The organism is Sunxiuqinia dokdonensis, from assembly GCF_001270965.1.
Taxonomy (GTDB): domain Bacteria; phylum Bacteroidota; class Bacteroidia; order Bacteroidales; family Prolixibacteraceae; genus Sunxiuqinia; species Sunxiuqinia dokdonensis.
The window spans coordinates 1-57,065 of the sequence record NZ_LGIA01000170.1 but is presented as its reverse complement, the minus strand read 5'-3'; the positions used below and the strand labels follow the sequence as shown (position 1 = coordinate 57,065).

Sequence of the window (57,065 nt, the reverse complement as noted above, 5' to 3'; positions counted from 1 at the left end):
TTTTTTTTTTTTCCCTATTTTTCGCTCTTCCGATCTTGAACTAATATTTACTGGAAATAATCATTAGACAAAAACAATTATCTCCAGTAAATATTAGTTCATAAGGATTAACTAACTATAAATGACCATTGAATGACAACTAATGACCAATCTCCGATGACTTACTGCCTCGCAAATACCCGTTTTAATAAATCTGTCACCCGGGCTGCCGGATCTTGCCGGATGTTCTTTTCAGTTTCGCCAATTTTCAGGAATAAGCCATCCAGCGCTCTTTTGGTGAGGTAGGCGCTCAGGTCCGTTTCAACAGTTTCTAAATCGGCCAGTTGGCCCACAAACGAGCCGGCTACCTGGTTCCATTTGCCGGTCATTTCATCCCACGATTGCTGCGCGGTGTAGTTGCCCACGACTTTTTTGTTAAGCGAACCTTCAATTTTGGGTTGATAGAGGGCAAGCAGGGCCTCGTAGTTAGTTCGCCGCAAATAGTCCGTTGCCGCGTAATCACCGCCTGTTAAAATCCCGGCTGCATCTTGTATGCTCATGGTTTTGATGCTGTTTACCAGGATGGGCGCGGCGTCTTTGGCAGCGTCCGAAGCGGCATGGTTGATGCTGGTAATCACTTTATCAACCAAATCCTGTCCACCGGGAAGCTTGCTCAGATTTTTGGTGATGATATCGGCCTCGGGCGGAAGCAAAATTTTCACCGCTTCGTCTTTTAAATAGCCATTTAATCCTGAGAGTTCGGATACCGAGCTGTCGGTCCCTACAACCAGAGCCTGCTTCAAGCCGGCCACAATCTCATTTTGGCTGAGCGGTTGCTGATCATCGTAAATGGTTTTGGCAATTTGTTGCATTTCAGCACAGCCAAGAAGTAGAAAAAACAATCCAATGAGCGTAAACTTTGTTTTCATATCAACTATCGTTTCTAATTCCGAATTCAAACCCAATCACCAATGACCAATCTTCAATCCAGAATCTTTTTTAATAAATCTTTGCGGTTCAATTTAAGCAATTCTTGCCGGATTTGTTGTTTGTACTCTTTTTTATACCAGAAAAAGAATTTGCGTTGCGATAGTTTGTCTTTTTTCGATTTGGCCGTGTAAATCTTCTCCATCGTATAGGGATGGTAGCCGGTGTAGTAAATCACGGTGGCCAGTGTCATGGGTGTTGGGGTAAAGTCCTGCACTTGCTCCAGCTTGAAATCCAGTTGTTTGGTTTCGGCAGCCAGGTTGGCCATGTCGGTATTTTGGCAGCCCGGATGGCTCGAAATGAAATAAGGTACCAACTGCTGGTTCAAACCTTCTTGTTTGTTGATTTCGTTGAAGACTTTGTTGAGCTTATAAAAATGACTGAATGACGGCTTGCGCATCACTTTTAAAACATCATCTGAAGTATGCTCAGGGGCAACTTTTAAGCGTCCTGAGACATGATATTTCACCACTTCGCGCAGGTATTCCATGTTATTTTTATTCACCTGCTTGTCTTTTGTTTCGTGTAGAATCATGTCGTAACGGATGCCACTGCCTACAAAAGCTTTCTTAATCTTTGGATTTTGGCGAACCTTGCGGTACAGGTCGAGCATGGGTTTGTGATCCACATCCAGGTTTTTGCATACTTCGGGAAAGATGCACGACGGGCGCTTACACTTGCGGCAGATTTCTTCGTGAATTCCCTTCATTTTGTACATGTTGGCTGATGGGCCGCCCAAGTCTGAAATATAGCCTTTGAAGTCGGGCATTTGGGTGACCTGTTCCACTTCTTTCAAAATCGATTTTTCGGAACGGCTGGCAATAAATTTGCCTTGATGGGCCGAAATCGTACAAAAAGTGCAGCCTCCAAAACACCCGCGGTGAATATTGATCGAGTGCCGGATCATTTCGTAGGCCGGTATGGTTTCCTTGTTTTTGTATTTGGGGTGCGGAAGCCGGGTAAAGGGCAAATCGTAAAAGCGGTCAATTTCCTTTTCTTCCAACGGCGGCCAGGGCGGGTTGACCACCACTTGCTGGTTTCCAATGTGCTGGGTAATTTTATTGGCTTCCGACTTGTTGGACTCCTCTTCAATATGCATGAAGTTTTTGGCGAACTTTTTCTTGTCGCTCAGGCACTCATCGTGCGAATACAAATCGATGTTATTCCATTTCTTGTTGGTGGCATAGCTGGCATCTTTATCAACCAAAAAAGCCGTTTGCGGCAGGTTGGTAATCGTACGGGCATCAACGCCTCGCTGCACCAGCCGGGTAAAGTCGAGGATGGATTTTTCACCCATTCCGTAGAATAACAAATCCGCTTTGGCTTCTTTCAGAATCGATGGTTTCAGCTTGTCCTGCCAGTAATCGTAGTGCGTCACCCGCCGCAGGGAAGCTTCAATACCACCCAGCATAACGGGCGTGTCGGGGTAGAGTTTCTTCAGAATGTTGCAATACACCGTGGCCGCATAGTCCGGACGCTTGTCGTGCTGGCCGCCGGGTGTGTAAGCATCTTTGGAGCGCTTGCGTTTGTTGGCGGTGTAATGGTTGACCATCGAATCCATATTTCCCGAGGTCACGGCAAAGTAGAGTCGGGGAGTGCCCAGCTTTTTGAAGTCACGCAAGTCGTCGAGCCAGTTGGGTTGGGGAACAACGGCCACGCGTAATCCTTCGGCTTCCAGGATCCGGCCAATGACGGCCGCTCCAAAAGACGGGTGGTCAACATAGGCATCGCCGGTAAATAAAATAATATCGGCTTCGTCCCAGCCGCGTTCGTCCATTTCTTTTCGGGTGGTCGGCAACCAATCGGTTGTCTGATATTTTTCGTATAACTGATTCACGTGTCGCTCCTTCTTGATTTATGATGGCAAAGTTAACCTGCTTTTGTTGATTTAAAAGACTTTGATCTCTTTTTTAGGTGGAACTCAATTTAAAAAAACCGCGTCATTGTGTAAAAGCAAGCTTTATCCTTTCTAAATTTAGAGCGAGAATAAAACCTGAATCATGGAAATTGTCAAACCTAAAGACATTCTTCAAGCCACTCCCTACCTGGCTTATCTGGGCGGTGAAAACCTTGCCAAGTTCATCATGTATGTTTTACGGTTTAGTAAGCTGAACCGGCTTTATGGGCAGATAGCCGACAAGCAGGGCACGGCGTTTATTGATGAGTTGATCAAAATTTTGGAAATCAAGTACGAGTTTGATGCGGAGGAGTTGCGCAAGATTCCGAAAACGGGGCCTTTTATTGTTGTGGCTAACCATCCGTTTGGTGGGCTCGACGCGATTTTGCTCATCAAAATTATTAGCCTCGTGCGCTCGGATGTGAAGGTGATGGCTGATCTTCTTCTGAAAAAGATTGAACCCATCAGTGATTTCTTTTTGCCTGTCAATCCGTTTGAGTCCCGCAAATCCACTTCGTCCGGCTTTGGTGGCATTAAAGCTGCCATGAAACACCTGGATTCGGGCGGTGGGCTCTGCCTGTTTCCGGCGGGTGAGGTGTCGGGCTACCAGGCCAACTATAAAATTACCGACCGGCAGTGGCAGTATGCGGCACTCAAGTTTATTAAGCACTCCGAGGTTCCGGTTATTCCGGTTTATTTCAGTGGGCACAACAGCCGCTTGTTTCATCTCATGGGCCGAATTAAGCCCAATTTGCAACAGGCCAGGCTGCCATCGGAGCTGCTCAATAAGCGCCGTAAGCCGGTTAAGATTCGGATTGGCTCCACTATTTCGGTCAGTGAACAGGCAACCTTTCCGGAGGTGTACCAGTTTGGCCGTTACCTGAGGGCCAGAACGTATAGCCTGAACTCGCGAATACAGGTGAAACGTTTTTTCAACTATTCGCTGAAAAGGCAAAAGCGGGTGGAAGAAATTGTGAAAGCCTCGTTGCCCGACACCATCAAAAATGAAGTTGCGGGATTGGGAAGCGACAGCTTGTTGTTTCAGGTGAAAAATTTCAAGGTGTTTTGCGCGCCATCGAACGAGATTCCTACGATTCTGTATGAAATTGGCCGGCTGCGCGAAATGACTTTTCGCGAAGTGGGCGAGGGAACCAACCGTGGCATTGATTTGGATGAATTCGATTTGTATTATCACCAGCTTTTTATTTGGGATGTTGAAGCAGAAAAGATTGTCGGAGCTTACCGCATAGGTAAAGGAGCCGATATTTTGCATGAGTTTGGCTTGCGCGGGTTTTATATTCACAGTTTGTTTAAGTTGCATGAATCGTTTGAGCCCATTCTGGAACAGGCTGTCGAGCTGGGCCGCTCGTTTGTAGTGAAGGAATACCAGCGCCAGCCGCTGCCTTTGTTTCTGCAGTGGAAAGGGATTCTTTATTTTTTGCTGAAAAACCCGGAGTACCGTTATCTGATCGGGCCGGTCAGTATCAGTGCCAATTATGCAAAAACCTCGAAAGAACTGATCATTAAGTTTATCATGTCGCACCATTTCGACTGGCAAAATGCCCGGCTGGTATCGCCTCGAAAAGCATTCAAGTTTAAAAGTCCCGACCCGAACATGAATGTGATTATGGAAAACCTCGACGACATCAACAAACTCGACCGTTTTATTGGCGATGTGGACCAGCTCAACACCGGATTGCCCGTATTGCTGAAAAAATACATCAAGCTGAACGCCAATATCATTGGCTTTAATGTCGACCCCAAATTTAACAGCTGTTTGGATGGGTTGATTTTACTCGATGTGTACGACGTGCCCAAAGGTGTGATTGAGTCGCTGTCGAAAGAAACCAACGACGGAGCAATTTTGAACCGTTTTTATAGTAGTCGTGAATAATTTCAACTTTCTTTGCAGACCAGATGTTTTAGAAATAAAATTAAATGATCGTATTATGAGATTATTATTTGCCTTGTTGATTGGCAGCGTCTTGTTGTCATCCTGTGTTCAGAAAAAGAAAGAAGCCGTGCAACCCCTTGATACCAGTTCACTGGTTCATCAGGTAACGGTTGAGGAAGTGATTCAAACCAGTACCTACACCTACTTGAAAGTGAGCGAAAACAGCCAGGAATTTTGGTTGGCCGTCAACCGGCAGGAAGTCGAAGTGGGAGAAAAGTACTATTATGAGTCAGCCCTGGAAATGAAGGATTTTGAAAGTAAAGCTTTGGGGCGGGTGTTTGACTCGATTTATTTTGTGCAGAAGTTCAGCCAGCAACCCATTACCTCAAACAATCCGGTGGCTGGAAAGCAATCGCCGCAAGGCAAGGCGCTCGAAGATTTTAACGAAGGTATTCAGATTAACCCGGTTGATGGTGGCGTGTCCATTGCTGACTTGTATGCTTCAAAAAGCGATTTTTCAGGACAGCAAGTGACCGTGAAAGGTCAGGTGGTCAAAGTAAATAAGAACATCATGTCGCGTAATTGGCTGCACATTCAGGACGGAACCAAACATGGCGAAAACTACGATTTGACCATCACGTCGAATGAAGTGGCTGAAGTGGGCGACGTAATTGTTGTTGAAGGTACCGTAACCCTGGACAAAGACTTTGGCGCCGGCTATTTTTACGAGCTCATCATGGAAGACGGGAAAATACTGCCGTAAGCTTCGTTCGATATCGAAACGGCGTGGCAGGTTGCCGGTGTTTTATCCGGCCTGCCATTGTCCAATCCAAATAAAAACAGCAAAAGACCATTGAATTCAATGGTCTTTTGCTGTTTTTAATGGCCTTCAGTTTTCATCTTTTTCTACTTTGACAGAGAAGATTGATGGAAGATTGTTCTCCTATTTCATCCGGTCCCAGAAGGGAGCCATTCGAACAATCCGTTGGCTTTATTCCGCAGGGGTTCCCAGCGTGTCAGCAGGTAGTGGCGCGATCTGCTTTAAAAAGTGACTGGCAATTTTTAAAACGGGCAGTTCATCCATGTCATCACCTAAATTCGAGCAAATACTGACCACGAGCTTAGCTTCAGGATAGACCGCAATAGCCGAACTTCCGCCAACAGTGCTCCCAGCCTGACCCAGAAGTTTCCGGCCGTCGCGATCAACGGTGGCCAGCCATCCGAAACTACTGTTTAGCTGTTGTCCGGTACGCAGTTGATACGGCTCATGAAACAAATCGATGCTTTCCTGATTGAAGAAACCGGGTTCCAGAATTTGCTGGGCCGCTTTGTTCAAATCGTCGGCCGTTGATAAAAATCCCAATGCCGGAGCCATGGGCGCCAGATTGACGCTGGGGGCATTCACCAGTCGGGCAATGAAATCGCGGTGGTAAGCATTGCTTCGGTTTGGGATAATACTCAGTTGACTGTCAATCATGGTATCGTCGAGTTTGAGCGTATCCAAGATGGTTTCCCTGATTAAGCTTGAAAAATTTTGGTCGGTCAGTTCTTCAGCCAGAATTCCCAACAGGGCCAGGCTATAGTCCGACTTAAAGTAATAGGTGTCGGGTTCGTACACCAAAGGATCATTTTCATACTCGCTGATGTAGTCTTTCAGGGTGCGGATTTTTAAATCTTGCTGAAGCAGTTGGGTCCGCGAGCTTTCGGGAAAACCGGCCACCTGAGCGGCCAGCATTCGTGGGGTGAAGTCAAAATCTTTCTTTGGAAATTCGGGGATGTAGTCATAAAAGCTGTCATCCAAATCCAGCAAACCTTCTTCCTGTAGTTTGGCAATCAGGAAGGTGGTAAACAACTGCGAACTGCTGCCGATACGGAATTTCGTGTCGCGTGTTACCGGCGCATTCAGCTCTTTGCTGGCCATGCCAAGTCCTTCGGACCAAACGATTTCACCGTCAACCGAAACAGAAATCGAAGTGCCTGGTGTAAAGCCGGTGATCATGTGTGTGGCCAGGTCTTTCCGTGCATCCAAAATGACTTGTTTAAACGCTTTGTTGTAAATCGGTCCATTCTCGGGTTTTTTCTTGTTACACGAAGAAAAACTTAGAATAATTACAAGAATTGGTACGATTGTTTTAAATACTGAAATGGGTCGGGTAGATTTCTTTTCCATCATTCTAAATTTATTGAAAACGACAAATTGGTTATAATTAATGATTTGTATTGGGAGTGATTCCCCTCAATTTTTGCAGCCCTGAAAATAGTAAAATCAACTAAACCAGCGACTGCTTGCCCTATTAAAATTTTCAAACAGGTGTTTTTTGGGAACTGAAGCAAGCGGAGCTCCTGTGTTTGGTGGATGGAACATAGATTTTGTGATTTATGAACCGGTCATTGGGATAGCTTTCTACCAACTTCCTCTCCCTCCCCATTTGACTATCGCGATCACGGCCATGTTTTGAAAAGGGTGATGTGGATTCGCGAAGGCAATTCACACGCCGACATGGTGCAGAACTTGGTGGAACTGGCGGTGTTGGGCGAAAAAAGTTCCGGACCGTTGAGTCAGATCAACTTTGACAGCACCCTACTGGCCGGAAAAGCAAGAACAATTTGCGAATACGGATCATAGGTGTTTTACAGAGATGAAAACCAAACGGAAGCGTTAATTACGCTTGATGAATTCTGAAAGCCTTGATTTTAGCGGCCCCGAGCTGGGATGACCCTCCCCGGCGGCTTTTTACCCTCCCCAACGCCAACCGACCCTCCACAGCGAGAACAAAGCCTCCCCAACGCCAAAAATCTTATCCACAATGGAGAAAATGCCGCCACGACGGGAAAAATCTTGTCCACAGCGAAAAAAATGCCGCCACAGCGCAAAAAATCTTATCCACGGCGGAAAATGAGTGGCCCCGGAGCAAAATCCTGGCTTCCCAATGGCTGTTGAGCAGTCTCTGAGCTGTTTTTCCCTTCCCCGGCAGGATTTCGGCTGTTCACAAGCTAAAGGAGACTTGTCCGGCGTATTTTGCTAGAAGCAAACCCGCTCAATGATGAGGCTAAAGCCCATGTTGAGTTATCGCAACCGCCCGGCCCTGAAGTACCGGGTTACTGCATGGTGCAGATTCCAAGGCAGTGGATGAACACCGACCGGTACCGGCACCAACCGCTGGATCATTCGAAGAGAAATCACCGACAGCATCATTAACCCCCGGATTTATCCGGGGGACACGGGATCGCCTGCAACAATCGGGCTTTAGCCCAAAACCCGTTTGGGCTAAAGCCCAGCTTGCATCGTCGCGATAGGTTACTATACCAACCTCCGCAGGCCTCTCACTGTTGCTTCACTTTCCCAGCACAAAAATAGCCGGTCGTTTTTGGATGTCGGGTTGGTGTTTTTTCCAATCGTTGATGGAGCGGGTTTGAATAAACTCGGTGTCGAGCGTGAGGTCGCAGGCAATGCACAGTTTGGTGTGGGCTTGGCAGTTGGTCAGCAAATCGCCCAGCAGCTGTAGGTTGCGGTAGGGCGCTTCAATAAACAGTTGGCTTTGGTTTTCAGTGTAAATGCGGCTTTCAAGCTGCTTGATTTGTTTGGCTTTTTCGCCTTTGGGTATGGGCAGGTAGCCATTGAAGGCGAAGTTTTGTCCGTTCATGCCCGAGGCCATCATGGCTAGCAAAATGGAGGAAGGCCCCACCAGTGGAACCACGCGGATGCCTTTTTCGTGGGCAATGCGCACCACCTCGGCGCCGGGATCGGCCACGCCTGGGCAGCCGGCTTCGCTCATGATGCCCATGGGCAAGTTTGCCTTGATTGGGTCGAGGTAGGCATGCAGTTGTTTCTTATCGGTATGCTTGTTCAGCTCGTAAAAGTGCAGCGAATCAATGTCAATCTCACGGTCCACTTTTTTCAGAAAACGCCGGGCAGTTCGGATATTCTCAACAATAAAGTGCGAAATGGAACGAATGACTGAGCTGTTTCTGTCGGGTAGCACCGTGTTGAGTTCACTTTCGCCCAAGGTTAACGGAATCAAATACAAATTGGCCATAGATCAAAATTTCTTCAAAATTAATTAATTTACACGGGCAGCCTTCGAAAATTGAATTTTTGTAGTTTTGCTGACAGTTATGGGACAGAAGTTAAACATACAAATTGAATTTCTGGGAACCGGCACTTCACAAGGGGTTCCGGTGGTGGCCTGCAATTGTGCGGTGTGCCGGTCGGCTGATACGAAAGACAAACGCTTGCGGACGGCTCTTTTTATTGACGCCAACGGGCACAAGATTGTGATTGACGCGGGGCCTGATTTTCGCCAGCAAATGTTGCGCATTGGCCTGCAAAAGCTCGATGCCATCTTTTTGACCCATGAGCACACCGACCATATTTTTGGCTTGGACGATATTCGGGCTTTCAATTGGGTACAAAAACATCCTACCGATATTTATGCCGAAAAGCGGGTCCACCAAACCATTAAGCGCGTTTTCGACTATGTGTTTGAAGAGCACAAGTATCCCGGCATTCCGCAAATGAACCTGCATCTGATTGAAAACAAACCCTTCAGCTTCAATTCTGTCGAGGTGATTCCGGTGCGTGGCTACCACCACAAATTGCCGGTGTTTGGATTCCGGCTTGGAAAAATGGCCTACCTCACCGATGTCAACCGGGTGGATCCGGAGGAAAAGGAAAAACTGAAGGACTTGGATTTGCTGGTGGTGAATGCGCTTCGTTTCGAAAAACACATTTCGCATTTCAATATTGAAGAAGCGGTGGCACTGATTGAAGAATTGAAGCCCCAAAGCGCTTATCTCACCCACATCTCGCACCTGATGGGCAAACATGCCGACGTTGAGCCGCAATTGCCCGAAAATGTGTTTCTGGCTTACGACGGTTTGAAATTGACCGTTTAGCTGTCGAAAAGCTATGGTTGCCGCTCGTAAAGCATCAATTCATCAATCACATCAGCAATTTTATGATACGGATATTTGTGTACCAGGAAGTAGTGGCTGGCATCGGTGTCGGGATCCCAGGTATTGTGCCCGTTTTCGAAGATGACAAACTTGCCGGGGCCCGCGACATAGAAGTAGTCTTCGGGATTTCGCACCGCGCAAAGTACGGCAGTTTGATCCCATGATTGTCGTTTATCGGCTTTTTTTCCTTCGTAGGTATCCAGGTTGTAGCGGTAAGCCCAGGCCAGCGGATTGTTGACCGAACCTTCATCAGCCAACCGGCGCCCGGTGAAAATAGATGAACCGATTTCCCATCCGCTGAACAGGATGGGCGTTGGCCAATGTTGAAAGACCTCAAACGAAGCTTCCGGATGTCGGTTGACATTAAATTCGCCTCCTTCGGGAAAGCGTCCGGCCATAGCTACCCAGTTTTTCACTTTCTTCTTCACCAGTTCCAATCCGGAGAGTGGCGAAAACTCATCGGGGCCGGACTGCAACAAGTCGGCCAGGTTGCTCACAAACCCTACGGTGACAATTGTTACGCTGTTGTTTTTTTGCCTGGCCAGCGTTTTCCGGTAAACTTCCACAGCCGATGGATAGTCTGCATTGGTTTTGTTTTGGTTGAAATACTTGGTTACAATGGAGTCGTTCCAGTGGTTTCCGGCACTAAAATCAGGCGCATCTTTGCCTGCAGCGCCAACAGGGATATCGGCACGTTTAAAATATTGATTAAATACGTCGATGGTTGGTGCGATAGTCGGGTAGCCATCGCTGGCACAGCAAGCCAGTATGTCGCATTCGCCTTGGGCGGCCAAAGCATGCAGCACGGCAATGGCGCCAACATCATCGTAATCGGGCCCCATGTCGGTGTCGAAAATGATTTTAACGGGTTGCTTGCCTTTCAACTCGAAAACAAAAAAACAAAGGGTGAGGAGAAAACTGAATTGGAAAATTTTCATCGGATTAGTTGGTTTAGTGCTTGTGAATTCAGAGTCTGAAAATAAAGAATAATGTCCAAAATGAATTGTTTATTCCATAGTTTCTTTTGAGCTGCTGGTTGAAAGAAGGGGCAGGGCAGTAGCCAAAGCGGCAACAAGATAGGTGATTCCGGCGACCAGCAGTGCTGTACCCAGGCTAAACTCGTCGGTGAGGTAGCCCAGCAAGGGGCCAATAATGGCGAAATTGATGCGAATGACAAAATTCCGAAGCGACAAGATGGTGGCCCTCACTTCGGACTGGGTGTAGCGGTTGATGTAATCTTTCAGGATGGGGTGGGCGATACCGCGAAACAAGTAGAAGGCAAACAGGATGGCGATGCCAGCCAGACTGATTTCCCAAGCCGCCAAAAGGTAGCTCAGGCTTAATCCGAAAATGATAATCAGTAATGAATTGCGCTGGCCTAGCCGTTTCTCCACTTTGTAGGATAAAAAGGAGGAAACGCCAACCGATAGATTGAGCAAGGTCCACAGGATTCCAAAAGCCGACAAAGGCACATCGGCTGCTTTAAAGTACGGCTGCACAAACCAGGCAAAGGTAAGCGATGCTGTTCCGGTAAATGAAGAAACCAAAATTGCGGCACGCAACTCGCGGTGGTTAAAAGTTTTTCGAATGGTTTGCAGAATCGTGCTGAAACTTTGGGCAACTTCCTTGGCATGCCATTTCGGTTCTTTCAGGAACAGGGCCGCAGGAATAGCAATGGCGGCAATGGCAAACTGGAAGTAGAAGGGCATGCGCAGGCTGATGGTGGCCAGCAAGCCGCCTGTTACGCCGGCAATGGCTTCGGCGAAGTTCCCGGCCGAGGTGATCCAACCTTCCTGCTTAATGTATTGGTCGGTTTTTTTCGATGATTTCAAGGTGTCGTAAAGCATGGCGGAGTCGGCCCCCGAAACAAAGCTATGCCCCAGTCCGAGCACGATTTCTGCGACGGCAAAGGCCCAAAATCCATAGGAGAAGGAGTACAAGGCAAATCCGCCGGCTCCCAAAATGGCACCCAGCAGTAGCGTGTGTTTGCGCCCCCACACATCAGCCAAATAGCCCGAAGGGATTTCCATGAAGACAATAGCCATGGAATAGATGGATTTGAGCCAGAAAATTTCTTGCATGCTCAGGCCGTTGTCCTGGTAGAAAATCACCACCACTGGCATGACCAAGTTAAACCACTTGGCAAATTTTATCAGATACAGACTGATGATATTGAACCGCATGCTTCCGCTCATAGGGCTGCAAAAATAGCAAATTCGGTGAGTTGATTTTTTGAAGAAGAACAAATCGTTCAAATAGATTCTGTTTGTCTGGATGTCATTTTCTTGAATTAATGGCGAATTTTCCGCCAAATTGAAAGATTCTTGCTAATTTTAGCGCCCAGAAAATAACCAATTTACATCAAGCTGCATCAATACAGCGATACTTAATAGCATATGAAACTATATTTCCCGGAGAATTACAAGTCTCATCTTGACTTGAGACAGACGGAAAAGGCCATTAAGCTGGTCAAGGATTTTTTTCAGCAGGATTTGTCTTCCGAATTGAAGTTAAGCCGAGTAACGGCACCTCTTTTTGTACTGAAAGGCACCGGTATTAACGACGATTTGAGCGGCATTGAACGTCCGGTGACTTTTCCGGTGAAAGAGTTGAATGACCATGTTGCCGAGGTCGTACACTCGCTGGCCAAGTGGAAGCGGATGACCCTGGCCGACCTGGATATTGATCCGGGCTACGGATTGTATACCGACATGAATGCGATCCGTCCGGACGAAGAACTGACCAATATTCACTCGCTTTATGTGGACCAGTGGGACTGGGAACGGGTGATTACAAGTGAAGAACGCAACCTGGAATTTCTGAAAAAAATTGTCCGGAAAATCTATACCGTGTTGTTGAGGACCGAGTTTTTTGTGTTTGAACACTATCCGCAGATTACGCCGATTTTACCCGAAGAAATTACCTTCATCCATGCCGAAGAACTGGAAGCCAGATATCCAGACCTGACTCCGAAAGAACGGGAGAATGCCATAGCCGAAGCCCATGGCGCCGTTTTCATTATTGGCATTGGGGGTGAGCTGCCCAGCGGACAGATTCACGATGGCCGTGCACCAGACTACGACGACTGGTCGACCGAAACCGTAAATGGGTACAAAGGTATGAATGGTGATATTCTGATTTGGAACCCGGTACTGCAAAGTTCATTCGAAATATCATCGATGGGGATTCGCGTTGATAAGGAAACGCTGTTGCACCAGTTAAAAATCACCAATACCGAAGACCGCCAGGAGCTTTTGTGGCACAAGCGCCTGTTGAACGACGAATTTCCGCTGTCAATTGGCGGAGGTATCGGGCAATCACGCATGTGCATGTATTTCCTGCGTAAAGCACATATTGGAGAAATTCAATCGAGTATTTGGCCGGAAGATATGTACAAACAATGCCGCGAACACAATATTCACCTGGTGTAGTTTGACCGAATCGGACATTAGCTGAAAATATACTTTTTGCACGGTTGCCGTTTTTGATATTTTTATATCTTTGCAACCGCTTTAAGGATGCCTCGGTAGCTCAGTTGGATAGAGCAACTGCCTTCTAAGCAGTAGGTCATGGGTTCGAATCCCGTCCGGGGTACAGAAATACAAACTAATTTGAATTAAAGGTGCTTAAAATCAATGGATTGAGCACCTTTTTTATTTGAGTATATCAGCAGAATAGGAGCTTGATCTTTGAACACCGACTGGTCCCTGTTAGTCATATTCGGTAATTGGTTCTCCATTTTTAATACATACCCTGAAAACAAAAGCGCTTAAATCATTGAATTTAAGCGCTTTTGTTTTTATTTGAATTTCGAATTGTGCCCAGAACAAGACTCGAACTTGCACGACCATAATCGGTCACCAGCCCCTCAAGCTGGCGTGTCTACCAATTTCACCATCTGGGCAGTAAGTTGTGAAACAATGCAAAAATAGATTGCTTTCGGCTAACAAATCCATCAGCTCTGGCTTTTCGTTTAAAGCGTTGCAAATATAAAAAAAATGTCATTGAGTCGTTTGTTTTTGATGAATTTTTCGTCGTTCTGTTTCATGGGCAAAATCTGCAAGTACCAGCTTGGGTAAACTAAAAAGTGAATGGACAGAGCTACGGATTCTTCTTCGATCGATTTTAAGTTGATTCTTAATAAAGAAAGTCAGATCGCTTACTTTTGTGTTATAGAACATTTATCTGAAAAAAAATAAGAAAGCCTATTAAGAGTAAATAATACTTTTATAATTTTGAAACCTATGGAATCAACAAATGAATTCTTGTCTGAAATGTATGGGGCGCACCCCAGGCATTATGTTGCAGTAGACTGTGTCATCTTTGGTTATAACAACGGTGAGCTGAAACTGCTGCTTTATCCGCGTAGTTTTGAACCGTCAAAAGGAAACTGGTCTTTGCCTGGAGGATTTGTTCAGAATCATGAGTCTTCCGATCAGGCGGCCATACGGATATTGAAAAAGACCACCGGACTGGATAATATTTTCATGGAGCAGGTGGCCGCCTTTGCCGAGCCAGATCGCGAAAAAGCAGCCCGGGTCATCAGTTTGGCTTATTACGCCTTGGTACGACTGGATCAGTACGATGAAAACCTTTTAAAGGAATATGGTGCGACCTGGTATTCATTAACGGATATGCCCGACCTAATTTTCGATCATAACGAAATGGTAGCAAAAGCTCTGGCAAAACTGCAATACACAGCCGGCTATCAATTGGTTGGGTCAGAGTTGTTGCCCGAGCTTTTTACGCTCACCCAGTTGCGACGACTTTACGAAGCAATTTTTCAGCGCGAACTTGATCCGGGTAATTTCAGAAAGAAAATATTGTCGTTGGGTATTTTGAAAAGGTCAAACAGAAAAGATTCCACAGAATCGAAAAAAGGAGCCTACTACTATTGCTATCACCAGGAAGGCATTCAAGAAAAAGAAATCGGTCGAATTATTAAAGTATAACAAATCATAAAAAACTACACGATGGAAACAAAGGATTTAAAATCGTATGAAGTCTGGTTTATCACTGGTAGTCAGAATTTGTATGGCGAAAAAACGTTGCAACAAGTTGATAAAGACTCAGAAACTATAGCCAAGGCTTTTGATGCTTCAGCTGCTATTCCTGTAAAAATTGTTTTTAAGCCGGTGCTGAAAACACCCGACGAAATTTACAATTGCTGCCTCGAGGCCAACAGTTCACCCAACTGTATTGGGCTGATAACCTGGATGCATACTTTTTCTCCCTCGAAAATGTGGATTCAGGGGCTGAGCGTGTTGAATAAACCGTTTGTTCACCTGCATACCCAATTTAACCGCGATATTCCATGGGAAACCATTGATATGGATTTCATGAACCTGAACCAATCGGCCCATGGCGACCGCGAATTTGGGTTTATCTGCTCGCGCATGCGCCTAAACCGGAAGGTGATTGTAGGCCATTGGGAAGATCAAAATGTGCAGGAGAAACTAGGTAGGTGGACGCGCTCTGCTGTTGGTTACAACGAATCGAAGAGTTTGAAAATCTGTCGTTTTGGTGATAATATGCGGCATGTGGCTGTAACCGAGGGCGATAAAGTTGAAGCTCAGCGTGTTTTAGGTTGGCAGGTAAACTATCATGGGGTAGGCGATTTGGTGGCCAGTATGGACACAGTTTCAGAAACCGACATCGACGCTTTGATGGACGTTTATGCGAGCGAGTATCAACTGGATGATCAATCGAATGAGAATATTCGTTACCAGGCCAAGATTGAATTGGGCTTGAAGAAATTCCTAGACAAGCATGGTTATAAGGCTTTTACCACCAATTTCGAAGATTTGCATGGACTGAAGCAACTACCTGGGCTGGCCTGTCAGCGATTGATGGAGCAAGGATATGGTTTTGGTGCTGAAGGCGACTGGAAACAATCGGCTTTGGTTCGTATCATGAAAGTGATGGCCCAGGGCTTGGAAGGTGGCTGCTCATTCATGGAAGATTATACCTACCATTTGGATCCGGCGCAACCAGCCGTTTTGAGTGCGCACATGCTTGAAATTTGTCCGACAGTTGCGGCGGCAAAACCCAAAATTGAAGTACACCCCTTGGGAATTGGAGGCAAGGATGCTCCGGCCCGTTTGGTGTTCAATGCTCCCGAAGGCGATGGTATCAATGCAACCTTGGTTGATATGGGAGGCCGCATGCGCATGATCCTTAATCCGGTGAAATGTATCACCCCAAAAGCACTTCCGAAATTGCCCGTGGCCTGCGCCTTGTGGGTTCCAATGCCAAACCTGGAAATTGGCGCTGCAGCCTGGATTTTAGCTGGCGGAGCTCACCATACCAGCTTTAGTATGGCATTGAACAGAGAATACCTGGAAGATTTGGCCGAAATGATTGGTCTTGAGTTGGTGGTGATTGATGAAAATACCCAAATTTCAGATTTCAAAAAAGAACTGAAATGGAATGATTTGTATTATCACCTTTCCAAAGGACTTTAGAATTTTTTGAACTAATAAACACAAACTAAAAACTTTGAACTAATGGGTTTACTTGACTGGATTGTGATCGGGATTTTTGCCCTTGCACTGATCGGGATTATTGTGTGGGTGTTTAGGCAGAAAGAAGAAACTTCAGGCGATTATTTCCTCGCAGGGCGGGGAGCCTCGTGGATCGCTATCGGAGCGTCTATTTTTGCTTCCAATATTGGATCGGAACACTTAATTGGTTTGGCTGGAGCCGGCGCCTCGAGCGGAATGGCGATGGCCCACTGGGAAATTCAGGGATGGATGATCCTGGTGCTGGGATGGGTGTTTGTCCCTTTCTATTCGCGAAGTATGGTGACCACCATGCCCGAGTTTCTGGAAAGACGGTACAATAAAGAATCGCGTACCATTTTATCCATGATCTCGCTGATCAGTTACGTGTTGACCAAAGTGGCCGTAACGGTTTACGCCGGCGGATTGGTTTTCAAGGAAGTATTTGGAATTGAGTCTGTGTGGGGAATTGATTTCTTCTGGATATCGGCTGTGGGACTTGTTCTACTGACAGCGATTTACACCGTTATTGGTGGTATGAAATCGGTACTTTATACATCGGTATTGCAAACCCCAATATTGCTCTTAGGCTCCATCATCATCGTTGTTTTAGGACTGCGTGCGCTGGGCGGGTGGGACGAGATGATGGCTATTGCCAGTGCGACTCCGGTAAACGACTATGGAGACAGCATGACCAACCTGATCCGAAGTAACCGCGACCAGGATTTTCCTTGGTTGGGCGTATTTATTGGATCAGCCGTGATTGGCTTTTGGTACTGGTGTACCGACCAGTTTATCGTTCAGCGGGTGCTTTCGGGTAAAAACGAAACGGAAGCCCGCCGGGGAACGATTTTCGGTGCCTACCTGAAGTTAACTCCCGTGTTTTTATTTATGATTCCGGGAATGATTGCTTTCGCGATGGCACAAAAAGGCGTGGTGATCAATGGGCAGGTGTTTGCCTTAACAAACTCTGATGCTGCTTTCCCAACGCTGGTTGCCACTTTGCTGCCTGCCGGTGTAAAAGGGCTGGTTGTTTGTGGAATTTTGGCGGCTTTAATGAGTTCGTTGGCTTCCTTGTTTAATTCGTCAGCTATGCTTTTTACCATCGACTTCTATAAAAAATACCGTCCCGAAGCCAGCGAACGCCGGTTGTTGCATGTTGGACGAATTGCGACCGTTGTCGTGGTGGTCTTGGGCGTATTGTGGATTCCGGTGATGCGTAGTATTGGCGATGTACTTTATACCTATTTGCAGGATGTGCAGTCGGTGCTGGCGCCAGGAATTGCAGCGGCCTTTCTTTTGGGCGTTGTTTCGTCAAAACCTACTCCCAAAGGAGGTATGTGGGGGATGATTGCCGGCTTTATTATTGGGGTTTTGCGCATTGGAGCCAAGGTGCTTTATACCACGCAAGCAAAAGCTGACGGCTATGCCGATGTGAAAGTGTGGGCAGCCGAGACAGGTGTTACCAACTGGTTCTATACCCTGTTCTACGATGTCAACTGGCTGTTCTTCAGTGGTGGTATGTTGGTTTTTAGTATCCTGGTCATTATGGTGGTCAGCCGTTTTACCCAGTCGGCGCCTGCAGCCCAGCTGGAAGGCTTAACCTTCTCATCGGCCACTGCCGGACAAAAAGCTGCAACACGAGCCAGTTGGAACCATTGGGATGTGATGCACACCGTCATCATTCTCGGTATCACCGTGGCTTTTTATATTTATTTCTGGTAGGAGACAAAAGTACCAGACGATAATAGGTAATTGCAATTTTTTGATTTAAAAAAGGACAAGATGTTAGAGGAATTAAAAGAACAGGTTTGCCAGGCGAATCTTGACCTGGTGAAACACCAGCTGGTGGTTTTTACCTGGGGCAATGTCAGCGGAATTGACCGGGAAAAAGGATTGGTGGTAATCAAACCTTCCGGAGTTTCCTACAACGGGATGAAAGCTGAAGATATGGTTGTGCTGGATTTGGATGGCAAGCAGGTGGAAGGCAACTACAAGCCTTCGTCCGATACGCCGACACATTTGGTGTTGTACCGGAATTTTAAAAATATTGGCGGTATTGTACATACGCATTCCGAATGGGCCACCAGCTGGGCACAGGCCGGAAAGCCGATTCCTGCTGTGGGAACAACACACGCTGACTATTTTTATGGCGAAATTCCGTGTACGCGAAAAATGACGGATGAAGAAATTCGAGGTGCTTACGAGTTGGAAACCGGCAATGTTATCGTGGAACGGTTCAAAGAGCTGAATCCTGATTTTATGCCCGGTGTGCTGGTCAATAACCATGCACCATTTTCCTGGGGAACCGATCCTCACGAGGCGGTCCACAATGCTGTTGTGTTGGAAGAAGTGGCTAAAATGACTTTCCGTTCCTTTCATCTTAATCCAAACACCGAAATGTCGCAAACTTTACTCGATAAGCACTTTCTGCGTAAGCACGGGAAAGATGCCTATTATGGACAATAAAAACTAAAAATTGAATTAAAATGACACAAGCAAAATACACGATCGGATTGGATTACGGTTCGGACTCGGTGCGTTCGCTCATTGTGAACGTAGAGACGGGTGAAGAAGTGGCCAGTGTGGTTTTCGAATATCCCCGCTGGAAGAAAGGCCTGTATTGCGATCCTGCACAAAACCAGTTTCGCCAGCATCCGAAAGATTACCTTGAAGGATTGGAGTACACCATTGTGGAAGCCTTGAAACAGGCGCCGGAAGGTGTGGCTGAAAATGTGGTTGGAATCTCTGTTGATACCACTGGTTCAACCCCTGTGGCGGTCGATGAAAAAGGAACGCCGCTGTCATTAACCCCTGGTTTTGAGGAAAATCCCAACGCCATGTTCGTTCTTTGGAAAGACCACACGGCGGTCAAGGAAGCCGATCAAATTAATGATTTGGCCCGCCAGTGGGATATCGATTTCACCAAGTTTGAAGGTGGTGTTTATTCTTCGGAGTGGTTTTGGGCTAAATTGTTGCACGTATCGCGGGTTGATCCTGCGGTTTATCGGGCCGCCAATTCGTGGGTCGAGCATTGCGATTGGATTCCGGCAGTGCTGGTAGGAAATACCCGTCCCAAAACGTTAAAACGAAGCCGTTGTGCTGCGGGCCACAAAGCCATGTGGCACGAAGCGTTTGACGGTTTGCCTTCCGAAGAATTTTTAACCGCACTAGATCCGCTGTTGGGCGGTTTGCGCGATCGTTTATACAAGGAGACCTATACCTGCGATGTGGCGGTTGGCAAGCTTTCCAAAGAGTGGGCCGACAAGCTGGGTTTATCAACTGATGTTGTTGTCGGCGTTGGTGCATTCGACGCGCATCTTGGTGCTTTGGGTGCCGAGATTGAACCCTACCATCTGAGTAAGGTGATGGGAACGTCAACCTGCGACATGTTGGTAGCGCCAATGGAAGAAGTTGGCGATAAACTCGTGGCCGGAATTTGCGGACAAGTGGATGGCTCCATAACCCCGGGTATGCTGGGCATGGAAGCGGGTCAGTCGGCTTTTGGTGATATTTATGCTTGGTTTAAACGCCTGCTGATGTGGCCTGCCGAACAAATTCTGGCGAAAAGCAGTTTGGTAATCGACGAACAGCGCCAGGCTTTGATTGATGAAATGGCTGATAACATGATTGCCGAACTTTCAAAAGAAGCCGAAAAAATTGGTATTGGCGAAAGTGGCGTGCTGGCCATTGATTGGATGAACGGACGGCGGACACCGGATGCCAACCAGAACCTGAAAGGCGCCATTGCGGGCCTGAGCCTGGGAACCGATGCGCCACGTATTTTCCGTGCTTTGGTTGAAGCTACAGCGTTTGGCTCAAAAGCCATAGTTGATCGGTTTCGTAGCGAAGGCGTTCGCATTGACGGCGTAATCGCCCTGGGCGGTGTGGCCAAAAAATCGACATTGGTGATGCAGATTGTTTGCGATGTGCTGAATATGCCCATCAAAGTGGCGCGCTCGGAGCAGGCTTGTGCCTTGGGTTCAGCCATGGCCGCCGCTGTAGTTGCCGGTGTGTATGCCACAACAAATGAAGCTCAGAAAAAAATGGGCGGTGGTTTCGAACAAGAATATCATCCAATTCCGGAGAATGTTGCCAAATACCAGAAACTGTACGAAGATTATCTGGCTTTGGGAGGCTTCATCGAAGAAAAGCTTACAGAAAAGTAAAATCATTATTTCGGTACAAAATAGTTGAGCGGGAGTTTGTTAAAACAAGCTCCCGCTTGCGTTTGGAAGGGTTGGTGGTTTTAAGTTCGTTCCAAGTCGTTCGTTTATTTTGTTGATGAAATAAGCCGAAAGGGTAGGAGATTCCTTTTCCAGGTTTTGGTGAACGAAAAAATAGATGTTCTTTAAACCCAAACCAACCCAATGCTCCAACCGATCCACCCAGTCATCCAGTCGTTTGTATTCGCTGTCGGGATGATTGGCACCGACAAAGCGGACAAAAGCAGTAGGCGTAGTGAGGCGCATATGAAGTAAATCTCGTCGGCCAGCCGTGTCAACTAAAATATTGGTCACGTGGTGTTTTTCAAGTAAATCATAATACGCGCGGGAAGCCTTTTCGTCATCAAACCATTCGTGGTGTCGAACTTCGGTAGCCAGCGGAATGGCTTTGGGGAATTTCTCAACGAACGAGGCTAGTCGATCAAAATTTTTGTAACCAAAATTGTTGTGCAATTGGAGAAAAACCATCCCCAGTTTTTCTTCAAAATGAACAATGTTGTCGCAATAGGCCTCGGTTAGTTGTTCTACATTGTTCAATCGTCGCATATGGCTGATTGATTGGGTTATTTTTGGGAAAAACTTAAAGTCTGCCGGGGTTTTGTCCCGCCAGTTTTTTATTTGTTCCGAATCGAACATCCGGTAGAATGTCGCATTCAATTCAATTGAGTTGAACTGAGTGGCATAATAAGCCAATTCATCTTTTGTGCCTCTCGGATAGAATCCCTTCAAATCCTGACGGTTCCATTTTGCACAGCCAACATAAACCGTTAATCTCTGGTCGGCTGTCGTGTTTTCAAGAATCACTTTTGTTCCGGGATGATCGTGGGGCAACGCGAAATCAACGTGCTCTGGATGGTCAACTTTTCCAAACTTCATTATTCTATCAAATATCTATGTTTTTAATCAAAATGCTCGAACGCAAAGTCTTAGTCTCAAGGAGAAAGTCTTCTGAATGTCCACTGACCTTGTGCATTTTTCTGATATTGAATCCGATCGTGGAGTCTGCCCGGACGGCCCTGCCAAAATTCAATTTCGAAAGGCTCAACCTGGTAGCCTCCCCAATGTGCTGGTTTGGGGATGACTTCGCCTTCATAATGTTTTTCCAGCTCCTCGTATTTTTGCTCTAATTGCTGACGGTTCGTCAAGGTTTCGCTTTGGGCCGAGGCCCATGCCCCCAGCTGACTTTCGCGTGGTCGGGTATTGAAATATTCTTCCGAAAGCGCATCGTTCACTTTTGATGTGGTCCCTTTTACTCGAACCTGTCGTTCCAATTCAGGCCAGAAAAAATTGAGTGCGACATGGGGGTTGGTGGCCAGTTGGCGACCTTTGGTGCTGTGGTAGTTGGTGTAAAAATGAAAATTCCCGTCGCTAATTTCTTTCAGCAACACAATTCTTGCATCCGGAATGCCGTCAGCCGCGGTGGCCACAACCATTGCTGTGGGCTCTTGCACCTTTTCTTTAATCGCTTCTTTCAGCCAATAATCAAACAATGCGATTGGATCTTCCGGCAATTTGGCTTCTTCTAACTTGTGTTTTTGGTAATTATTTCGGATTTCTCTAAGCATTTACAGTTGTTTAGATTTATTTACAAACAACTTGCAAAAAGGTTTTGTTATTCTTTCATAACCAATATGAATGCAGATATGAAAACCTTGTTATCTTTTATTTTGATTGTTACTGGTTTTCTTGCTTATGCGGGGGAACCCCATTTGGAAATTGGCGACAAAGCCAGGCACACGGCAGTAAAAATGCTGGACGTTTCGGGCGAAAAAATGTCGCTTGACGATGCGCTTGATGAAAATGGTCTGGTACTGATTTTTTCGTGTAATACCTGTCCCTTTGTAATTAAATGGGAAGACCGTTACAATGGTTTAAAGAAATGGGCAGATGATCACAATGTGGGCATGGTGGTGGTCAACTCCAATTATGGTAATCGCGATGGCGTTGATTCGTACGAAGCGATGAAAAAGCATGCCAAAGAGAAGGCTTATAACTTCCCGTACCTTGTTGATGAAAACAGCTTGCTGGCCAACGCTTTTGGTGGTCAAACCACGCCGCATGTTTTTCTTTTCGACAAGGATTACCAACTGGTTTACAAAGGAGCGATCGATGATAACTACGACGATGCATCCGGAGTTAAAAAAGCCTACTTGAAAACGGCCATTGCCAATCTTGCTGCAGGTGCCGAAATTGCGCAGACCGAAACCAAGCCAATTGGTTGCAGCATTAAGCGGAAGAAGGAATAGGATGAGCCTATCTGGAAGTTTTTAGTCGGTCGATTTTAAAATACAAAAAACTGTTCAAACGTTTTATTTGAACAGTTTTTTTATGTTCCTGTTAATAAGAAACTGTTTAAAACAAATGATCTGAATGATGTTGTGCAAAAGCATTTGACTTGATAGTTTAATTTTTTGCGTAACTTTTCAAAAAATAATCAATGGCTATGGCGAGTATCAATGATGTTTTTTCTGGGAAAACAGTTCTTATCGTTGAGGATAACGAGAACAGTGACAGCTATTTTAGGGCTGCTTTGCATAAGTATGGCGTCAGCACCTTGTCGGCTGGAAATGGAAAGGAAGCCATTCGTATTTTCGGTGAAAACAAGCAGATCGATTTGGTTTTGATGGATTTAAATATGCCTGAAATGGATGGTTTTGAAGCCACCCAGCGAATCAAGTCGATGCGTCCTGAGGTTCTCGTTGTGGCGCAAAGTGCCTACATTTTATCAGGCGAGGAAAAGCGAAGCGTCGAGGCAGGATGCGACGAGTTTTTAGCGAAGCCAATTCGCCTGAATTCGCTGTTTGAAGTGCTGAACCGGTATTTAAAATAGCAGAATATAAGCGCCAAACCGGCTGCTTTTTCCAGGAGCGGTGAGGGAAACAAAACCTTTTCTCAATCGTTCATCCGTTGTTACAGGCGGATTACTTTTTGTCTGCTCTTCTGCAAAATCAAGGTAGGAGGTTTTGGGGTGATAATAAGTTTGAAAGACACCGCTGCTTTCTGCATGAATCTTCCGCTCAATCGCTTGGCTTAAAACACCCATATTGAAGCGCGGGTTGATTTCCAGACAGGGTTGAATTTTGATCTGTTCCTCTGCTTCGTAAATCAAGGCATCGATACCCAAAAAACCTTGATAAAGCTGATGAAAACAGCTTTTCTTCAGCTGCTTCGTTAATCCGTCGGCAATTGTGTTTAACTCGTCCTGTTTAAAATACCGATAAACCAGCTCGCTTGTCGGATTGATGTGATGGCCCAGGTATTGCCCGTTTTTGTTGGTTTGAAAGAAACTGACTCCCAGGAAGACCACTTCTCTCTCTGGCAACAATTCAAACTGAAAGGATAAATCCGCTTGTTTATTGAATAAGGGCTCAGCAACCAAATAGCCTTGCTGGTCCAGTGTGGTTTTAATCCAGCGTTTGTTTGAGTCGTTCAGATTCCTTTTTCGAATGACCTGCAAGCCGCGTCCACTCGAGCTTAGCGGCGATTTAAGTACAATTTTCGGGTGTTTCAGTAGGTAATGTTCAACGGCTTCAAGCGAACGGAGTAACTGGGGCCGCTCTTCTTTTCGTGGGAAAAAAGACTGTGGATTTTCATCCAAAAATTCGTTGTTAAACTGCACCGCATGTTTGCGTTGGAAAAGATCGCTGTGGGCAATTCGCCGATGCTGTGCCTGTACCTCGGGAAGCTCATGGTATCCAGCCAGAAAATTTAATTCGGCCGGGCTCCATCCCCACGGTTGCAAACAGACAGGCTCGGTTTTTACCAACTCCTGTGATTGTGCTTTCGACAGATATGCGGCACTTGAAAGACCCAGTTCGGCCATTTGTGCGATGAATTGATCGGGGAGCGGCTTTTCCTTTAAAACGTGATCATTGTCAGAAGCAAAAAGGCTCAGAATAGGAGCCAGTTCTTCTTCAAATTCGCGAAGGATGGCGGGCGCCTGATAATGGGCTGAACCGTTGGCAATGGCCAGCTCACAGGTTGGGTTGAAATGAAATATCTTTCGCAATTGGTTCAATTTTTCTTGATTTTCAGGGCTCAAAAGTAAGGATATTCTGCGTTTGATTTTGGTTGTGGTGAACAGTAGCGGCGCCAAATTCGATATTTTCGTATGGAATCCTGATTCTTTGATGATATTCTGTTAAAAATTTATGAAATTAGGCCTTCAAATAAAACCGAAAAAGAACACGTGGAGCCATGAAGCTACTAACGACCATTTTTGCTTTCTGCCTGGTTTTCGTTGTCAATGGACAGAATTTATCAACTTCGAGTAAGAAGGCAGAGAAATTTTTTAACAATGCGACGACGCTCTTTCAGCAGGGTGAGAACAGCGCGGCCATCGAAGACCTGGAAAAGGCCTTGAAGGCCGATGGTGGCTTTCTGGAAGCCATGTTGCTGATGGCCGATATTTACAATGAAACAAAAGCGGATAGCTTGCAGATTGTTTATCTCGAGAAGGCATTGGCGTTGGAGTCTGAACATACTGCCAAAATCAACTATGTATTGGGAAACGCCAGTTTTCGTATTGGCGAATATCAAAAAGCGCTGGATGCTTATCAAGCTTTTATCAACTTAGCTTCTTCCAATCATCCGTTTTATGAGAATGCGCAAGCCAAGATTCAAGACTGCCAATTTGCCATTTCATTATACAAGCGCGCGGTCGAAATGGATGCCGTAAGTTTGGGCGACAAAGTCAATTCAGAATACAATGACTATTGGCCAAGTCTGACAGTAGACGGAAAGATACTGGTTTTTACCAGGCTTAATCCGGCATCAGGAGCCGCTTCGCTTCGATACCAGGAAGATTTTTACATGTCGGCAAATGAACAGGGCGTTTGGCTGGAATCACAGCCCATGCAGGCAATCAACACCCCGAATAATGAAGGAGCACAAAGCATTTCGGCTGACGGGAAACTGCTTTTTTTTACTGCTTGTTCGCGAAGTGATGGTTACGGCAGTTGCGACATTTACTATTCGAGAAATAGGAGTGGGCGGTGGTCAATACCACAAAATGCAGGAGAACCGGTTAATTCAGGTGCCTGGGAGTCTCAGCCCTCCATTTCGGCAAACGGCGAATACCTGTATTTTGCCACGAATCGAAAAGGCGGTAAAGGCGGCATGGACATTTGGCGTTGCCGGTTGAATGGCTTCAGTTCGTCGGGAGGGCCGCAGTGGAGTGAACCGGAAAATTTGGGCGACTCCATCAATACGACAGGCAACGAAACCTCGCCATTTATTCATGCTGACGGGACAACGCTTTATTTTGCTTCGGACACGCATCCGGGCCTGGGTGGTTCCGATATTTTTTTCGCTCGCCTGACAGGTGATTCCTGCTGGCAGAAACCCGAAAACATGGGGTATCCGATTAATACCCATAACGATGAACAGGGCCTGATTGTGAATGCTGCCGGTTTAACGGCCTATTTTGCGTCGGATCGTCCCGGCTCCCAAGGGCTTGATCTTTATCAGTTTGAATTGTATCCGGCGGTGAGGCCAACTCCGGTTTCGTATGTGCAAGGCCGTGTTTTCGACGACTCCACCCGCCAAGCTTTGTGTGCCCATATCGAATTGATTGATCTGGATAGCAATGAATTGGTTGCCAAAACAGAATCGTGCTGGGAGCTTGGCGAATTTTTAATGTGCCTGCCAATTGGAAAGGAATATGCCTTTAATGTTTCTAAAGACGGCTATTTGTTTCATTCCGAAAACTTCGCCTTAAAACAGCTTCGCGAAGTGGAAGATCCCATTTTATTGGATATTCCGCTTAGTGCCATTGAAATTGGCAAGGCCACTGTTTTGCGTAATATCTTTTTCGAAAGTGGAAAGTACACTTTGCTGAGCCAATCGAAAGCTGAACTCGATAAGCTGGTGGAATTTCTGGGGAATAATTCACAGGTCAATATTGAGATTGGCGGGCATACCGATTCGATTGGCAGTGCCGAAATGAACCAGGAATTGTCGGAAAACCGGGCTCGGTCGGTTTACGATTATTTGGTTGAAAATGGGGTGGAGCAGGGGCGTTTGAGTTTTTATGGCTACGGTTTTACAGTTCCGGTTGCCACCAACGAAACAGAACAGGGCCGGGCTGAAAACCGCCGTACCGAGTTTAAAATAATTTCAACCAAATGAAAAAGTTCGCTAGAGCGATTTTAAAATGGCTTGAATGATATTTTCGGCTCCATCTGCAATTTGGTCAATGGTGGCATCAAGCATATAACAAGGTGTGGTGTAAATGTTGTATTTCGGGTCGAAAACCACTTCGCCATGTGTCGCGTTGGTGTGAGTTCCGCCCATTTTTTCGATGGCGCCTGCCGTGCCCGAGTCATTTCCAATGGTCACTTCCACGTCCTTCAAAATTCGCGTAATAACCGCCGGGGCAATGCAAAGGGCCCCAATTGGCTTGTTTGCCGCCACGGTCTGCCGAATGGCCTCTTCTACGTCTTCGTTGACGGTGCAGTTTGGCCCGTCGAAAGCGAACGTGCAGAGGTTCTTGGCTGCTCCAAATCCTCCGGGAAATACCAGTGCATCGAACTGGCTGGCCTCATAAGTCTTTAAATCGGCAATTTTACCGCGTGCAATGCGGGCCGATTCAACCAGCACATTCCGGGTTTCGGACATTTCCTCGCCGGTCAGGTGGTTGATAACGTGGGCTTGATCCACGTTGGGAGCGAAGAGTTCATAACTGGCTCCCTGGCGCGCAATGGCCAGCATGGTCAAGGTGGTTTCGTGTATTTCCGATCCGTCGTATACGCCGCTTCCTGAAAGGACAACGGCTATTTTTTTCTTTTCTGACATGATTCTCATTTTTTTGGTTCCCCTAAAATTAATAAATATTCAGGAGTCAAGAAATCAGTACCCTTACCCAATGTCATCCAAATTATACGGGGTTTCCTGGTAAACGTAGTAATTCAGCCAGTTGGTGAACAGCAGGTTGGCTGCCGATCGCCACTTCATGTTTGGTTTTTCAGCCGGATCGTCATTCGGAAAATAATTCTTCGGAACTTCGATTGGAAGTTTTTTCTTCAGGTCGCGAAAATATTCATTGCTCAGCGTGTTGCGCGAATATTCCGAATGCCCTGTAATAAAGAATTGCCGCCCGTTTTTGGCCATCAGCATATTCACGCCCGAATCTTCGGAAGTGGAAATGATTTCCAGCTCAGGAATCTTGTCAATATCCTCTTTTCTGATTTCGGTATGGCGGGAATGCGGTACAAAATACTCGTCGTCAAAACCTCTGAAAATTGGTATTTTATTATCTGACACGCGGTGCTTAAACACGCCAAACATCTTTTTGTCGAGGCTGTACTTCGGAATGCCATAAAAATGGTACAGCGCCGCCTGCGATCCCCAGCAAATAAACAAGGATGAGGTCACGTGATGGGCGGACCAATCGAGAATTTCCTTCATTTCGTCCCAGTAAGTTACTTCTTCAAACGGAAGTTGTTCTACCGGAGCACCCGTAATGATCATGCCATCGTACTTGTTTTTCCTGATTTTGTCGAAGGTGGTGTAAAACGCCCGCATGTGCTCTGCCGAGGTGTTTTTGTGCTTGTGTCCCTTGATCTTCAAAAAATCAATTTCAACCTGAAGCGGGGTGTTCGACAGCAAACGCAACAAGTCGGTTTCCGTCGATATTTTCAAAGGCATCAGGTTCAGAATGACAATTTTCAACGGACGGATATCCTGATGAGAGGCCTTTGTTTTGTCGATCACGAAGATGTTTTCTTCGCGAAGCAATTCAATGGCAGGTAGTTGGTCTGGTATATTTAATGGCATCTTGTTTATTTATATGACTTCCCGGACGCCGTTGAAGACCCCCGGGAAGTGTTTAGTTAAATTTGATTCAAGGCTTGCTCAAAATCGCCGATAATATCGTCAATGTGCTCAATTCCGACAGATACACGCAGTTGCGACGGGTAAACACCCGCTGCCAGCTGCGCTTCGGCCGACAATTGCTGGTGGGTGGTGGCTGCCGGTTGGATAATCAGCGTTTTGGTATCTCCAACGTTGGCCAAATGGCTCACCAATTTCAGCTTTCCAACAACGGTTTTGGCATCTTCCTCGCTGCCTTTCACGATAAATGAAAGAACGCTGCCAGCTCCTTTGGGCAAATATTTCTTCGCCAGTTCGTAGGATGGGCTGCTTTTCAGTCCGGGATAATTGACGCTCTCCACTTTTGGATGTTTTTCCAGCCACTCCGCCAGTGCTTGCGCGTTGGCCACGTGCCTGTCGAGGCGCAAAGATAAGGTTTCCAATCCTTGCAACAACAAAAATGAATTAAAAGGACTGATGGCCGGGCCAAAATCACGAAGTCCTTCAACACGGGCTTTAATGATGAAAGCGATGTTGCCAAAGGGGCCATCAAAGTTGAAAATATCCCAATACTTCAAGCCATGATAACCGGGCGATGGTTCTGTAAATCCGGGGAATTTGCCATTACCCCAGTTGTAGTTGCCGGCATCGATGATTACTCCGCCAATGCTGGTTCCATGTCCGCCAATCCATTTGGTGGCCGACTCCACCACGATGTTGGCGCCATGCTCAATGGGTCGGAACAAGTAACCTGCTCCTGCAAAGGTATTGTCGACAATGAAAGGGATGTCGTATTTTTTTGCCAGGGCGGCAATGGCATCAAAGTCGGGAATGGCATACGCCGGGTTGCCAATGGTTTCCAGGTAGATGGCCTTGGTTTTATCATCAATCAGTTTTTCGAATGATTCCGGCTCCAAATCGTCCGTTAGGCGGGCGTCAATTCCCAGCCGCTTGAACGAAACGGTGAATTGGTTGTACGAACCGCCGTAAAGATAGGGCGAGCTGACAAAGTTGTCGCCTTGCTCCAGCAAGGTGTTGAACACCAAAAACTGGGCTGCATGTCCTGACGCTACTGCTAGTGCAGCTGCGCCGCCCTCGAGCGCTGCCATACGTTGTTCAAAAACATCCGAAGTCGGATTCATGATTCGGGTGTAGATGTTACCAAATTCTTTCAGGGCAAAGAGGTTGGCCGCATGATCCGAATCATTGAATACATACGAGGTGGTTTGGTAGATGGGGACGGCCCGTGAACCGGTCGTTGGATCAGGCTGTTGCCCCGCATGTTGCTGCAGGGTCTCAAATTTTAAACTTTCGGTAGTCATTTTACTAATCTTTAAGGGTTAAGAATTGAAAAATATTTTATGAATTTCGTTGACTGCTTTTTGCTTGTCCTGCTCTTCTACAATGAGGTAGCTAACCAGGTCTGATGCTCCCGAACCACTTAGCAACACGTTAATTTCGTGCTTGGCAACGGCTGAAAATAATTGGGCCGAAATACCGTGATTGGTTTGCATGCCATGTCCAACAATTGCAATGAGTGAGATGTTCGAAACAAACTCAATTTGGCTCACTGAACTCAGGTCGAGCTGTCGGCTGATTTTTTCGGCTTTCACCACATCTTGTTTCCCAATGATGATGTTGATGCTGGTTTGCGCCGTGATTACTGACCGGATGTTGATTTGATGTTTGGCAAAGGCTGTGGTCACCGTGGCAAGGATGCCCGGTTTAAAACCAACGCCGGGCCCATTGAGTTTCAAAATAGCAATATCATCGCTGTGGGCCACGCTTTTAATCGTTTGTGTTTGCTCGCCAAGCGAAGAATTGATGGTGGTTTTGAGAATCTTTTCACCATTCTGCAACTCGAAAACCCGAATGGGAATATGTTGCTCAATCAGCGGTTCTACGATCCGCGGATGAATGGACGAATGGTGAAAGTAGGCCAATTCCGAAGCTTCGGCATAAGTTAGGTTTTCAATATAGGAAGCGTCAGCAATCACTTCGTCGTCAGCTGTTTTAAACGATTTACTGATCTCCCACAGCTCTAGTTCCGCGACATCCAAAATGGAGGCCAGCGCTGCCGCGGTATAATCGGCGGCCCGATCACCAATCCGGGCAATTTTGCCGGCTTGGGTTATTCCATAGGAGCCAGGAATAAGACTGAGCCTTTCCCACCGGCGAGGCCGAATATTTTCAACCGACTGGGCCTTTAGAATGCTGGCACTTCCGTATTCATCGGTCACGATCAGTCCAAGTTCCTGAGGAAGCAGCAATTGTGCTTCCAGTCCGGCGTGATTGAACAGATCGTGCAACAAGGCCGTGGTCATGATTTCGGCATAGCTTAACACCTGATCGCGCAGGGCCAGCGAATAGTCGCCGGTGTATTGAATACCTTGCAGCAAGCGCTCCAGTGGCAGCAGGCTTTGTTCAAACACGGGAAGCTCCGGCGTCTGATTCAGCTGAGCCACCAAGGCCGCTTCCTCGCGTAAGTTGGCCAGCAGTTCGCTGTAGGTTTGCGACGAAATGCACAGTAGTTCCAGTCCGGAGACCAGGATGCGTTGAATATTTTCTGAAGCAGAAACCACCAGGATGTGATTCTTTTCAACCTTTTTCAGAATGCTTGTTAAAGAATGAATGATTGCGGGCTGATTGATGTTATTTCCACCAAGCCGGACGACATGCACAGGCATAAGTTCAGTATTAAATTAAACGAAAAATGAGTGTGAAAAAATGGAGTTTTTTGTGGGGCGCCTTCAATCCGCATCGATACAATACCGGTTGAAGGCTATCGCATACACATAGACATGGATGGCATAGACACGACAGCAGCACTTGTGGAAAGTGCTGTAGATAGTTGCTGGTATGTTCTGGAATTGTCCATCAGTTGCCTTTAATGTTGATGCAAACCTAAATAATTTTTCTAAATAACAAAAGCTGATTGGGAAAAGTTTCAGCGGGAAGGGCATAAGTTTTTCTGATGATCTCTTACGTCTGACATTTTCGTTACAATTCTGCGGAGTGGGGGAGTTGAGATATTATGGCTAGAATGTATATTTATAACCAATAGATGGAATGATGGGAAATATGGAAACTTGCTTTAATTTTCCACTTGTGCCTTTGTAGTAGTACCATGGATTCATTTTGTTGTAGACATTGTAAACTGAGAAAGACCAGGTGTGAGTTTTTCCCTTGCTAGTTATCCTTTTGGTATTGTAACTTAAATCCAGGTGATGAAATAAAGGCATCTTGAAATTATTTGGAGAGTCATAGGATTGCCGGGATTTGGGCCAATCCGGATTTTGTAGATTTGGATTGTGCATGTCAAGCAAGTACATCCCTTCGTATTCTATATCGGGCATACTGATATTATTTCCCGACTGTAATATGAAGCCAAAAGAAAGTGATTGCTCTCTATTCTTTGATTTAAACAATGAGTACTCTCCCAAAAAAGAAATATCATGTCGTCTATCGTGTTCATGAGGAAACCATTCCCCCTGGTTAACTTTGTTAAATTGACGTTCAGACCAGGCTAATGTATAGGATATCATTCCCTTAAACCTTCCGGCATTCTTTTTTATCATAAACTCAACGCCATGAGCTCTTCCTTGTCCATCCAGGATGTTTTCTTCCCATTTTGCTTCCTGAGTACTAAGAAAGACAGCTCCTTCATCAAATCTAATAACATCGCTCATTTTCTTATGATAGGCTTCCACTCCAAATGAATAGTTAGCTAACTTCATTTCTGCTCCAACCGAAACCTGATTGCTTGTTTGTGGCTTCACTTTATCGGTTGAAGCTACCCACAGGTCGGTTGGCATACCTAACGATGAATTAGAAAGCAGATGTATGAATTGAGACATTCTTGTAAAGGCAATATTCGTAGAGAACCCTCCAACTGAGCGATAGCCTATTGCCAGGCGAGGCTCAATGTTTTGATAGGCTTTATCCCCGGTATCATAAATCGAACCACGAAGCCCAAAATTGATATTGAACTTGTTTAGCTTTAATTCATTTTCAACAAAGGCTTCATAGCTGAAAGATTGGTTTCTCTGATCTTCATTAAGCTTTGTATTGGAAGTTTCATCAGCTATCTGTGTAATGTTAGGTGCAAAATGCATGAGACCTGTTTTGCCTCCAAACCTAAGGGTATAGGCAGAAGAAACAAACCAATCAAAATCGCCCATTATACTCAGATCATTAATATCTGATTTAGCATGAAATTTAGCAAGCCCCTTATCAGAACTGGAGCTAAAGAGATTATTTAGACCGTAATTGCTGTAATAAACAGAAATATTCGAAAATAGCTTTGACGACATCTGGTTGTTCCACCGCAGAACGGAGGTTATATTACCCCATTTATAGCTGTACTTATTCTTCAGTTTATCCTTGTCATTTTTAGTCGCCTTCATTTTAATCCGAACGGCAAACAGGGCCGAAAAGCGCTATTGGACACGAATGGAAGAAACAAACGCGGAGGTGAAATCCTGAATAAAGAGACCTTTTTTTACAGGTTGATAAAGCGATGAAATTACGCCTCCGGTTTTTGTTTCAACAAATCCTGGATCACCACCGAAGCGCAAAAGCAGCCAAAGACCGGTGGCATATAGGAAATCGTTCCCACGGCTGATTTTTTGTTCTGGCCTTCCTCAATTCTGACGCGCCTGGGGTCGACCTCTTCGGCGGAAAATACCACTTTTACTCCCTTGCGAATTCCCAGTTTGTGCAGGCGCTTGCGGATCATTTTGGCCAGCCTGCAATTGTAGCTTTTCGAAATGTCGGTTTGTTGCACCTGTGCCGGATCAAATTTTCCACCAGCACCCATCGAGCTCACGATGGGTAGCCTGGCCTGCACACTGTGATAAATCAGAAATGCTTTGGGTGCCAGCGTGTCAATGGCGTCAACCACATAGTCGTAGCGGGCTTCGTGGAGGATTTCAATCATGCGCTCATCTTTCAAATACTCGTGAATTACGCGAAGGTTGAGCTCGGGGTTGATGTCTTTAAAGCGTTCGCCGAGAATTTCGGCCTTGGGTTTGCCTTCGTTGCTAATGAGTGCCGGCAATTGCCGGTTTCGGTTGGTTTGTTCCACCACATCGCCATCAACAATTGTCATTTGTCCGATGCCCGCACGGCAAAGTTGTTCGGCAGCATAAGCGCCAACGCCCCCTAAGCCAACGATCAACACATGTGCTTTCCGCAATTTGTTCAAATCCTCATCACCCAACATCAAGGCCGTACGCTCTTGCCATTTAGCCATTTTCGAAAATTCTTTGATAATTATTGAATACCGTTTCCTGTAGTTGTTCTATTGTCAAACCCAGGATTGGGGCTGCAAAAGTATAAATTGTTTCAATCTTTTCCGAGCTGTCGTCGGTTTCGAAAAAGAGCTTTTCAATGGGGATTTGCTGAATGGAATCCAAAAGTTTCGGTTGGCCTTTCAGCAATTGGGGGCCGAACGAGAAGTAAAAGTCATGCGGCAAGAGTTGCTGGCTTGTTTGCTGGTTTCCGTTATAGCCATGCAAAATCCATGGGGTAGGAGCCGAACTGTCTTTTTTGATGCGAATCAAGTCGGGATAGGATTTGACCACGTGCAAGATGAGTGGCTTCCCTTTTATTTCTGCCAGTTCGATCTGCCGCCGAAATAGGCGTTCCTGAAATTCAAAATCGGTATCAATTGCCCGGTCCAGCCCACATTCGCCAATGGCCAGCACGTTTTTGTTTTCTGAAAGAAGGGACAGCTTCTGCAACATTTTTCCCGTATCCAGCTTTTCAAGATCCCAAGGATGTATGCCAACCGAATAGATTGCTTCCGGCCTTTCCGGAAAGTCCTTCTGAACAGGATGATTGATCAGCTGTATGCTTCCATCATCTGCACGGTGGTGTGCATGAATATTGACAAATGGCATATCAAAGTGTTGCCCAGATGCGGGCCAGCGAATAGCCGGGCGCATCAATTTTTAAATCGAGAAAATATCCGAATGGCGTTTGAAAAGTTTCAAAGTCCGCATTCTGCAAGCGCTTTTCAGCCTCGTCGAACAACGACTTCGTAAATTCAACACTGGCTTTCGACTCGGATAAATGGGCGAACGAATGCAGAATGATGCGCTTGCAATTGTTTTTCCGGGCCGTCCACTTCAGGTGATTGACCAGTTTCTTTTCGCGGCTTTTCACATCTTTCAGTTCATCACCTTCTTCAACCTGAATAAAGGCCAGAATGGCGTCAGCAATGGTTTTTCCGTTAAGTACTGTTTCCGCTTCTTCCAGGTTCTTTTCAGCTGGCGTATAGCTGAATTCGTTGACGTACATGACCAAAACTTTCATTCTATTTCATTTTTAGCTGCAATTTTGCAGCCCGGTTTCCACGGCCTAAAATTATCATCTTTCAACGAAAACACTTCAATAAGAACAAGTGTTATTATATTTTCCTATTTTTGAGTGAATTTGAATGGCATGGGAGGTTACCGACTGATTTTTTTAATGTTGCTGATATGGTTCGCACACCCTGCACTGGGGCAACTGTCAGATGGAGGAATTCCTTTGGAAGTTTCCTGGCCAGCTTCGCTGAAAAGTAAGGCCATGGTTGCCTTACCTGCCCTGGATAACGAACGGCTGCTAAAATCAAGCTAGGCCCGGCTGGATGGAAATCAATTAAAGCCTTTGCGTTTTGCCCAGCCGGTGGAGGTTTCGCTCAATACCAAAAATTCGGGACGCTGGCTTGAAGTGGGGAATTATCGTGTTTGGCAGCTTGTTTTACACTCCGAAGGAGCCAAATCATTGAACCTGATTTTTGACCGCTACAAATTGCCCGATGGTGCGCGCCTGTTTTTATTTTCGGCCGACCAGTCAGATTTAATTGGGGCATTCACCTCAAAAAATAATTCCGCGAATGGCGTATTTGCAAGTTCTCCCGTTGCGGGTGATCAGCTGGTGGTTCAGTACGAAGAGCCCGTGAATGCCGCTTTTGAAGCTGAGCTTTCCATTCGCCAGGTCAACCATGATTTTATCGGCATTCAATCCTTGAAATCGGAACGCCGACCTTTGGGACATGCTGCGGGGGATTGCAACATCAATGTGAACTGTGATTGGCTGGATGCTTACCGCGATGAAAAGAATGCCGCGTGCCGGATTATTGTCAGCGGCATTGACTTGTGCTCGGGTGCTTTGGTAAACAATACCCGCAACGACGGTACGCCGTACGTTTATACCGCAGGACATTGTATTTCGACCAACAAGGATGCCAATGAATCAGTGTTTCTTTTCAATTACGAGTCGCCGTATTGTGGCGATATTGATGGGGACGCGAGTCACTCCCTGAGTGGAAGCGCTTTGCGGGCAACATCAGATAGTTTGGATTTCGCTTTGGTGGAGTTGAGTGCGGCTCCTCCGCCGGAGTATCGGCCTTATTATTTGGGTTGGGACCGAAGTACAACGCCACCTGATTCGAGCGCCAGCATTCATCATCCGTCGGGCGATGTCAAAAAAATAACGATCGACCGGAATAAGGCACTTGTCAAAACGTATAGTCAGGATTATGTGGACAATGGCTTTTGGTATATTGGGAGTTGGGAAGAAGGAACAACCGAAGGGGGATCGTCGGGCGCGGCTCTGATCAATCACAAAAAGCGATTGATCGGTTCGCTTACCGGCGGAGCAGCCACTTGCGAAAGTCCTTATCGCGATTACTTTGCACGTTTGGATTTGGCCTGGAATTACTACCCGCAGGAAAACAAACAATTGAAAAGATGGCTTGATCCGGGCAATTCCAACGTACAGTCAATTAGTGGGTTTTCGCCGTTTACCGCCGAAAATTTATGTGGTGCCTATACTAATTTAAGAGATGAAGATACGCATGCCAATTTGCAGATTATGGAGCAGGGCGTTTCGAAAGGATATTGGAGTGGAACCAACGACTATGGTTTTATGGCTTTTGCCGAGCGAATAGAAAAGTCCGTTAGTGCCGAACTGTCCGGTGTGTCTATCGGAGTTGGAGCGCTTTCGCTGGGCCGAAGCAATTCTGAAGGCAAAATCAGTATCGCTGTTTATTCCGGCAATCATTATCCGGAGCGTTTGCTGTATATTCAGGATTACAGTTTAAAATCGTTGGATAAAGGTGTGATGAACTATCTGGCGTTTAACCAGCGTGTTGAAACGGAAGGCGTGTTTTTTATTGTTTGTTCAATCGAATTGTTGGAGGAATCGGATGTTTTCTCCGTATTGCTAGCCAAACGCGAGGTGGAACCGCTCAACTCATTCTTTATTCAGGATGGCAACGAGTGGTACACCTACCAGGAAAAAACCAACGGACAGGAAGGTTCGGCGATGTTGATGGAAGTGATTCTCTGTCATGTTGACACGCTGGTTTCGGATGATAGTTTGAAAAAGGCCAATCTCGAAATCGAGGTGTTTCCCAACCCATTTCACAGCGGTCAGGAATTGTTGATCAAATTTGATAAGCCGATTAATCCGTACCGTGTGGAAGTCTTCGATTTGATGGGGCGCCAGGTGTCCGTTCGTTATGAGCACCCGGGCGATCGGTGGCTTAGCTTCGACTTTTCGGGCCTGGTGCCCGGACATTACCTCTTGAATATTGTGGATGCCGGCCGCAAACGAAACTATCAGACCAAAGTGGTGTACCTGGGCGATTATTAGCCGGCATCAATCAGTTGATCAAGTAGTTGTTTGACCTGCTCAACCGTCAGTTTTTTAGCGATGATTTTCTTGTCTGAGTCCAACAAATAAATCATGGGTGTTGTGCGCGTGTTGTAGTTCACCTGAAAATTGCTCACCTGGTCCGGATCCCACACATTCAGCCAGCCATTCAGTTCATGCTCTTCCAGAAAATCAAGCCACTCCTTCTTGTTGGTTTGTGTATAAACAGCCATGATCGCCAGTTTTGACGGATCCGTTTTGAGGAACACTTCTTCGAAAAGCTGCGGCACCTGCTTTTTGCAATGCCCGCATTCCGGCTCCCAAAAAACGACCAAGGTAAAAGGCGTGGTTTGCTGATGCAGGCTTTGGTAATTTCCTGCTTCATCGGGCAAAAACAACTCCTTGGCCACTTCTCCGAGCAAATTGTTTCTACGGAAATAAACTTCACGGCGAATCGTTTCCAGTGTTTTTTCGGTGGCCCAAAACGCTTCACCGCGCAGGTAATATTTTTCGGCCACGGCCACAAACACATTCTCAATGCCCAGGTATTCTGATTGTATACTGTTGTTGAGCACGAAGGACGTGAGGTTTTGAAAAATTTCGCGATTGATTTTGCTGGCCTCTATCAGATCAATGGCAACTGGCAAAACCGAATCGGGATGTTGGATCAGGACTTGGTTGAAGTACTCATTTAGTTTACTGTTGATTGTTGGTGTGCGCCACATGCGGGCATCCAGCAAATCAAAATTGTCCCAGTAATGGTTTTTATTGAAGTTGTAATTGTACACCCACAGCAGGCTGTCGTTGGTTTGTACAGGTGCAGGAAGTTTCTCCTTGTTCATCGTCGGACGGATGTTCGAAGCCATAAATTTGCCGTAAAATGTTCTGGCCCCTTTTTCAGCTTCCTGTTGCCATTTTTGCTGAATGTCATCATCCAGGTCTGCCAGTTGTTGTTTCAGCCCGGCTGTCGTTTCAGCCTGCCCGTTTGACGAATCCAGTTTTTGGCGCAAGGCTGCCGCCTCCGTTTTCTTCGTTGCCAGGTGATCAATATAGTCCTGAAACCACTCACTTTCCAGTGCTCCTGTCACTTTTATCGCACCGTTTTCCTGGCCGATTGTCAGGGTTTGATCTGCTCCAAGCAGAAAGTCAAGGCGTCTATTCTCGTCGAAATAAAGGGTGTAAATTCCTTGAGGGCGCAATGCACCGTCAAGCCTGGCACTTCCCATCTGGTCAAAAATCAGCGTGTCGTTTACAAACAACTTGCCATTGTAATAGTGTGCCAGCAGCACCGTGTCGTTTTGCTCATCGGGAAAGTTGAGTTGCAGCGCGTGGGGTTGCGCGGCCAGTATTGAGACCAGGCTATTGAGCAGAACAATACTAAATAAGGTCGTAAATTTTTTGAGCATTTTGTTCATTCGAAAATTGGGTTTCCAGAATCTCTTTGCGTTGATTGATTTCTTCGTTCGTAATTTCTTCTTCAAATTTTTGCTGAATGATTTTTACCAGATCAGCAATATTGTCTGCAATATAGCAAAGATGACTCAATCCGGAATTCAGAACCATGGGCGAGTTGGTCACGCAGTGACGACCAAGAAACAGCGAGGCCAATAGTTTCAACTTCAGGCCGGTAGGCTGAAAGCTAGGAATCAGGTTGATTTGCGCATTCCGGATGAGGTGGTCCATCACGTCCGTATCCGGGTTGCCAATGACGCTGACATGCGGAATGTCGGCTGCTTTTTTTGTCAGCCAGTCGGGAGGATTTTTCCCGGCAATAATCAGGGGTAAGGTGATTTCAGTAAAAATACGATCCAACAAATAGCCGATGGCTTTTTGGTTTTCGGCGACTCCCAGGTTGCCATGATACAGAATATATTCACCGAATCCCCAGCTGGCTTTCACTTGATCAAACGGATGAAAGGCCGGAATGTAATCGCCCATGCGGTAGTTGTTTTTGAAATAGCGCGTGTCGTCTGGCGAAATGCTTAAAATGGCAGAGGCATGCTTTAGTTTCTTCTCAAAGCATCGCAGCTTGAATGCTTCCAGCTTAAAGTAGGCCTGTTTGAACAGGTTTTGCTCCGACGAACTTAAATACTGATAGTAGTGGTGCTCCACGTTGTGTGTTCGAACAACCTTCGGATAAGCGCCCAGCAGCGGATGATCCAGGTAGTAGCACGAATGCAGCCCTTCGAACAAAATGGGCACAATTTCATTTTGTAAGTTTTCAAGCAGGGTTTTTGACCTTCGTGTTTTTACAATGTAAGGTAAGGTCGAGAGCAGGTTAATCGGCCCTTGCTTGCGTTTGTAATAATAAACTTGGTGGCATATTTTTTCCAAGTCTGCAGAGGCTTGCCTTCCGTAATGAAAACAGTGCAGAATGATGTCAATATCGGCTTGGGCCAGGTATTTAAGTTTATAGTATACATCAATGATTCCACCGTAATTGGGTGGATCGGGAACATTGAAACTGACGACGTGTAATTTTTTATTCATGCGGGGAATAAAAGTAAAAAAAAACCGCAAGTATTGAACTTACGGTTTCTTTTTTTCGCCAGTTAAAGCTATTTCATGAGTTTGATTCCGCCATAACGACTTTTAATGACTACTTTCTTATTGGATTGCGATCCAATCATTCCTTGTAAGCTGAAGCTATGGTCACGCTTTTCGCGGTTTCCCTCAAATTCGGTTTCCGGGTACTTAATGTCGCAGTAATCGCAGGCCGCATCAATCTGGTAGTTGGCTTGGTTCAGTCCCAATTCAATGCCTCCATAGCTGTTTGTAACTTCTATATTGTCGAAATTTTCTGCCACATCGCTAATCCTCACAGATCCGTATTGGGTATCCAGAACCAGCGATTTTTGAAGCTTTTCAATGCTGTAATTGGTGTATTTTGAATTGGCCTTGAGCGTTGCGATTTCATCCACATTCAAACCATCGTATTTCGATTCGAGGACCAGCTCACCCATCCTTTTAATATTCAAGCCTGAATATTTAGATTCAGCCTGAATGCTTTGAGCTTCGCCGATAAATATTTTGGAGTATTTTACCTCGGCCTGTAAATGATTGACCGATTCAATGTCGGCTTTGCCGTAAGCTATGGTCAGGTTGATTTTGCTGCCACCAGGCGCTTCCAGTTTTCCGGCATTCATGTTTCCGTAGCCCAGGTCAAATGTGCCTTTGGCGTTCAGATTATTGAGCACCAGGTTGCCAAACTTATTGGTTACTGTCAGGTCGCGGTCGGCCGGAATGTTGATGGTATAATCGATCGAGAAGTTGCCTTTGGTTTTGAAATCGTCGTTGATCACGGTTTGCAGGTTTAAAACATGGCCCACACGGCGAATATTGATACGAATTTCGTTGAGCAGCGCTTCCGCTTTCTTTTCGTTTGTGTTTTCTACGGAAATCACCACATCAACCACAACCGAGTCGCCTCCAAAGTCGTTGATGGTAATGGTTCCAAACTTATTGGTAATGTCTAACGCCTGAACCTGCGATTTCAGATAAGACGCATGTTCGTTCCGGGTATATTCGGCTGCCTGGGCGGCAGTGAGGCTTAATCCCAGAATCAGGATGAGAATTTTAAATTTCAGTTTCATTATGGGTCATTTTTTGGTGTTTAACTTCTTTCAATTTGTCAATAATCAGCGTGATCACACTTAGTTTGGCCTGGTAATATTCCAGCATGGCCTGAATTACCCGATCGTCGTCAGGATTGGCTTGCAGCTCTTTCTGAAGCTGTGCCTGCATCTGGTCGAATTCTTTTATTTCGTTGGTCATCATTTGCTGATCCGCTTCAGAAATGTAGCCATCTTGAATCAATTTGTCCCATTCGCTCATTCCCTGGTTGATGGCTGAGGTGAAGTAAAATTCAACTTCGCTGTACTCGTCCGAAACCGAAGAGAGCGTGGCGGCCTGCTGCTCCTGCTGGCTTTGAACAGGCCCGAAATACAGGCGCAGTTGGTTGCCCAGCAGCAGAACGAAAACCAGTGCCGCAGCCAGTTGCAGAATCATCTTTCTGTCAAGGCGGAAGGTTTTATGTTCCCGGTTCAGTTTGGCTTCAAACCGTTCGAAGTGCCCCTCCGGCGCCTCTTCTTCCAGCTTAAGTTTGTTTTCCCGAATGGTCTTCTCCAATAGATCTTTCATAATTATCCGGTATTAATTCATTGAATAAACTTCATCTTTTTGCAAATATTCGCGCAACTTGTTTTTTGCCCGCAACAGCTGCGACCGTGAGGACGAATTGCTGATGTGCAGGATTTCAGAAATCTCGTCATGATCGTATCCTTCGAGCAAATAAAGGCTCAATACCACCCGGTAACCTTCCGGAAGTTGCATAATCGCCTGCTTCAACTTTTCGAGATTCAATTCCCGGGTTTCCATCATGGGCGTTTCCATTTCGTCCGCTGTCCGTTCGTCCAGTTCTTCAAAATGAACTTTTCGCTTCTTCAAATAATCCAACGAACGATTGACGACAATTTTCTTGAGCCAGGCCCCAAAACTGACCTGCCCCGAGTAGGTGTCGATTTTTTTGAAGGCACTTAAAAACGCTTCCTGCATGATGTCTTCTGCTTCTGTGTCGTTGCCAACAATCCGAAGACTGGTGTTGTACATCGACTTGTAATACATTTTATACAGCTGAAACTGTGCATTGCGTTCGCCCAACTTACAGCGGTCAATCACATCTTGATGGATATTTTTGTAAAGTGCGTCCAATGGTGTTTTTGTTTCTGATTGAAAGACGGTATGAAAATTCAAATTGTTGCATCAGGAGTTGTGATTCTTATCAAAAAAATTTGCTTCAAATATAGGCAGAAATCGTGATTGGTATTCGTTTTCGCGGGGGGTAGCCGGAACATTCGTTTTAATTTGCTGTTAGTAAAGCTATGGCACATGACCATGCACAAAAGCGATTGGGCATCACTATAATTCTCAATGTCGTGATTACCCTTGCGCAAATCATCGGGGGAATCATCTCGGGCAGTCTGGCCCTGATATCAGATGCTTTGCATAACTTGAGCGACAGTCTCGCCGTTGTGCTGGCCTACGTGGCCAACCGGTTAAGCCGACGCGAGAAAACATCAAAAAGCACCTTTGGTTTTCAGCGGGCCGAAATTATCGCTGCTTTCATCAATGCTTTGGTGTTGGTGGCCATTTCGTTTTACCTGATGGTTGAGGCCATCAAACGTTATTTCGACCCGCAGGTTATTGATTTTCGCTGGATGCTTTGGTTGGGTGTCTTGGGAATTGCGGCCAATGGTTTTTCCGTTTTTTTATTACATGCCGACAAGCATCAAAATTTGAATATTAAGGCCGCGTACCTTCACCTGATGGGAGATGCCCTCACTTCTGTTGCTGTTGTCGTGGGAGCTTTGTGCATTTGGCAATGGGAATGGTATTGGATTGATCCGACGGTGACCTTGCTGATTAGTTTTTATCTTCTGTTCCATACCTACAAATTGCTGAAAGAATCAACGGAAATCCTGATGCAGTTTGCGCCTTCCGGTATTTTGGTGCCGGAGATTGCACGGCGGCTGACTGCGCATGAACTCGTGGCCCGGGTGTATCACATCCACGTTTGGCGCCTGACTGACAGCACGGTTCATTTTGAAGCACATGTTGTGTTAAACAAGGATCTGCCGCTTTCCGGGACGAAAATGATCAGCAAACAGCTGGCGCAGATTTTAAGAGAAGAATTTGATATTCAACACATCACGCTGCAGTTTGAATTTCTTGACTGAAACGGAACGTCCAGCCGGACTTTGCTCGTATTCGTCGAATTTAATTGGTAATCAGGAAAAAACCTCGCCCTAAAACAGTTTTTATAGTTGGTACTGTCAATCAACCAATTTCTGTTACATTTGTTGATATCATCAACGAATTAAAAACCTTTAGTATGAACATACCTGGATTGAACCGTCGTAAATTTATTGCCGCCTTGTCACTGGGAACGGCTCATCTTCTTTTCGATAATCCGCTGCTGGCTGCCGGAAAACCTGTGCGATCCAAAGATCCGCTGCAAGTCATCAAGCTTGGAAAATCGGGCGTTGAATCTACTTTGATTGGTATGGGAACGGGCGTTCATGCAGGAAACAGAACTGCCTACCTGACTAGGCAGGACAAGAATAAGAGCCTTGAGTTATTACAGCACGCCTACGACCGGGGCATACGGTTTTTCGATTGTGCTGATTCTTATGGTACGCATCCGCTGATGGCAGAAGCACTCCAGACAATGGATCGGGACAAGATTACGCTTTGTTCGAAAATTTGGGTGAGGCCGGGCGGAATTCCGGAGCCGGAACGACCCGATGCTGATGTTGTCATTGATCGTTTTCGTAAAGAGTTGAATACCGATTATTTAGACATGGTTCAAATTCATTGTATGGTTGAAACCGACTGGACCGATACCCAAAAACGGCAGATGGAGATCCTCGATAAATTGAAAGCCAAAGGAATTGTCCGGGCACATGGCGTGTCGGTGCATTCGCTCGATGCGATGAAAAAGGCGGCTGCAAGCCCGTGGGTGGACATTATTCACGTGCGGATCAATCCTTACGGTATTGCCATGGACAAGCCCGAACCGGAAGAAGTGATCGAGGTGATCAACCAACTGCATGAATCCGGGAAAGGCGTAATCGGTATGAAACTGGTTGGCAATGGCGAATATCGCGATGACAGCCAGAAAATTGACCATGCCCTGAAGTTTGTGCTTGGCTTGGGCTCGGTTGATATGATGATTGTCGGTTTCGAAACTACTGAACAAATCGATAACTATTTATCACGTACCGAAAATGCACTGACAGCCCTGGCAAACGGTTAATGGTCTGAAAACTATTCTTCTCATATCGTTAGCGGTCGATTAAATCCCGCTGTCAAAACATATTGTGAATTGAGGTTACCGCAATAGATTGGACAAAATAAAACCAGCTCAAAATAAATTGAGCTGGTTTTCAGTAATAAATGTCTTATATAATTATAAACTACGCAAGTTTAACATTTACGGCATTTAATCCTTTACGGCCATCTTGAAGATCGAAAGTTACTTCGTCGTTCTCTCTAATTTCGTCGTTCAATCCTGATACGTGTACGAAATACTCTTCTGATGATGCTCCGTCTGTGATAAATCCAAAACCTTTGGATTCGTTGAAAAATTTAACTGTTCCTTTGTTCATAATAATTGTAATAAATAATAAATACTGGCGCAAATATACATTTAATTTTTTGAATAAAAGATTTTTTTTCAATTAATTACAGACGCATGGGGCGGAGGAGGATCGCTTTGTATAGGTGCCACGCGGGTTTCCATCGGTTGACGTGCGTGCTCCCATTTTAACACTCCGGGCATGAATTTCGTTCTTTTCATCTTCAGGTCATCAGCCGGTCTTAAACTATGAAGTTAGGATGGATGGTAAAGCGTGCTGCCAATCGGAGTCATGGCAGTGGTTTTACCTCGAAAGGCAGTTTTGACGTAAACGAAAAAATCGTCGGATTATCGGTGATTAGATGTTTAACATGTAAAATTTAGTTTGCTGATCATCAATATGCTAAGTCAATACTATTTTCGGATTCTAATACTTTCGGAAAACTTTTTAAGATTTGTGTGTTCGAGCACGCACAAATTGATATATTTGTGCAGACAATTTGAAACAGTAGGATCGCTGTGCATAGGAGAATGCATTTGAATGGTATCATTGGGTACGACTGCTGTTGAAAAAGAGATTCAAACCATAAAAAGCATAAGTATGACCAGTCTAAAAAACATGTTTTCAGTCGTGGTTTTAGCGGCGATTTTTGCCGCCTGCCAAACCGGGAGCCGTCCTGAGCAAACGGAGATGGCGATTGTTCCACAACCCAACGAGATGACTACCCTTGACGGTTGTTTCACCGTTCATTCAACAACTGCCTTTGTAGTTCCTGATCTGCCTGAGTTGAAGTCGGCAGCGGGTTTAATTAATGAGCGTTTTCAACAAGCCGCGGGCTTTGCATTGGAAATGACTTCGGAAAAGCCAGCAAAGAATTTTGTTGCACTCGAGTTGGATGATTTAGCCGATTTCGGTGAAGAGGGCTATGAGCTGGCCGTTGATGAGAATGGCGTTACCATCAAGGCATCAACAGCACGAGCCGGCTTCTATGGACTGGCAACCATGCTTCAATTGCTTCCACCGCAGATTGAAAGTCAAACTTTGGCCGCCAATGTGGACTGGGTGATTCCTTTCGTGCAGATTAGAGACCAGCCACGCTTTCCCTGGCGTGGGATGCACCTCGATGTTTGCCGGCATTTTGTGCCGGTCGAGTTCATCAAAAAACAGCTGGATGTGATGGCGCTCTTCAAAATGAATACCTTTCACTGGCACCTGACCGAAGACCAGGGCTGGCGCATTGACATTAAAAAATATCCGAAGTTGACCGAGCTTGGATCGATTCGCACGGAAGGCGATGGCAGTGAATATGGTGGCTACTATACTCAGGACGAAATTAAGGAAGTGGTGGCTTATGCGGCTGAGCGCTTTATCAATGTGGTGCCCGAAATTGAATTGCCGGGACATTCGCTGGCAGCTTTGGTGGGCTACCCGCATCTGTCGTGCACCGGAGGCCCTTTTCAGGTTCGCAATGTGTGGGGTGTTGAGCCCGATGTGTACTGCGCGGGGAAAGAAGAAACGTTTCATTTCCTGGAAGACATTATCAACGAGGTAGTGCCGCTGTTTCCCTACGAATATTTTCATATTGGCGGTGACGAATCTCCCAAAGATCGCTGGGAAGAATGTGCTGACTGTCAGAAGCGCATCAAAGCCGAAGGCCTGAAAGATGAACATGAGTTGCAAAGCTATTTTGTGCAACGCATTGAAAAGGTGCTGCTGGCGCATGATAAGAAAATGGTGGGCTGGGACGAAATTTTGGAAGGCGGACTCGCACCTTCGGCCACGGTGATGTCGTGGCGGGGCGAAGCAGGTGGCATCGAGGCTGCCAAACAAGGGCATGATGTGGTGATGACCCCAGGTAACTGGGTTTATCTCGATCATTATCAGGGCGACAGCAAAGTGGAACCTGTGGCTATTGGTGGTTACACCACGCTGGAAGAGTCGTACGGCTACGACCCGGTGCCTGCCGATTTGGAAGGAGAACTGGCCAAGCATGTTCTTGGCACGCAGGGCAATGTTTGGTCTGAATACCTTTATACACCCGAATTGTTTGAATACCGCATTTATCCGCGTATTATCGCTTTGGCCGAAGTGGGCTGGACGCAGAAAGAAAATAAGAGCTATGAAGATTTTCTGAAACGTATGGACCCGCAATTTGTACGGTTGGATTTTCACGATATTAACTACCATATTCCACTGCCGGAAGGACCGGCAAACCACATGGCATTTATTGATGAAGCCAAGCTTGCGTTTACCAACACGCGTTCGTTGAAAATGGTGTACACCCTTGATGGAAGCGAGCCGGATCAAAACGCCTTGGTGTATGATTCTCCACTGACTTTTACAGAAAATGCTACGGTCAAGATCCGTTCGGTTCTGAGCACAGGAACAATGAGCCCGGTACGAACCATCACCGTTGAGAAGCAAGAATTGCTGCCGGCTGTCTCGGTTGAAACCAGCCACACTGGGCTGCAAGGTAAGTATGCTGAGGGAGTCTTTATAAAAGTTGCAGATTTAGATTCGGTTGAAGACTGGAAAACCATTCAGGTGAATGAGAAAAACCTGCGAACCATCAACAACTACCAGGAGCCCACAGGAGCTATTCTTGAAGGTTATTTCGAAATCCCGGAAGATGGGGTGTATGAATTTCAAACCAATTTTGACCAGCTTTTTGTTGGTGGTCGGCTTTTGGTGAATAATGATGGCGAAGTGAAACGCTATTCGCGAAATAATGCCCAAATCGCACTGGCTCAGGGAACCCATCCGGTCAAAATTATTTACCTGAACAATAACATCGGCGGATTTCCGCAGTCATGGAATCATTTCATTGTTGACTATAAAAAGGCGGGTGACGAGAAATTCTCCCAAATCAAATTGGAAAATTACAGCTATTAATTTAAGAAGCTGTGTTCTGAAAACCTTTCTGGCGCAAGGTGGTGAAGACAGCTTCTTTTTTGTAACATTGAAATCTACTCAATCATGAAGAATATACTACTACTCATTACGTTTTTAATGACCGGATGGACGGCTGCCGGGCAGTCGTCCGATCCGGTAACTAATGTTTGGAATTATGTCGAAAATGTCGATGTGATCCAGGAAAACAAAGAACCGGCGCATGCTACTTTTGTGTCGCACGGATCTAGTGATGCAGCTTTAAATACCCAAGCAATAGATGCCAATTTTCGGCAGTACCTCGACGGAATTTGGAAGTTCAAGTGGGTGCGTTCGCCAAAAGATCGTCCGACCAGTTTCATGAATCCGGAAGAAAATGTGGCAGATTGGGACAACATAAAAGTACCTTCGAACTGGGAGGTGGAAGGTTACGGCGTGCCGATTTACGTCAACCATCAGTATGAATTTGCAGACCACAAAGCACCGGTAGCTGATGATATTGAGTTAGACGGGATCTATCCAAAATACCCGGGGAAAGTGCCTCACGAGTATAATCCGGTGGGTTCTTACCGTCGCAGCTTCGTAGTGGCTGACGATTGGAATGGCAAGGAAGTTTTTCTGCACATCGGTGCCATGAAATCAGGCGGCTTTGTATGGATTAACGGGAACTATGTGGGCTACTCACAAGGCAGTAAGTTGCCTGCCGAATTCAATATTACACCACATCTTCAGCGAGGCGAAAATACCATTGCACTGCAAATTTTCCGCTGGACCGATGGCTCTTATTTGGAGTGCCAGGATTTTTGGCGCATCAGTGGAATCGAGCGCAGTGTCTATCTGTATGCCCAGCCCAAACTGCGCATTCGCGATTTTGAGGCCAGCGCAACGCTTGACGCTGCTTACCAAAATGGTGAGCTGCAACTGGCCGTTGAACTGAGCAATCATTTGCCCAAGGCGCAGAAAATTCAACTGGCTTATCAGCTTATTGATGAGCAGGGTGGACTGGTGACCAGCGATTCCAAAAAGTTGGAAATTGGTGGACAAGCAACTTTATCCGGAGCTTTTTCGGCTATTGTTGAAAATGTAGACCCCTGGAGCGCGGAACATCCAAATCTATATACGCTTTTGTTGGAAGTTCAGGACAAGAAAGGGAACTCCTTGGAAGCTACGGCCATCAAAGTTGGCTTTCGTACAGTCGAAATCAAGCAAGGCTTGTTGCTGGTCAATGGTCAGCGCATTACCCTGAAAGGAGTGAATGCCCAGGAAACCGATCCGGAAACCGGGCATGTGATGAGCGAAGAAATGATCATGAAGGACATTCGCTTGTGGAAAGAGAATAACATCAATGCGGTTCGCCTGAGCCATTACCCGCGTGGGGCCCGTTTTTACGAATTGTGTGACGAGCATGGAATTTATGTGGTTGACGAAGCCAACATTGAGTCGCATGGGATGTACTATGGTGAGCATTCTTTGGCTAAAAAACCGCAGTGGGAAAACCAGCATGTCGATCGCATGGTTCGCCTGGTGGAACGCGATAAAAACCATCCGTCGGTCATTATTTGGAGTATGGGTAACGAAGCAGGCAACGGGGTGAACTTTTATGCTGGCTACGAAGCCATGAAAGCAGCCGACCCGCAAAAACGTCCCGTGCAGTACGAGCGTACGTACAAAGATCACGATGGCAGTATTTTGGATATGGATTGGAACACCGATATCGTGGTGCCTCAATATCCATCGCCCTCATTTTTTGAATATATCGGCAAACACAAAACCAACCGTCCGTTTATTCCCAGCGAGTATGCCCATGCCATGGGAAACAGCACTGGGAATTTCCAGGATTACTGGGATGTGATTGAGCTGTATGATAATTTGCAGGGTGGTTTTATTTGGGATTGGGTGGACCAGTCGATCTGGAAAACCAATGAGAAAGGCGAGCGCTTTTATGCCTATGGTGGCGACTATGGCGAGAATATGCCCACCGATAATACTTTTTTGAATAACGGAATTGTATTTCCCGATCGCTCGGCACAACCCGGATTATATGAAGTGAAAAAAGCACACGAGTTTATTAATTTTAAATCTGCGGGGGTTAATAATCACAACGAGCTGCGCGTGTTTGTTGAGAATCTCTACGATTTTACCAATTTGAATATATTCAACTTTACTGTTCAAATTAAGGCGGATGGTAAAGCGTTGAAGACCGACCATTTTGACGAGCTGGACGTGGAAACACACACTGGACAGATGATCCGGATCTCGCTGAATGGCCTTGAGCAAAAGGCCAATACCCGCTATTTTGTCCATCTGTCTGCAACCTTGAAAAATGAGTGGGGCTTGTTGCCCGCCGGATTTGAAGTGGCCCGCGAACAAATTGAGTTGCCTAAACTTTTCAAAGCTGAGCCGATGCCTGTGTCAAATGGAGAAGCGGTAACCGTTCAGCAAGTCGAAAAACAGGTTGTTGTTTTTAATAGCGATTTTCGCTTTGTTTTTAGTCAGGCAGAAGGTCGTCCGGTTTCGTTCGAATATAAAGGCACAGAACTGCTGAAAGATGGTAAAGGCCCAAGACCCAATTTTTGGCGGGCGCCAACCGACAATGATTTCGGAAACCGCATGCAGTTCAATAACCGCGAATGGAAGAAAGCTTCCTTATTTTCTGAAGTGATTTCGATGGAAACCGAAACACTGGCCGAAAACCTTGTCAGGGTGGAAGTTACCTATGAACTGCCTGGCGTGAATACAAGCTTTATCAGTGTGTATGAAATTGCCGGGACTGGCGTCGTTAAAGTTTCCAACCGTTTGAATACAACCGAATATAAAGCTGATATTCCCCGCGTCGGCATGCGCATGCAATTGCTAAAAGCATACGATCAGCTCGCATATTTTGGCCGTGGCCCATGGGAAAACTATGTCGATCGCAAAGCTTCTACTTTCGTCGACCTCTATCAAGCCAATGTCAGTGAGCATTATGTGCCTTACGTGCGTCCGCAGGAAAACGGATACCGGACCGATGTTGGCTGGTGGGCGCTGTGTAATGAGCAAGGTGCAGGTTTGTTGATTGTAGCTGATCAGCCCAAAGCGGGTTTAGGCATGAGCGCCTTGCATATGCCAAACGAAGATTTTGATACAACCGAAGGATTGGATTACGAAGGGAACAGTGAAGTGGAGCCTGAGTTTCGCATTGATGGTATTCCTGAAGTGAATGGCAGCAAGCACATCAACGACATCAAGGAGCGTGATCTCGTACAGTTGAATATCGACCTGGGACAACGCGGCCTGGGTGGTGACAACAGTTGGGGAGCTCGTCCGCAGAAAGAGTACACCTTGAGTGGACAGGAACCTCATGAGTACAGCTTCTTCATGGTGCCGTTTGAAGACGGTTCAACGGAGAAGTACATTGAGATGAGTAAAACGCTGCTGCGAGAAAAGTAATTTTAAGGTTTAAAAGGAATCGACGCAATGAATCGCAATTTATTACTCGCATGTGGTTTGGCCTCTTTTGCTGCCGGATGCACCGCTTCAGCTCCAAAAGAAGCTAAGCCTGAAAAACCGAATATTATCTTTATCATGACTGATGATCATTCGTACCAAACCCTTAGTAGTTACGATGATCGTTTTATTCAAACCCCGGGGCTCGACCGCATTGCCAGCGAGGGAGTAACCTTCACCAACAGTTTTGTGGCCAATTCCATTTGTGCACCAAGCCGTGCCGTAATGTTGACGGGTAAACACAGCCATGCCAACGGTCAGCGCGATAATGCCGATACTTTCGATGGCAGTCAGCAAACTTTTCCGAAACTGCTGCAACAAGCCGGCTACCAAACCGCTTTAATCGGAAAATGGCACCTGAAAAGTAATCCTACAGGCTTCGACTACTGGAACATCCTTCCGGGCCAGGGAAGCTATTACAATCCCGATTTTATCGACTCAACCGGACAAAAACGTTACGATGGTTATGTAACCGATGTAATTACCGATTTCAGTACCGACTGGCTTGATAAACGCGACAAAGACAAACCCTTTTGTATGCTGGTACACCACAAAGCGGTGCATCGCGTGTGGATGCCGCCAACAAAATACCTGAACGAATTTAAAGACCAGCAGTTCCCGCTACCCGATAATTTCTACGATCAGTACGAAGGGCGAATTGCGGCAGCTTCGCAGGAAATGAGCATCATTAAAGACATGGACGTGGTGTACGACCTGAAGATGCTGGATAAAGAAGGCGAAGTAAAAAGTCCGTACCGTGGCTATTACGAACATGGAGCTTACCAACGGATGAACGATGAGCAACGTGCAGCCTGGGATGCGGTTTACAACCCGATCATCGAAGATTTTAAAGCCCGGAAACTAAGCGGCAAAGAACTGGCCGAGTGGAAATACAACCGTTACATGCAGGATTACCTGGCTTGCGTAAAATCGCTGGACGATAATGTGGCCCGCCTGTTGAAATATTTAGATGATAACGGACTGGCAGAAAATACGCTGGTGGTTTACACTTCCGACCAGGGCTTTTACATGGGCGAGCACGGCTGGTTCGACAAACGTTTTATGTACGAAGAGTCGTTCCGCACTCCTTTGCTGATGCGTTTTCCAAAAGCATACGCAGCCCAAGGTAAAATTGACGGGCTGGTACAAAATATCGATTATGCACCAACCTTTTTGGAATTAGCAGGTGTTGATGTTCCTGAAGATATCCAGGGCGAATCACTGGTGTCGCTGGCCGAAGGAAAAGCTACCGATTGGCGCGATGCCTTATATTATCACTTTTATGAATACCCGGCTGAGCACGCAGTAAAACGTCATTACGGAATTCGCACTGACCGGTATAAACTCATTCATTTTTACAACGATATTGACGAGTGGGAATTATATGATTTGGAAAGTGATCCAAGCGAAATGAAGAACCTGTACGGAAAAGCAGAATATCAGGAGTTGGCTGATAAACTGAAAGTGGAGCTTCATAAATTGCAGGAGCAATATCAGGATCCGGTGTTGCTCGATGAATAATGGTCAGTCATCGGAAACCGGTAGATTTTACTAAATCAGATGAGTATGCGATTTGATAATAGAGCATGACGGATAGGATACAAAAAAGCAGGCGAACATTCGTCTGCTTTTTTGATTTTTTGTGAAACCGTGCCGGGCTTACGCTTTGTTTTGTTCCAAAGTCATAATGCGTTGAAAATGGTTCTCGAGGTGTTGACGCATGGCAATCCGGAATTCGTCCGGAGATCCGCCTTTCAGTACATCCACAATTCCGCGGTGCGACACGTAACGCTTGTTTGAGATGGGCTTGTGGATTAAGCCGCTGTCGTAAACATAGTTAAAAACAGGAAGCAGCATTTTCTGAAAATTCTTCAGTGTCTCGTTTTTTGTGATCGAATACAGCTTGCTGTGAAATTGAATTTCATGGCTGATATCAAACAAAATGTCTTCGCTGAATTCGGGTTCCTGATCCACAATTTCATCCAACTCGCGCAGGTCCTGATTCGTGATGTGTCTAAAAATCAAATCACCGATGCCAATTTCAAGGATCAGTCGAAGCTCAAAAATATCTTTTAGGGTGCTGTTATCCAGAATATGTGGGATCATCGACTTTTGAAGAAGTGAGGAAATATCGGGGCTCGTAATTACGGTTCCTTTGTGCTTTTTCGATTCAATCATCCCCATGGTTTTGAGTCGATTCAATGACTCCCGAATTACCGTTCGGCTAACACCCATGGCACTGGCCAGTTCAACTTCTTTCGGAATCACATCACCCGGTTGCAGGGCATTTTTCTTAAAATAATCCACGAGGTTCATTTCTACTTTATCTACCAAACTTCTTGTATCAATCGCAGCTAGCAGATTTTTTTCATCAATTTCCATTGTGCTTGTATGTTTTTAAATATGTACTACATAACACAACAAATTTGCAAAAATGTTTGGAATAAAAAAAACAATTTCTACATTTGTTTCGTCTTATGTAGGACATAAAGCAATTGAGAAAAACTAACACTTAATTTTATGATGATGGAATTTAAAAAATTACTGTCTTTTTGCTGGATCGTGACGGCGCTGCTATTAAGCAGCTACGCATATGGTCAGCAAAATGTCTCCGGACAAATCGTTGAGGCTGCTACAGGTGAGCCACTGCCTGGAGCAACCATTGTTGTTCCCGGAACAACAACCGGAACGATTAGTGACTTTGATGGAAACTATTCACTGGCGCTTCCGGCAGATGCTGATCAACTACAGTTTTCGATGGTTGGCTTCGAACGGCAAGTGGTTAACATTGCTGGGCAGAGCGTTATTAACATCGCTCTGGCTGTTGAAACCACGGCGCTGAATGAAGTTGTGGTCACCGGTTATTCTACCCAGTCGCGCGCCGAGATGACAACCTCTATCGCCAAGCTCGACACAAAAGTATTGGAGAGTGCGCCGCGGTCGAATGCGGCAACGGCTTTGCAAGGAACGATCGCAGGGTTGAAGGTGACCCAAACCACTGGCCAACCGGGATCAACTCCCAGTTTAGTGGTTCGCGGTGGTACCAGCTTCTCGGGAACTGGGAGTCCCCTGATTTTGGTTGACGGTGTGCCAGGATCATTTTATGCGTTGAACTCTGACGATATTGCCTCAATGGAAGTTCTAAAAGATGCAGCATCAACAGCTATTTATGGAGCGAGGGCGGCCAATGGTGTTATTTTAGTAACCACCAAAAAGGGAAAAGCCGGCCAGTCAAGAATTAACTTCCGGGCCAAGTTTACCACGAACGAACATCGGGAAGACCCGATGGAATATTTGGGCGCTGCTGACTACGTGAAGTTCAACCGCCTTGGTGTGAAGCAGGCACAGGACGTGATGGGCTATGCCTGGTTAAACCAATTTCTGACTGGTGCCCAGGCTGCCGGAACCGGAAATAATACCACCAATTCGATTTATACCACGATGGTATTGTCGGACGACAACCGCTACCTGCTTGATTATGAAGGGTGGCAAACCATTGAAGACCCTGTGAATCCTGGTACCATGCTCATTTTTCAGGAGAATCAGATGAACGAATTGTTTTATCAAAATAGTCATGCGCAGGACTATAGCCTGAGTTTTGACGGCGGAAATGAGCGGGGAACCTATTACCTTGGATTAGGCTTTATGGATGACAAAGGCCTGGTGTTTGGGTCTGCTTTCAAGCGGTATTCAGGAACCTTAAATACATCCTATAAATTAACGGATGCCCTGAAGGTAACTTCAAATTTCATTTATGCACATTCGAATCAGAATTTGCCGTTTGACAGCGAGTATAACTTGTTTCAGCGTACGGCCGGTTTAGCACCAACATCGAGGATTTACAACAATAATCCGGACGGAAGTTTGTCGAACGAATACCAGCCAGGAACCTACCTGGGATTTGGTAATCCGCTTTACTATCAAGACAAGTTCATTCGCTATAACCTCGAGCAGCGCTTAACCGCATCTGTTCAACTGGATTACAAATTCTTGAACGACTTCACCTTAACTGCACGAGGAAGTCATTTTACGATCAATAATTCAAACGAATCGTTTAATAAAGCATACCTCAATTCAGGAAGTTTAAATACAGAGCGGCTGGCCTCGGCATCGCATCAGCGCACTTTGCGTGACCAGTTTACAGCAATGCTCAACTACAAGAAAACGCTTGCTGAGAACCATAATATCAACGCATTGGTTGGTGCTGAATATTTTCAGGAAAAATATTTCTCATTCAGCGCATCCACGCGTCTTTCGCCTACCGACTTGATTTACACGATGAATGTTGGCTCCGAAGCCAGCGGTATTCCTTATTCGTACCGCACTGGTTATGAAATCGCCTCGCTGTTTGGACAAGTCAATTACGACTTCGATTACAAATACCTTTTGGGCTTGACCTTCCGGTACGATGGAACATCGCGGCTGGGAAACAACAAGTATGGATTTTTTCCCGGTGTTTCAGTAGGATGGAATGTACACAACGAAGACTTTTTTCAACAGTCGAATATTAAAAATACGGTCAGCAAAATTAAGCCGCGTATTAGTTACGGGGTGAATGGCAACATTGACGTATTAAGCAACTTCGGTGTTTTTGGAACCTACGGAAAAACGACGATTTACGATACCCAGGCGGGTTACGCCAACAACCAATTGCCTTTGCTGGATTTGAAATGGGAACGTTCCACCACCTTGAATATGGGATTGGATTTGGGCTTGTTTGATAACCGCGTAACCGTGATTGGAGATTACTTTATCCGCGATGTGGAAGACAAGCTGGCCAACCTGACTTTGCCACTTTGGACTGGTTTCTCGGCCATTACAACCAACAATGGAACACTTCGGAACAAAGGGCTTGAACTCCAGGTAAATGCCGATGTGGTTAAGTCCGGTGATTTTAACTGGAATGTTGGACTAACCTATTATTCTGTTCGCAACTTCGCCCACAAACTGCCTGACAATGGTGTGGATAAAAACCGCCAGGGAGGAACGGAGATATATGATCCGGCAACAGGTGAAACCAAATATGTTGGCGGTTTGCAGGAAGGTGAACGTGTTGGATACGATGTGATTACCGCTTATGTGTTTGACGGGGTTTACCAAACCCAGGCCGACATTGACGAGCATGATGGACGTGTCGTAGAGTTTGCCGTTCAAAAGGATACCCGTTTTCTGGGTGACACTCGTTGGAAAGATCTCAATGGAGACAACGTTATTAACTATCTGGATCGACAGGTTATTGGGAGACGAACACCCGATTTTACCGGGGGTTTAACTTCTGATTTTAGCTACAAGAACTTCAACTTGTTTGTGAAAACCGACTTTACCGTGGGGCATATGATCATCAACGGACGCCGGGTGAAGGGGATTGCACAAACCCAGGGTAACCAAAACGGTCCGCTTGAAATCAGAGACTCGTGGACACCGGAAAACCCAACTTCAAACGTTCCAATTTTTACCTTGGTTGACCGGCAGCGGAATCACCTGGCAGCAGGTGGCGACCAGGGATCGATGAACAGCAGTAGTTCCAGAATGTGGGAAAAAGGCGATTACCTGGCCTTGCGCGAAGTAACTTTGAGCTATGATTTACAAGGAAAACATGTAAAAAATGTCTTCGATAATATGCGCCTCTATCTGACGGGAGCAAACCTGGCATACTTCAATGATTTCACCGGAAGCTCACCTGAAGAATCCGGTGACGGAATCGACTACGGCAGGTTCCCATTGCCACGAACGATAACCTTTGGCGTAAACGTAACTTTTTAAGCATTACCAATTATGAAACTGAAAAAATATATCCTGTTACTAATGACCATAGCACTTTTAAGTGCCTGTGATCTTGATATGGAGCCGGAAAGCGATTTAACCTACAATGGCTTTTGGAACACAGAAGAAGCGGCAAAAGCTGCACATGTGGGCATTTACTCCAGCTACCGAAACTACGCGTTCACCCAATGGCAAATGGGAGAAGTCCGCTCAGACCTCTGGGGTGGAAATACCTTTGCCAATTCGCCCAACGATATTGATTTGATTGCCAACAATATCAGTTCTACCCTGGTGTATTTTGGCAACTGGGCCAACTTTTATGGCTTGTTGCACTACATCAACGACTTTGTGAAAAATGCACCCAACGTGGAATTTGCCAACGAAGCAGAGAAAAATCATATGCTTGGACAAGTTTATGGTTTGCGTGCGCAAGTTTACTACACCATGGTAAAAGCCTGGGGCGATGTGCCAATCAGTACCGAGCCACTTCTGGAAGTGGATTTGGAAACCCTGAAAAAACCCCGGGCTCCAAAGACGGAAGTCATGGCTCAAATCAAGCGTGATATTGCCACATCGTTAGAATATTTTGGTAACGACAACAGTTTGTGGTTGGGCAAAAAAACCTACTGGTCGAAAGCGGCAACGCTGGCCTTGAAAGGCGATGCTTTTCTGTGGTCAGGTACGGTTTTGGGCGGAGGAACGGCTGATTTTACCGAAGCAAAAACAGCCCTTTCTCAAATTCAAGGGTTCAATCTGGTGGATTACAATAATCTATGGGGACAAAGCAATGAAGAAAACGACGAGTTTATTTTCACCATCGATTATCAGCAAGATCAGGCCAGTAACTTTTACGGAGGTTTGTTCACCACCCGAGCGGTTGATTTGGAGCCTTTG

General features: G+C 46.0%; 46 protein-coding genes and 2 tRNA genes. 23 read left to right on the top strand and 25 right to left on the bottom strand.

What is annotated here, in order from left to right; genetic code table 11:
- Window positions 1-161: 161 nt before the first annotated feature.
- Window positions 162-908: a DUF4197 domain-containing protein gene (locus tag NC99_RS13935; RefSeq protein WP_053184717.1), complete on the bottom strand. Its 747-nt coding sequence runs from the start codon at window positions 906-908 to the stop codon at window positions 162-164.
- A 53-nt stretch (window positions 909-961) separates the two neighbouring features.
- Entirely contained in the window at window positions 962-2,803 is a 1,842-nt protein-coding gene (locus NC99_RS13930) for a YgiQ family radical SAM protein (protein ID WP_239684458.1), read from the bottom strand.
- A gap of 163 nt (window positions 2,804-2,966) precedes the next feature.
- On the opposite strand from NC99_RS13930, the gene NC99_RS13925 reads away from it, so the two are divergent.
- Window positions 2,967-4,757 carry a lysophospholipid acyltransferase family protein gene (locus tag NC99_RS13925; RefSeq protein ID WP_053184715.1) on the top strand — a complete coding sequence of 597 codons (1,791 nt, stop codon included), beginning with the start codon at window positions 2,967-2,969 and terminating at the stop codon, window positions 4,755-4,757.
- Window positions 4,758-4,812: 55 nt separating this feature from the next.
- Window positions 4,813-5,520, top strand: coding sequence for a GW dipeptide domain-containing protein (locus NC99_RS13920; protein ID WP_053184713.1), 708 nt, complete (start codon window positions 4,813-4,815; stop codon window positions 5,518-5,520).
- Between the two features lie 228 nt (window positions 5,521-5,748).
- Here NC99_RS13920 and NC99_RS13915 read toward each other — a convergent pair whose 3' ends face one another.
- The gene (locus NC99_RS13915; RefSeq protein ID WP_053184711.1) at window positions 5,749-6,930 is read right to left on the bottom strand and encodes a serine hydrolase domain-containing protein; all 1,182 of its coding nucleotides are present in this window, start codon (window positions 6,928-6,930) and stop codon (window positions 5,749-5,751) included.
- Between the two features lie 291 nt (window positions 6,931-7,221).
- On the opposite strand from NC99_RS13915, the gene NC99_RS21930 reads away from it, so the two are divergent.
- Window positions 7,222-7,383: a hypothetical protein gene (locus NC99_RS21930; RefSeq protein ID WP_157624895.1), complete on the top strand. Its 162-nt coding sequence runs from the start codon at window positions 7,222-7,224 to the stop codon at window positions 7,381-7,383.
- A 709-nt stretch (window positions 7,384-8,092) separates the two neighbouring features.
- Here NC99_RS21930 and NC99_RS13905 read toward each other — a convergent pair.
- A complete protein-coding gene (locus tag NC99_RS13905; protein WP_053184707.1) occupies window positions 8,093-8,794 on the bottom strand; it encodes an SAM-dependent methyltransferase in 702 nt (233 codons plus the stop codon).
- A gap of 67 nt (window positions 8,795-8,861) precedes the next feature.
- Here NC99_RS13905 and NC99_RS13900 point away from each other — a divergent pair, with 67 nt between their 5' ends.
- Complete coding sequence (locus NC99_RS13900) at window positions 8,862-9,653, top strand: MBL fold metallo-hydrolase (RefSeq protein WP_239684457.1); 792 nt, start codon at window positions 8,862-8,864, stop codon at window positions 9,651-9,653.
- Between the two features lie 11 nt (window positions 9,654-9,664).
- Here NC99_RS13900 and NC99_RS13895 read toward each other — a convergent pair whose 3' ends face one another.
- Both NC99_RS13895 and NC99_RS13890 read right to left on the bottom strand, forming a co-directional pair.
- On the bottom strand, window positions 9,665-10,651 hold the full coding sequence (locus NC99_RS13895) for a nucleoside hydrolase (RefSeq protein WP_053184705.1): 987 nt from the start codon (window positions 10,649-10,651) through the stop codon (window positions 9,665-9,667).
- Between the two features lie 69 nt (window positions 10,652-10,720).
- A complete protein-coding gene (locus tag NC99_RS13890; RefSeq protein WP_082326492.1) occupies window positions 10,721-11,908 on the bottom strand; it encodes an MFS transporter in 1,188 nt (395 codons plus the stop codon).
- 201 nt (window positions 11,909-12,109) lie between these two features.
- Here NC99_RS13890 and asnA point away from each other — a divergent pair, with 201 nt between their 5' ends.
- Both asnA and NC99_RS13880 read left to right on the top strand, forming a co-directional pair.
- Window positions 12,110-13,144: an aspartate--ammonia ligase gene (gene asnA / locus NC99_RS13885; RefSeq protein WP_053184702.1), complete on the top strand. Its 1,035-nt coding sequence runs from the start codon at window positions 12,110-12,112 to the stop codon at window positions 13,142-13,144.
- 89 nt (window positions 13,145-13,233) lie between these two features.
- Window positions 13,234-13,307, top strand: a tRNA-Arg gene (locus NC99_RS13880).
- A gap of 224 nt (window positions 13,308-13,531) precedes the next feature.
- Here NC99_RS13880 and NC99_RS13875 read toward each other — a convergent pair.
- Window positions 13,532-13,617 (bottom strand) — tRNA-Leu (locus NC99_RS13875).
- Window positions 13,618-13,957: 340 nt separating this feature from the next.
- Here NC99_RS13875 and NC99_RS13870 point away from each other — a divergent pair.
- Genes NC99_RS13870 through NC99_RS13850 form a run of 5 tightly spaced genes read left to right on the top strand, consistent with a single transcriptional unit; the run spans window position 13,958 to window position 20,382 of the window.
- Window positions 13,958-14,665: an NUDIX hydrolase gene (locus NC99_RS13870; protein ID WP_053184700.1), complete on the top strand. Its 708-nt coding sequence runs from the start codon at window positions 13,958-13,960 to the stop codon at window positions 14,663-14,665.
- A 21-nt stretch (window positions 14,666-14,686) separates the two neighbouring features.
- Window positions 14,687-16,177 (top strand): L-arabinose isomerase, encoded by a 1,491-nt coding sequence (araA, locus tag NC99_RS13865; RefSeq protein WP_053184698.1) that lies wholly within the window; start codon window positions 14,687-14,689, stop codon window positions 16,175-16,177.
- A 42-nt stretch (window positions 16,178-16,219) separates the two neighbouring features.
- Entirely contained in the window at window positions 16,220-17,938 is a 1,719-nt protein-coding gene (locus NC99_RS13860; RefSeq protein WP_053184696.1) for a sodium:solute symporter, read from the top strand.
- Window positions 17,939-17,998: 60 nt separating this feature from the next.
- Window positions 17,999-18,682 carry an L-ribulose-5-phosphate 4-epimerase gene (gene araD / locus NC99_RS13855; protein ID WP_053184694.1) on the top strand — a complete coding sequence of 228 codons (684 nt, stop codon included), beginning with the start codon at window positions 17,999-18,001 and terminating at the stop codon, window positions 18,680-18,682.
- Between the two features lie 20 nt (window positions 18,683-18,702).
- Window positions 18,703-20,382: a ribulokinase gene (locus tag NC99_RS13850; RefSeq protein WP_053184692.1), complete on the top strand. Its 1,680-nt coding sequence runs from the start codon at window positions 18,703-18,705 to the stop codon at window positions 20,380-20,382.
- A 39-nt stretch (window positions 20,383-20,421) separates the two neighbouring features.
- Here NC99_RS13850 and NC99_RS13845 read toward each other — a convergent pair whose 3' ends face one another.
- Both NC99_RS13845 and pdxH read right to left on the bottom strand, forming a co-directional pair.
- Entirely contained in the window at window positions 20,422-21,315 is an 894-nt protein-coding gene (locus NC99_RS13845) for a DUF72 domain-containing protein (RefSeq protein ID WP_053184690.1), read from the bottom strand.
- Between the two features lie 56 nt (window positions 21,316-21,371).
- Entirely contained in the window at window positions 21,372-22,004 is a 633-nt protein-coding gene (pdxH, locus tag NC99_RS13840) for a pyridoxamine 5'-phosphate oxidase (RefSeq protein WP_053184688.1), read from the bottom strand.
- Window positions 22,005-22,082: 78 nt separating this feature from the next.
- Here pdxH and NC99_RS13835 point away from each other — a divergent pair, with 78 nt between their 5' ends.
- Together NC99_RS13835 and NC99_RS13830 are read left to right on the top strand one after the other, a co-directional pair.
- On the top strand, window positions 22,083-22,685 hold the full coding sequence (locus NC99_RS13835) for a thioredoxin family protein (protein ID WP_053184725.1): 603 nt from the start codon (window positions 22,083-22,085) through the stop codon (window positions 22,683-22,685).
- 197 nt (window positions 22,686-22,882) lie between these two features.
- The gene (locus NC99_RS13830) at window positions 22,883-23,269 is read left to right on the top strand and encodes a response regulator (RefSeq protein WP_053184686.1); all 387 of its coding nucleotides are present in this window, start codon (window positions 22,883-22,885) and stop codon (window positions 23,267-23,269) included.
- On the opposite strand, the gene NC99_RS13825 is transcribed toward NC99_RS13830, so the two are convergent.
- On the bottom strand, window positions 23,261-24,448 hold the full coding sequence (locus NC99_RS13825) for a hypothetical protein (protein ID WP_157624893.1): 1,188 nt from the start codon (window positions 24,446-24,448) through the stop codon (window positions 23,261-23,263). The genes NC99_RS13830 and NC99_RS13825 overlap by 9 nt on opposite strands.
- Before the next feature lie 188 nt (window positions 24,449-24,636).
- Here NC99_RS13825 and NC99_RS13820 point away from each other — a divergent pair, with 188 nt between their 5' ends.
- Window positions 24,637-26,568, top strand: coding sequence for an OmpA family protein (locus NC99_RS13820; protein ID WP_053184682.1), 1,932 nt, complete (start codon window positions 24,637-24,639; stop codon window positions 26,566-26,568).
- A gap of 9 nt (window positions 26,569-26,577) precedes the next feature.
- Here NC99_RS13820 and elbB read toward each other — a convergent pair whose 3' ends face one another.
- From elbB to NC99_RS13780, 8 genes are all read right to left on the bottom strand, one after another.
- Window positions 26,578-27,234 (bottom strand): isoprenoid biosynthesis glyoxalase ElbB, encoded by a 657-nt coding sequence (gene elbB, locus NC99_RS13815; RefSeq protein ID WP_053184680.1) that lies wholly within the window; start codon window positions 27,232-27,234, stop codon window positions 26,578-26,580.
- A gap of 63 nt (window positions 27,235-27,297) precedes the next feature.
- Window positions 27,298-28,215, bottom strand: coding sequence for a homoserine O-acetyltransferase MetA (gene metA / locus NC99_RS13810; RefSeq protein ID WP_053184678.1), 918 nt, complete (start codon window positions 28,213-28,215; stop codon window positions 27,298-27,300).
- A gap of 56 nt (window positions 28,216-28,271) precedes the next feature.
- Complete coding sequence (locus NC99_RS13805) at window positions 28,272-29,573, bottom strand: O-acetylhomoserine aminocarboxypropyltransferase/cysteine synthase family protein (protein WP_193392002.1); 1,302 nt, start codon at window positions 29,571-29,573, stop codon at window positions 28,272-28,274.
- An 18-nt stretch (window positions 29,574-29,591) separates the two neighbouring features.
- Window positions 29,592-30,938, bottom strand: a complete 1,347-nt coding sequence (locus NC99_RS13800; RefSeq protein ID WP_053184674.1) for an ACT domain-containing protein — start codon at window positions 30,936-30,938, stop codon at window positions 29,592-29,594.
- Window positions 30,939-31,289: 351 nt separating this feature from the next.
- Window positions 31,290-32,657, bottom strand: coding sequence for a TonB-dependent receptor plug domain-containing protein (locus NC99_RS13795; protein ID WP_053184672.1), 1,368 nt, complete (start codon window positions 32,655-32,657; stop codon window positions 31,290-31,292).
- A 119-nt stretch (window positions 32,658-32,776) separates the two neighbouring features.
- A complete protein-coding gene (locus NC99_RS13790) occupies window positions 32,777-33,505 on the bottom strand; it encodes a tRNA threonylcarbamoyladenosine dehydratase (RefSeq protein ID WP_053184670.1) in 729 nt (242 codons plus the stop codon).
- Entirely contained in the window at window positions 33,498-34,154 is a 657-nt protein-coding gene (locus NC99_RS13785) for a TatD family hydrolase (RefSeq protein ID WP_053184668.1), read from the bottom strand. Before NC99_RS13785 ends, NC99_RS13790 begins: the two co-directional genes overlap by 8 nt.
- Before the next feature lies 1 nt (window position 34,155).
- Window positions 34,156-34,569 (bottom strand): threonyl-tRNA synthetase editing domain-containing protein, encoded by a 414-nt coding sequence (locus NC99_RS13780; protein ID WP_053184666.1) that lies wholly within the window; start codon window positions 34,567-34,569, stop codon window positions 34,156-34,158.
- A 129-nt stretch (window positions 34,570-34,698) separates the two neighbouring features.
- Between NC99_RS13780 and NC99_RS21925 the strand changes: the two genes are divergently transcribed.
- Together NC99_RS21925 and NC99_RS13775 are read left to right on the top strand one after the other, a co-directional pair.
- Window positions 34,699-34,875, top strand: coding sequence for a hypothetical protein (locus NC99_RS21925; protein WP_157624891.1), 177 nt, complete (start codon window positions 34,699-34,701; stop codon window positions 34,873-34,875).
- Window positions 34,876-34,905: 30 nt separating this feature from the next.
- Entirely contained in the window at window positions 34,906-36,897 is a 1,992-nt protein-coding gene (locus tag NC99_RS13775; protein WP_053184664.1) for a trypsin-like peptidase domain-containing protein, read from the top strand.
- On the opposite strand, the gene NC99_RS13770 is transcribed toward NC99_RS13775, so the two are convergent.
- From NC99_RS13770 to NC99_RS13750, 5 genes are all read right to left on the bottom strand, one after another.
- Complete coding sequence (locus tag NC99_RS13770; RefSeq protein WP_162231220.1) at window positions 36,894-38,303, bottom strand: thioredoxin-like domain-containing protein; 1,410 nt, start codon at window positions 38,301-38,303, stop codon at window positions 36,894-36,896. The genes NC99_RS13775 and NC99_RS13770 overlap by 4 nt on opposite strands.
- Window positions 38,275-39,387: a glycosyltransferase gene (locus NC99_RS13765; RefSeq protein WP_053184660.1), complete on the bottom strand. Its 1,113-nt coding sequence runs from the start codon at window positions 39,385-39,387 to the stop codon at window positions 38,275-38,277. Before NC99_RS13765 ends, NC99_RS13770 begins: the two co-directional genes overlap by 29 nt.
- A gap of 68 nt (window positions 39,388-39,455) precedes the next feature.
- Entirely contained in the window at window positions 39,456-40,490 is a 1,035-nt protein-coding gene (locus NC99_RS13760) for a hypothetical protein (RefSeq protein WP_053184658.1), read from the bottom strand.
- Window positions 40,474-41,037, bottom strand: a complete 564-nt coding sequence (locus NC99_RS13755; protein WP_053184656.1) for a hypothetical protein — start codon at window positions 41,035-41,037, stop codon at window positions 40,474-40,476. Before NC99_RS13755 ends, NC99_RS13760 begins: the two co-directional genes overlap by 17 nt.
- Window positions 41,038-41,049: 12 nt before the next feature.
- Window positions 41,050-41,607, bottom strand: coding sequence for an RNA polymerase sigma factor (locus NC99_RS13750; RefSeq protein ID WP_053184722.1), 558 nt, complete (start codon window positions 41,605-41,607; stop codon window positions 41,050-41,052).
- A 170-nt stretch (window positions 41,608-41,777) separates the two neighbouring features.
- Between NC99_RS13750 and NC99_RS13745 the strand changes: the two genes are divergently transcribed.
- Both NC99_RS13745 and NC99_RS13740 read left to right on the top strand, forming a co-directional pair.
- Window positions 41,778-42,632 (top strand): cation diffusion facilitator family transporter, encoded by an 855-nt coding sequence (locus NC99_RS13745; protein WP_053184654.1) that lies wholly within the window; start codon window positions 41,778-41,780, stop codon window positions 42,630-42,632.
- 155 nt (window positions 42,633-42,787) lie between these two features.
- Window positions 42,788-43,711 (top strand): aldo/keto reductase, encoded by a 924-nt coding sequence (locus tag NC99_RS13740; RefSeq protein ID WP_053184652.1) that lies wholly within the window; start codon window positions 42,788-42,790, stop codon window positions 43,709-43,711.
- A 160-nt stretch (window positions 43,712-43,871) separates the two neighbouring features.
- Here the strand turns inward: NC99_RS13740 and NC99_RS13735 are convergent, their stop codons facing one another.
- Window positions 43,872-44,063: a cold-shock protein gene (locus NC99_RS13735; protein ID WP_053184650.1), complete on the bottom strand. Its 192-nt coding sequence runs from the start codon at window positions 44,061-44,063 to the stop codon at window positions 43,872-43,874.
- A 570-nt stretch (window positions 44,064-44,633) separates the two neighbouring features.
- Between NC99_RS13735 and NC99_RS13730 the strand changes: the two genes are divergently transcribed.
- From NC99_RS13730 to NC99_RS13720, 3 genes are all read left to right on the top strand, one after another.
- On the top strand, window positions 44,634-46,925 hold the full coding sequence (locus NC99_RS13730) for a family 20 glycosylhydrolase (protein WP_053184720.1): 2,292 nt from the start codon (window positions 44,634-44,636) through the stop codon (window positions 46,923-46,925).
- An 84-nt stretch (window positions 46,926-47,009) separates the two neighbouring features.
- On the top strand, window positions 47,010-50,351 hold the full coding sequence (locus NC99_RS13725; RefSeq protein ID WP_053184648.1) for a glycoside hydrolase family 2 TIM barrel-domain containing protein: 3,342 nt from the start codon (window positions 47,010-47,012) through the stop codon (window positions 50,349-50,351).
- A gap of 27 nt (window positions 50,352-50,378) precedes the next feature.
- Window positions 50,379-51,929, top strand: a complete 1,551-nt coding sequence (locus tag NC99_RS13720) for a sulfatase family protein (RefSeq protein WP_053184646.1) — start codon at window positions 50,379-50,381, stop codon at window positions 51,927-51,929.
- A 138-nt stretch (window positions 51,930-52,067) separates the two neighbouring features.
- On the opposite strand, the gene NC99_RS13715 is transcribed toward NC99_RS13720, so the two are convergent.
- Window positions 52,068-52,790: a FadR/GntR family transcriptional regulator gene (locus NC99_RS13715; RefSeq protein WP_053184644.1), complete on the bottom strand. Its 723-nt coding sequence runs from the start codon at window positions 52,788-52,790 to the stop codon at window positions 52,068-52,070.
- A gap of 138 nt (window positions 52,791-52,928) precedes the next feature.
- Here NC99_RS13715 and NC99_RS13710 point away from each other — a divergent pair, with 138 nt between their 5' ends.
- Together NC99_RS13710 and NC99_RS13705 are read left to right on the top strand one after the other, a co-directional pair.
- Window positions 52,929-56,171 carry a SusC/RagA family TonB-linked outer membrane protein gene (locus NC99_RS13710; RefSeq protein WP_204375011.1) on the top strand — a complete coding sequence of 1,081 codons (3,243 nt, stop codon included), beginning with the start codon at window positions 52,929-52,931 and terminating at the stop codon, window positions 56,169-56,171.
- Window positions 56,172-56,183: 12 nt separating this feature from the next.
- Window positions 56,184-57,065: RagB/SusD family nutrient uptake outer membrane protein (locus NC99_RS13705; protein ID WP_204375010.1), on the top strand; the 882-nt coding region annotated here is incomplete at its 3' end.

What these genes read in the sequence shown, in the direction of transcription:
- NC99_RS13790 (WP_053184670.1), bottom strand. Translation starts at nt 33,505, where the DNA reads ATGGCTAAATGGCAAGAGCGTACGGCCTTGATGTTGGGTGATGAGGAT.
- NC99_RS13805 (WP_193392002.1), bottom strand. Translation starts at nt 29,573, where the DNA reads ATGACTACCGAAAGTTTAAAATTTGAGACCCTGCAGCAACATGCGGGG.
- araA (WP_053184698.1), top strand. Translation starts at nt 14,687, where the DNA reads ATGGAAACAAAGGATTTAAAATCGTATGAAGTCTGGTTTATCACTGGT.
- NC99_RS13725 (WP_053184648.1), top strand. Translation starts at nt 47,010, where the DNA reads ATGAAGAATATACTACTACTCATTACGTTTTTAATGACCGGATGGACG.
- NC99_RS13785 (WP_053184668.1), bottom strand. Translation starts at nt 34,154, where the DNA reads ATGCCATTTGTCAATATTCATGCACACCACCGTGCAGATGATGGAAGC.
- NC99_RS13770 (WP_162231220.1), bottom strand. Translation starts at nt 38,303, where the DNA reads ATGCTCAAAAAATTTACGACCTTATTTAGTATTGTTCTGCTCAATAGC.
- metA (WP_053184678.1), bottom strand. Translation starts at nt 28,215, where the DNA reads ATGCCATTAAATATACCAGACCAACTACCTGCCATTGAATTGCTTCGC.
- NC99_RS21925 (WP_157624891.1), top strand. Translation starts at nt 34,699, where the DNA reads ATGGGAGGTTACCGACTGATTTTTTTAATGTTGCTGATATGGTTCGCA.
- NC99_RS13920 (WP_053184713.1), top strand. Translation starts at nt 4,813, where the DNA reads ATGAGATTATTATTTGCCTTGTTGATTGGCAGCGTCTTGTTGTCATCC.
- NC99_RS13740 (WP_053184652.1), top strand. Translation starts at nt 42,788, where the DNA reads ATGAACATACCTGGATTGAACCGTCGTAAATTTATTGCCGCCTTGTCA.
- NC99_RS13890 (WP_082326492.1), bottom strand. Translation starts at nt 11,908, where the DNA reads ATGAGCGGAAGCATGCGGTTCAATATCATCAGTCTGTATCTGATAAAA.
- NC99_RS13795 (WP_053184672.1), bottom strand. Translation starts at nt 32,657, where the DNA reads ATGAAGGCGACTAAAAATGACAAGGATAAACTGAAGAATAAGTACAGC.
- NC99_RS13830 (WP_053184686.1), top strand. Translation starts at nt 22,883, where the DNA reads ATGGCGAGTATCAATGATGTTTTTTCTGGGAAAACAGTTCTTATCGTT.
- NC99_RS13760 (WP_053184658.1), bottom strand. Translation starts at nt 40,490, where the DNA reads ATGAAACTGAAATTTAAAATTCTCATCCTGATTCTGGGATTAAGCCTC.
- NC99_RS13850 (WP_053184692.1), top strand. Translation starts at nt 18,703, where the DNA reads ATGACACAAGCAAAATACACGATCGGATTGGATTACGGTTCGGACTCG.
- NC99_RS13925 (WP_053184715.1), top strand. Translation starts at nt 2,967, where the DNA reads ATGGAAATTGTCAAACCTAAAGACATTCTTCAAGCCACTCCCTACCTG.
- NC99_RS13800 (WP_053184674.1), bottom strand. Translation starts at nt 30,938, where the DNA reads ATGCCTGTGCATGTCGTCCGGCTTGGTGGAAATAACATCAATCAGCCC.
- pdxH (WP_053184688.1), bottom strand. Translation starts at nt 22,004, where the DNA reads ATGCTTAGAGAAATCCGAAATAATTACCAAAAACACAAGTTAGAAGAA.
- NC99_RS13735 (WP_053184650.1), bottom strand. Translation starts at nt 44,063, where the DNA reads ATGAACAAAGGAACAGTTAAATTTTTCAACGAATCCAAAGGTTTTGGA.
- NC99_RS13765 (WP_053184660.1), bottom strand. Translation starts at nt 39,387, where the DNA reads ATGAATAAAAAATTACACGTCGTCAGTTTCAATGTTCCCGATCCACCC.
- NC99_RS13905 (WP_053184707.1), bottom strand. Translation starts at nt 8,794, where the DNA reads ATGGCCAATTTGTATTTGATTCCGTTAACCTTGGGCGAAAGTGAACTC.
- elbB (WP_053184680.1), bottom strand. Translation starts at nt 27,234, where the DNA reads ATGTCAGAAAAGAAAAAAATAGCCGTTGTCCTTTCAGGAAGCGGCGTA.
- NC99_RS13915 (WP_053184711.1), bottom strand. Translation starts at nt 6,930, where the DNA reads ATGATGGAAAAGAAATCTACCCGACCCATTTCAGTATTTAAAACAATC.
- asnA (WP_053184702.1), top strand. Translation starts at nt 12,110, where the DNA reads ATGAAACTATATTTCCCGGAGAATTACAAGTCTCATCTTGACTTGAGA.
- NC99_RS13935 (WP_053184717.1), bottom strand. Translation starts at nt 908, where the DNA reads ATGAAAACAAAGTTTACGCTCATTGGATTGTTTTTTCTACTTCTTGGC.
- NC99_RS13745 (WP_053184654.1), top strand. Translation starts at nt 41,778, where the DNA reads ATGGCACATGACCATGCACAAAAGCGATTGGGCATCACTATAATTCTC.
- NC99_RS13845 (WP_053184690.1), bottom strand. Translation starts at nt 21,315, where the DNA reads ATGAAGTTTGGAAAAGTTGACCATCCAGAGCACGTTGATTTCGCGTTG.
- NC99_RS13720 (WP_053184646.1), top strand. Translation starts at nt 50,379, where the DNA reads ATGAATCGCAATTTATTACTCGCATGTGGTTTGGCCTCTTTTGCTGCC.
- NC99_RS13860 (WP_053184696.1), top strand. Translation starts at nt 16,220, where the DNA reads ATGGGTTTACTTGACTGGATTGTGATCGGGATTTTTGCCCTTGCACTG.
- NC99_RS13870 (WP_053184700.1), top strand. Translation starts at nt 13,958, where the DNA reads ATGGAATCAACAAATGAATTCTTGTCTGAAATGTATGGGGCGCACCCC.
- NC99_RS13755 (WP_053184656.1), bottom strand. Translation starts at nt 41,037, where the DNA reads ATGAAAGATCTATTGGAGAAGACCATTCGGGAAAACAAACTTAAGCTG.
- NC99_RS13780 (WP_053184666.1), bottom strand. Translation starts at nt 34,569, where the DNA reads ATGAAAGTTTTGGTCATGTACGTCAACGAATTCAGCTATACGCCAGCT.
- NC99_RS13730 (WP_053184720.1), top strand. Translation starts at nt 44,634, where the DNA reads ATGACCAGTCTAAAAAACATGTTTTCAGTCGTGGTTTTAGCGGCGATT.
- NC99_RS13820 (WP_053184682.1), top strand. Translation starts at nt 24,637, where the DNA reads ATGAAGCTACTAACGACCATTTTTGCTTTCTGCCTGGTTTTCGTTGTC.
- NC99_RS13715 (WP_053184644.1), bottom strand. Translation starts at nt 52,790, where the DNA reads ATGGAAATTGATGAAAAAAATCTGCTAGCTGCGATTGATACAAGAAGT.
- araD (WP_053184694.1), top strand. Translation starts at nt 17,999, where the DNA reads ATGTTAGAGGAATTAAAAGAACAGGTTTGCCAGGCGAATCTTGACCTG.
- NC99_RS13835 (WP_053184725.1), top strand. Translation starts at nt 22,083, where the DNA reads ATGAAAACCTTGTTATCTTTTATTTTGATTGTTACTGGTTTTCTTGCT.
- NC99_RS13710 (WP_204375011.1), top strand. Translation starts at nt 52,929, where the DNA reads ATGATGATGGAATTTAAAAAATTACTGTCTTTTTGCTGGATCGTGACG.
- NC99_RS13895 (WP_053184705.1), bottom strand. Translation starts at nt 10,651, where the DNA reads ATGAAAATTTTCCAATTCAGTTTTCTCCTCACCCTTTGTTTTTTTGTT.